54 protein-coding genes (1 of these 54 cut by a window edge) are annotated in these 49868 nt (G+C 59.8%); 25 read left to right on the top strand and 29 right to left on the bottom strand.

The window, feature by feature from the left end:
- Positions 1–459, top strand: the 3' portion of a protein-coding gene (rdgC, locus tag QLG03_RS21165) for a recombination-associated protein RdgC (RefSeq protein WP_002890285.1). The gene continues 453 nt to the left of window position 1, outside the view; the window shows 459 of its 912 coding nt (coding positions 454–912); the start codon falls outside the window, past its left edge; the stop codon is at positions 457–459.
- 72 nt (positions 460–531) lie between these two features.
- On the opposite strand, the gene ppnP is transcribed toward rdgC, so the two are convergent.
- From ppnP to aroL, 4 genes are all read right to left on the bottom strand, one after another.
- The gene (gene ppnP, locus QLG03_RS21170) at positions 532–816 is read right to left on the bottom strand and encodes a pyrimidine/purine nucleoside phosphorylase (protein WP_002890284.1); all 285 of its coding nucleotides are present in this window, start codon (positions 814–816) and stop codon (positions 532–534) included.
- Between the two features lie 77 nt (positions 817–893).
- Positions 894–1574, bottom strand: a complete 681-nt coding sequence (locus QLG03_RS21175; RefSeq protein ID WP_072096489.1) for an AroM family protein — start codon at positions 1572–1574, stop codon at positions 894–896.
- Positions 1575–1823: 249 nt separating this feature from the next.
- Positions 1824–2015, bottom strand: a complete 192-nt coding sequence (locus QLG03_RS21180; protein ID WP_008805350.1) for a YaiA family protein — start codon at positions 2013–2015, stop codon at positions 1824–1826.
- 71 nt (positions 2016–2086) lie between these two features.
- Entirely contained in the window at positions 2087–2620 is a 534-nt protein-coding gene (gene aroL / locus QLG03_RS21185; protein ID WP_023288577.1) for a shikimate kinase AroL, read from the bottom strand.
- A 328-nt stretch (positions 2621–2948) separates the two neighbouring features.
- Here aroL and QLG03_RS21190 point away from each other — a divergent pair, with 328 nt between their 5' ends.
- Complete coding sequence (locus tag QLG03_RS21190) at positions 2949–3641, top strand: DUF2076 domain-containing protein (RefSeq protein ID WP_023288576.1); 693 nt, start codon at positions 2949–2951, stop codon at positions 3639–3641.
- On the opposite strand, the gene QLG03_RS21195 is transcribed toward QLG03_RS21190, so the two are convergent.
- Complete coding sequence (locus QLG03_RS21195) at positions 3638–4096, bottom strand: YaiI/YqxD family protein (protein WP_255988457.1); 459 nt, start codon at positions 4094–4096, stop codon at positions 3638–3640. The two genes, QLG03_RS21190 and QLG03_RS21195, sit on opposite strands and share 4 nt — an antisense overlap.
- A 116-nt stretch (positions 4097–4212) precedes the next feature.
- Here QLG03_RS21195 and proC point away from each other — a divergent pair, with 116 nt between their 5' ends.
- On the top strand, positions 4213–5022 hold the full coding sequence (proC, locus tag QLG03_RS21200; protein ID WP_023288574.1) for a pyrroline-5-carboxylate reductase: 810 nt from the start codon (positions 4213–4215) through the stop codon (positions 5020–5022).
- 69 nt (positions 5023–5091) lie between these two features.
- Here the strand turns inward: proC and psiF are convergent, their stop codons facing one another.
- The 5 genes from psiF to QLG03_RS21225 form a co-directional block, all read right to left on the bottom strand.
- On the bottom strand, positions 5092–5409 hold the full coding sequence (gene psiF, locus QLG03_RS21205) for a phosphate starvation-inducible protein PsiF (RefSeq protein ID WP_048296829.1): 318 nt from the start codon (positions 5407–5409) through the stop codon (positions 5092–5094).
- Positions 5410–5500: 91 nt separating this feature from the next.
- Entirely contained in the window at positions 5501–6931 is a 1431-nt protein-coding gene (gene phoA, locus QLG03_RS21210; RefSeq protein ID WP_032428614.1) for an alkaline phosphatase, read from the bottom strand.
- An 89-nt stretch (positions 6932–7020) separates the two neighbouring features.
- Complete coding sequence (gene iraP / locus QLG03_RS21215) at positions 7021–7281, bottom strand: anti-adapter protein IraP (RefSeq protein WP_004204875.1); 261 nt, start codon at positions 7279–7281, stop codon at positions 7021–7023.
- 302 nt (positions 7282–7583) lie between these two features.
- Entirely contained in the window at positions 7584–8783 is a 1200-nt protein-coding gene (locus QLG03_RS21220) for a multidrug efflux MFS transporter (protein ID WP_023288571.1), read from the bottom strand.
- 169 nt (positions 8784–8952) lie between these two features.
- Complete coding sequence (locus QLG03_RS21225) at positions 8953–9636, bottom strand: extensin family protein (RefSeq protein ID WP_023288570.1); 684 nt, start codon at positions 9634–9636, stop codon at positions 8953–8955.
- Positions 9637–9735: 99 nt separating this feature from the next.
- On the opposite strand from QLG03_RS21225, the gene ddlA reads away from it, so the two are divergent.
- Positions 9736–10833, top strand: coding sequence for a D-alanine--D-alanine ligase (gene ddlA / locus QLG03_RS21230; RefSeq protein WP_023288569.1), 1098 nt, complete (start codon positions 9736–9738; stop codon positions 10831–10833).
- 31 nt (positions 10834–10864) lie between these two features.
- Here ddlA and QLG03_RS21235 read toward each other — a convergent pair whose 3' ends face one another.
- A complete protein-coding gene (locus QLG03_RS21235) occupies positions 10865–11068 on the bottom strand; it encodes a DUF2754 family protein (RefSeq protein WP_004204881.1) in 204 nt (67 codons plus the stop codon).
- Positions 11069–11320: 252 nt separating this feature from the next.
- Here QLG03_RS21235 and QLG03_RS21240 point away from each other — a divergent pair, with 252 nt between their 5' ends.
- Positions 11321–11623, top strand: a complete 303-nt coding sequence (locus QLG03_RS21240) for a YaiY family protein (protein WP_023288568.1) — start codon at positions 11321–11323, stop codon at positions 11621–11623.
- On the opposite strand, the gene QLG03_RS21245 is transcribed toward QLG03_RS21240, so the two are convergent.
- The 3 genes from QLG03_RS21245 to QLG03_RS21255 form a co-directional block, all read right to left on the bottom strand.
- Positions 11620–12726, bottom strand: a complete 1107-nt coding sequence (locus QLG03_RS21245) for a DUF1615 domain-containing protein (RefSeq protein WP_017898945.1) — start codon at positions 12724–12726, stop codon at positions 11620–11622. The genes QLG03_RS21240 and QLG03_RS21245 overlap by 4 nt on opposite strands.
- Positions 12727–12744: 18 nt before the next feature.
- Entirely contained in the window at positions 12745–13965 is a 1221-nt protein-coding gene (sbmA, locus tag QLG03_RS21250) for a peptide antibiotic transporter SbmA (RefSeq protein WP_255988463.1), read from the bottom strand.
- Positions 13966–14082: 117 nt separating this feature from the next.
- Positions 14083–14595 carry an isochorismatase family protein gene (locus QLG03_RS21255; protein ID WP_072096510.1) on the bottom strand — a complete coding sequence of 171 codons (513 nt, stop codon included), beginning with the start codon at positions 14593–14595 and terminating at the stop codon, positions 14083–14085.
- A 219-nt stretch (positions 14596–14814) separates the two neighbouring features.
- On the opposite strand from QLG03_RS21255, the gene ampH reads away from it, so the two are divergent.
- From ampH to QLG03_RS21275, 4 genes are all read left to right on the top strand, one after another.
- Complete coding sequence (gene ampH / locus QLG03_RS21260; protein WP_044521218.1) at positions 14815–15975, top strand: D-alanyl-D-alanine-carboxypeptidase/endopeptidase AmpH; 1161 nt, start codon at positions 14815–14817, stop codon at positions 15973–15975.
- 106 nt (positions 15976–16081) lie between these two features.
- Complete coding sequence (gene hemB, locus QLG03_RS21265; RefSeq protein ID WP_002890201.1) at positions 16082–17056, top strand: porphobilinogen synthase; 975 nt, start codon at positions 16082–16084, stop codon at positions 17054–17056.
- Between the two features lie 255 nt (positions 17057–17311).
- A complete protein-coding gene (locus QLG03_RS21270) occupies positions 17312–17803 on the top strand; it encodes a transposase (RefSeq protein ID WP_255988465.1) in 492 nt (163 codons plus the stop codon).
- Positions 17804–17981: 178 nt separating this feature from the next.
- On the top strand, positions 17982–19700 hold the full coding sequence (locus tag QLG03_RS21275) for a GNAT family N-acyltransferase (RefSeq protein WP_023288564.1): 1719 nt from the start codon (positions 17982–17984) through the stop codon (positions 19698–19700).
- Positions 19701–19861: 161 nt separating this feature from the next.
- Here the strand turns inward: QLG03_RS21275 and tauD are convergent, their stop codons facing one another.
- From tauD to QLG03_RS21310, 7 genes are all read right to left on the bottom strand, one after another.
- Positions 19862–20713 (bottom strand): taurine dioxygenase, encoded by an 852-nt coding sequence (tauD, locus tag QLG03_RS21280; protein ID WP_087849703.1) that lies wholly within the window; start codon positions 20711–20713, stop codon positions 19862–19864.
- Complete coding sequence (gene tauC, locus QLG03_RS21285; RefSeq protein ID WP_049013810.1) at positions 20710–21537, bottom strand: taurine ABC transporter permease TauC; 828 nt, start codon at positions 21535–21537, stop codon at positions 20710–20712. The genes tauD and tauC overlap by 4 nt, the downstream gene beginning before the upstream one ends.
- The gene (gene tauB / locus QLG03_RS21290; RefSeq protein WP_023288561.1) at positions 21534–22301 is read right to left on the bottom strand and encodes a taurine ABC transporter ATP-binding subunit; all 768 of its coding nucleotides are present in this window, start codon (positions 22299–22301) and stop codon (positions 21534–21536) included. The genes tauC and tauB overlap by 4 nt, the downstream gene beginning before the upstream one ends.
- A gap of 11 nt (positions 22302–22312) precedes the next feature.
- Positions 22313–23275, bottom strand: coding sequence for a taurine ABC transporter substrate-binding protein (gene tauA / locus QLG03_RS21295; RefSeq protein WP_004204897.1), 963 nt, complete (start codon positions 23273–23275; stop codon positions 22313–22315).
- Positions 23276–23515: 240 nt separating this feature from the next.
- On the bottom strand, positions 23516–24448 hold the full coding sequence (gene mmuM, locus QLG03_RS21300) for a homocysteine S-methyltransferase (RefSeq protein WP_032453384.1): 933 nt from the start codon (positions 24446–24448) through the stop codon (positions 23516–23518).
- Positions 24435–25844: an S-methylmethionine permease gene (gene mmuP / locus QLG03_RS21305; RefSeq protein ID WP_048296817.1), complete on the bottom strand. Its 1410-nt coding sequence runs from the start codon at positions 25842–25844 to the stop codon at positions 24435–24437. Before mmuP ends, mmuM begins: the two co-directional genes overlap by 14 nt.
- An 82-nt stretch (positions 25845–25926) precedes the next feature.
- The gene (locus QLG03_RS21310) at positions 25927–26055 is read right to left on the bottom strand and encodes a hypothetical protein (RefSeq protein ID WP_255988469.1); all 129 of its coding nucleotides are present in this window, start codon (positions 26053–26055) and stop codon (positions 25927–25929) included.
- Positions 26056–26117: 62 nt separating this feature from the next.
- Between QLG03_RS21310 and eat the strand changes: the two genes are divergently transcribed.
- From eat to eutC, 3 genes are read left to right on the top strand one after another with little or no spacing between them, the layout of a single operon-like run.
- Positions 26118–27497 carry an ethanolamine permease gene (gene eat / locus QLG03_RS21315; protein ID WP_255988471.1) on the top strand — a complete coding sequence of 460 codons (1380 nt, stop codon included), beginning with the start codon at positions 26118–26120 and terminating at the stop codon, positions 27495–27497.
- Between the two features lie 9 nt (positions 27498–27506).
- On the top strand, positions 27507–28895 hold the full coding sequence (locus QLG03_RS21320) for an ethanolamine ammonia-lyase subunit EutB (protein WP_023288556.1): 1389 nt from the start codon (positions 27507–27509) through the stop codon (positions 28893–28895).
- The gene (gene eutC, locus QLG03_RS21325) at positions 28892–29668 is read left to right on the top strand and encodes an ethanolamine ammonia-lyase subunit EutC (protein WP_023288555.1); all 777 of its coding nucleotides are present in this window, start codon (positions 28892–28894) and stop codon (positions 29666–29668) included. Before QLG03_RS21320 ends, eutC begins: the two co-directional genes overlap by 4 nt.
- 439 nt (positions 29669–30107) lie before the next feature.
- Here the strand turns inward: eutC and QLG03_RS21330 are convergent, their stop codons facing one another.
- The gene (locus QLG03_RS21330) at positions 30108–30251 is read right to left on the bottom strand and encodes a hypothetical protein (RefSeq protein ID WP_032428606.1); all 144 of its coding nucleotides are present in this window, start codon (positions 30249–30251) and stop codon (positions 30108–30110) included.
- Between QLG03_RS21330 and QLG03_RS21335 the strand changes: the two genes are divergently transcribed.
- Genes QLG03_RS21335 through QLG03_RS21355 form a run of 5 tightly spaced genes read left to right on the top strand, consistent with a single transcriptional unit; the run spans position 30244 to position 34775 of the window.
- Positions 30244–31350 (top strand): ABC transporter substrate-binding protein, encoded by a 1107-nt coding sequence (locus QLG03_RS21335; RefSeq protein ID WP_072096492.1) that lies wholly within the window; start codon positions 30244–30246, stop codon positions 31348–31350. The genes QLG03_RS21330 and QLG03_RS21335 overlap by 8 nt on opposite strands.
- A 19-nt stretch (positions 31351–31369) precedes the next feature.
- On the top strand, positions 31370–32269 hold the full coding sequence (locus QLG03_RS21340; RefSeq protein ID WP_002890128.1) for a branched-chain amino acid ABC transporter permease: 900 nt from the start codon (positions 31370–31372) through the stop codon (positions 32267–32269).
- The gene (locus tag QLG03_RS21345) at positions 32269–33318 is read left to right on the top strand and encodes a branched-chain amino acid ABC transporter permease (protein ID WP_008805324.1); all 1050 of its coding nucleotides are present in this window, start codon (positions 32269–32271) and stop codon (positions 33316–33318) included. Before QLG03_RS21340 ends, QLG03_RS21345 begins: the two co-directional genes overlap by 1 nt.
- Complete coding sequence (locus tag QLG03_RS21350; protein WP_032453292.1) at positions 33305–34087, top strand: ABC transporter ATP-binding protein; 783 nt, start codon at positions 33305–33307, stop codon at positions 34085–34087. Before QLG03_RS21345 ends, QLG03_RS21350 begins: the two co-directional genes overlap by 14 nt.
- Positions 34080–34775: an ABC transporter ATP-binding protein gene (locus tag QLG03_RS21355; protein WP_004204908.1), complete on the top strand. Its 696-nt coding sequence runs from the start codon at positions 34080–34082 to the stop codon at positions 34773–34775. The genes QLG03_RS21350 and QLG03_RS21355 overlap by 8 nt, the downstream gene beginning before the upstream one ends.
- 116 nt (positions 34776–34891) lie before the next feature.
- On the opposite strand, the gene QLG03_RS21360 is transcribed toward QLG03_RS21355, so the two are convergent.
- Entirely contained in the window at positions 34892–35062 is a 171-nt protein-coding gene (locus QLG03_RS21360) for a hypothetical protein (RefSeq protein WP_002890108.1), read from the bottom strand.
- Between the two features lie 329 nt (positions 35063–35391).
- Here QLG03_RS21360 and QLG03_RS21365 point away from each other — a divergent pair, with 329 nt between their 5' ends.
- The 4 genes from QLG03_RS21365 to QLG03_RS21380 are packed head-to-tail and all read left to right on the top strand — an operon-like array spanning position 35392 to position 38449.
- Positions 35392–36201 carry an ABC transporter substrate-binding protein gene (locus QLG03_RS21365; protein ID WP_048296814.1) on the top strand — a complete coding sequence of 270 codons (810 nt, stop codon included), beginning with the start codon at positions 35392–35394 and terminating at the stop codon, positions 36199–36201.
- Between the two features lies 1 nt (position 36202).
- Positions 36203–37021 (top strand): amino acid ABC transporter ATP-binding protein, encoded by an 819-nt coding sequence (locus QLG03_RS21370; protein WP_023288551.1) that lies wholly within the window; start codon positions 36203–36205, stop codon positions 37019–37021.
- Complete coding sequence (locus tag QLG03_RS21375) at positions 37018–37770, top strand: amino acid ABC transporter permease (RefSeq protein ID WP_044521207.1); 753 nt, start codon at positions 37018–37020, stop codon at positions 37768–37770. Before QLG03_RS21370 ends, QLG03_RS21375 begins: the two co-directional genes overlap by 4 nt.
- The gene (locus QLG03_RS21380; RefSeq protein ID WP_044521205.1) at positions 37760–38449 is read left to right on the top strand and encodes an amino acid ABC transporter permease; all 690 of its coding nucleotides are present in this window, start codon (positions 37760–37762) and stop codon (positions 38447–38449) included. The genes QLG03_RS21375 and QLG03_RS21380 overlap by 11 nt, the downstream gene beginning before the upstream one ends.
- Before the next feature lie 3 nt (positions 38450–38452).
- On the opposite strand, the gene QLG03_RS21385 is transcribed toward QLG03_RS21380, so the two are convergent.
- The 6 genes from QLG03_RS21385 to QLG03_RS21410 all read right to left on the bottom strand — a co-directional run bounded on the left by QLG03_RS21385 (position 38453) and on the right by QLG03_RS21410 (position 45246).
- A complete protein-coding gene (locus tag QLG03_RS21385; protein WP_077271762.1) occupies positions 38453–39163 on the bottom strand; it encodes a fimbria/pilus periplasmic chaperone in 711 nt (236 codons plus the stop codon).
- Positions 39132–40775, bottom strand: coding sequence for a fimbrial adhesin EcpD (gene ecpD / locus QLG03_RS21390; RefSeq protein ID WP_255988472.1), 1644 nt, complete (start codon positions 40773–40775; stop codon positions 39132–39134). The genes QLG03_RS21385 and ecpD overlap by 32 nt, the downstream gene beginning before the upstream one ends.
- On the bottom strand, positions 40765–43290 hold the full coding sequence (locus QLG03_RS21395) for a fimbrial biogenesis outer membrane usher protein (protein WP_282473666.1): 2526 nt from the start codon (positions 43288–43290) through the stop codon (positions 40765–40767). Before QLG03_RS21395 ends, ecpD begins: the two co-directional genes overlap by 11 nt.
- Before the next feature lie 25 nt (positions 43291–43315).
- The gene (locus tag QLG03_RS21400; protein WP_023288546.1) at positions 43316–43984 is read right to left on the bottom strand and encodes a hypothetical protein; all 669 of its coding nucleotides are present in this window, start codon (positions 43982–43984) and stop codon (positions 43316–43318) included.
- Positions 43985–44042: 58 nt separating this feature from the next.
- Positions 44043–44630: a common pilus major fimbrillin subunit EcpA gene (ecpA, locus tag QLG03_RS21405; RefSeq protein WP_023288545.1), complete on the bottom strand. Its 588-nt coding sequence runs from the start codon at positions 44628–44630 to the stop codon at positions 44043–44045.
- Positions 44631–44703: 73 nt separating this feature from the next.
- Positions 44704–45246 carry a helix-turn-helix transcriptional regulator gene (locus QLG03_RS21410; protein ID WP_023288544.1) on the bottom strand — a complete coding sequence of 181 codons (543 nt, stop codon included), beginning with the start codon at positions 45244–45246 and terminating at the stop codon, positions 44704–44706.
- Between the two features lie 842 nt (positions 45247–46088).
- On the opposite strand from QLG03_RS21410, the gene phnC reads away from it, so the two are divergent.
- From phnC to phnE (QLG03_RS21430), 4 genes are all read left to right on the top strand, one after another.
- Positions 46089–46931 carry a phosphonate ABC transporter ATP-binding protein gene (phnC, locus tag QLG03_RS21415; RefSeq protein WP_110237832.1) on the top strand — a complete coding sequence of 281 codons (843 nt, stop codon included), beginning with the start codon at positions 46089–46091 and terminating at the stop codon, positions 46929–46931.
- A gap of 22 nt (positions 46932–46953) precedes the next feature.
- Positions 46954–47892: a phosphonate ABC transporter substrate-binding protein gene (gene phnD / locus QLG03_RS21420; protein WP_032428601.1), complete on the top strand. Its 939-nt coding sequence runs from the start codon at positions 46954–46956 to the stop codon at positions 47890–47892.
- 66 nt (positions 47893–47958) lie between these two features.
- A complete protein-coding gene (gene phnE / locus QLG03_RS21425; protein WP_282473667.1) occupies positions 47959–48831 on the top strand; it encodes a phosphonate ABC transporter, permease protein PhnE in 873 nt (290 codons plus the stop codon).
- Entirely contained in the window at positions 48828–49712 is an 885-nt protein-coding gene (gene phnE / locus QLG03_RS21430; protein WP_032453207.1) for a phosphonate ABC transporter, permease protein PhnE, read from the top strand. The genes phnE (QLG03_RS21425) and phnE (QLG03_RS21430) overlap by 4 nt, the downstream gene beginning before the upstream one ends.
- Positions 49713–49868: the final 156 nt, after the last annotated feature.

Below are 49868 nucleotides of genomic sequence, written 5' to 3' on the forward strand. Positions count from 1 at the left end.
GCCCTGCTGCGTAAAACCCTCGGCTCGCTGCCGGTGGTGCCGCTGACCCTGGAGAATCCGATTGAGCTGACGCTGACCGAGTGGGTCCGCTCCGGCACCGTGGCGCAGGGCTTCCAGCTGCTGGACGAAGCCGAGCTGAAAGCGATGCTGGAAGATGGCGGCGTGATCCGCGCCAAGAAGCAGGATCTGGTGAGCGACGAAATCGCTGTGCATATTGAGGCCGGGAAGGTCGTCACCAAGCTGGCGCTGGACTGGCAGCAGCGTATTCAGTTTGTGATCTGCGACGACGCGTCAATTAAGCGCCTCAAGTTCTGCGATGAATTACGCGACCAAAACGAAGATATCGATCGGGAAGATTTCGCCCAGCGCTTTGACGCCGACTTTATCTTAATGACCGGCGAACTGGCTGCCCTGATCCAAAGCCTGGTGGAAGGGCTCGGCGGCGAAGCGCAGCGCTAAGCGCCGCTTTCCTTCCTGCCTGGCAGGAAGGAAACATACAACCCGGCGGCAAGCGCCGGGCGTTACGCTGGCTTACAGATAGCGGCACAGATAAGAGGTTGGCTCAGCCACCTGCAGATGGAATTCGCTGTTGCCTGGCACATTGAAGACTTCGCCGGCGGCGTAAACTTTCCACTCAGTCTCACCCGGCAGCAGGACATTCAGCGCCCCGCTGACCACCGTCATCTCTTCCGGCTGCGCCGTACCAAAGGTGTATTCCCCTTCCGCCATCACGCCAACGCTGGCGCGACCGGTACTGCTGCTGGTGAAGCCAATGGATTTCACTTTTCCGTCAAAGTATTCATTGCTTTGAAGCATAAACAAGCCCTTCTGATCGTCGTTGAAAGGCTCAATATAGGGGGCGCTCCTTGCCCCTGTCACGTGAAATTAACACATTAGACTAATAGTTCTGCCGCCAGTCGGGAAACCAGCACATTCGACAGCAAAACCGGGACATCAAGGGCTTTTTGTAACACATCGCGATGATGCTGATAGTAACCAAGACAGTCGAGGACCAGCACGTCGGCGCCCTGCTCCAGCAGCGCTTTACCGGCGGTTAACAGCTCGCTGTCGCTACCGGTAAACGGGTTGGCCAGCGCGTAGTACGGCGACTTCTCCAGTGAATGCCACTTTTGTCGCTGCATGGGCATGATCTCTTCCACCGGCACGATCACCCCGACCTGGTGCCCATCAACGATCGACGCCACCAGCGGCGGAATGATCCGCTGCGGCTCGAGGAGGATCGCGTGGTGGGTGGTAAAACCGGTCAGCTGTTCGGAGCTGAGCAGCAGGATCACATCAAAATGCTGTCGATCCAGCATGGCGATCACGCTGCGAACATCACGTTCAATTTTTTGTCGCGACACCATCACCAGCTGGTTATCGCTGAGCAGGGTCAAGAGACCCTGTTCGCCGTCACCCACGGCGTACTCTGCCATCACGTCATCACGCGTCATCTCGCCCAGCAGGCTGATGTGAGCGATCTGTTCTTCCCTGATATGTTCGGTCAGGAGTGGTAATACTCCCGCCAGCGGCACAACGCCGATGGTCAAAATTGCCATCGTTGCACTACTCATATCATGTACCTTTTCACTACCACTGCTTCAACACAGGCTTACCACACACAGCATTCGCCCCCCTGGTGAGTAAAAATCAACCGTCGAGAAGCGTAGCAGCTCCACGCCGCAGTAGAATGTAAAGATTGCCCGGCGGCGGCGGCGCGCCTGAAAAATCCGTGTGTTAGATATTCATTAGTACGACTGATAAATAAAAAGTGTGAGGTATGCCCGATATTGCCCGCAGAGCAGGCAATCCGGGCTCAGGGGTTAGGACTTGTCAGGATCTTCGTAGCGCCGCTTGGCATCCACGGCTTCCTGCTCGGTAGGATGTTCGCTGATCAGCGAATTGGGTTCAGGATAGTCCGCGCGAAGTTGATACCAGGTGACCGTCTGACCCTGCGGGCCTTTCTCTACCGCAACCACGCGCGCTTCTCTCGGATATGGGGGCCTGTTTGGCATAGTTCTTCCTTCTTCTGGTATCAGAACTATCAAGTATAGGCGCCCCTCGCCGCCTTAATGTAAGTAAATTCTTAACTTACCGGGGTGGCCGCCGCGCCGCACAGCATGGTCATAATCTGTTCCACCACCCGATCCGGGGCGGCCGTAGCATCGACAATATGATGGGCAGCGTCACGGTATAACGCTTCACGCTGCGCCAGCACCTCGCCCACTTCCTCACGCACCGGTTTCCCGGTGAGCGTCGGCCGCTGTTCGGCTTTCGGGTAGGCTTCCAGACGGTCAATCAGCGCCGATACCGACGCCTGCAGATAGATCACCACGCCGTTCTCCCGCATAAACTGGCGGTTACATTCCGCAAGGATGATGCCGCCGCCGGTGGCGATCACCGTATTCGGCAGGGTCACGGCCTTCAGCGACAGGGTCTCCAGCTCGCGAAAGCGCGCCCATCCTTCCGCCTGCACGATCTCCGCCACCGTCCGCTGCTCATGGGCCTGCAGCCGATGATCGGTATCGGAGAACTGAAAATGCCGCGCTCGCGCCAGCGCATGGCCGACGGTGGTTTTACCGCAGCCGCGTGGCCCGATGAGAAAGATTGGCTGTGTCATAACCGAAGACCCCCTGGTTCCGTCTGTCGCAAAAAAAGGAAAACGAAAGAACGTATTATCGCTGTCTGTTCCGCAACGCATACGTAAAGAAAACGTTACACAACTTCTTTACACCCCATCACCACAGTGAGAAAAGGGGTTCTTAATGTAAACTTATCATTGCATGTACTGTTTAACCAGCTTTACTTTCCGCCGGGCGTTATTTTTTATCCGCTGCTGGCGTAAACGGTAACACATTTATGCATAGCTTTACGAAGCAACATATTTACAACATCGTGTTTCAGACGCACCCTGATGCCTATTCGACAGTGTGACAGAGGAATGTAACATGCAATCTGAAGAACAACGCCTTATTGATGGACTGTTTTCCCGGCTGAAAGAGGCTGAGGCGCACAGTGCATCGCGCGATGCCAGCGCCGAGGAGCGGATTGCCCAACACGTGAGCGCGCAGCCGGCGGCCCCCTACTATATGGCGCAAACCATTCTTATCCAGGAAGCCGCGATTAAACAGCTCAACGATCGCATTCAGGCGCTGGAGAGCCAGGTCAGCCAGCTGCAGGCGGCGAAGCCCAGCAGCGGCGGATTCCTCTCCGGCCTGTTTGGCGGCGGCGGCTCGTCACGCGGTTCTGACCCGATCCCGGGCGCGGAGCAATACGGTCGCCCGCAGGCCAGCGCGCAGCCGCAGTATGCCCCACAGCAGCAGCAGAGCTATGCCCCGCAGGCTGCCGCACGCGGCGGCGGCTTTATGGCGGGCGCGCTGCAAACGGCCGCAGGCGTAGCGGGCGGCGTGGTGCTGGGCAATATGCTGACCAATATGTTCAGCGGCTCGCACCCGCAGGAGATTGTTAATATCATCGAAGAGAAGCCGCAGCCTGATGCCGCCGCGCAGGACGCCGCCGCAGGTGACGATCCGTTCCGTCAGGGAGACGATCAGTTCCTTGCCGACAACACCTGGAACGACGACTTCGACGCCGGCTTTGGCGATGATGATATCGGCAGCGATGACGACAGCTGGGTTTAACCCTGCCGACGTTTAACCGCCAGCAACCACTTCTCCAGCTCGGCGGCAAACTGTTGCCGATCGCGCTGCGATAAACTATCCGGGCCGCCGGTCTGAACGCCGCTGGCCCGTAATGTCTCCATAAAATCCCGCATCGTCAGCCGCTCGCGGATCGTCGCCTCGCTGTAGCGCTCTCCGCGCGGATTGAGCGCCGCCCCGCCCTTCGCCAGCACCTCCGCCGCCAGCGGAATATCGGCGGTGATCACTAAATCCCCCGCCGCGCACTGACGGACGATTTCGTAATCCGCCACGTCAAAACCCTGCTCAACCCGCAGGGTGCGGATGAAACGCGACGGCGGTACGCGCAGCGGCTGGTTCGCCACCAGCGTCAGCGGCGTCTGGGTCCGCTCTGCCGCGCGGAACAATATCTCTTTAATCACGTTCGGACACGCGTCTGCATCCACCCAAATGGCCATGCCAGCTCCTGTTACCTGCAATAAGTGCCGCCAATGTTACCTGCTTTTCTCCCCCATGAAAGCGCCAGGATGATAAGCTAATCAGATCGTAACGAAAAAAGCAGAGGGGAATGGTGATGGATAAGAAAATTGGCTTTATCGGCTGCGGCAATATGGGTAAGGCCATTCTGGGTGGACTGATCGCCAGCGGCCAGGTACAGCCGGGACAAATCTGGGTCTACACCCCGTCGCCGGACAAGGTTGCGGCTCTGCGCGACCAGTACGGCATCAACGCCGCCGATAGCGCCCAGGAAGTGGCGCAGATTGCCGATATCGTCTTCGGCGCGGTGAAGCCGGGGATCATGACCAAAGTGCTGGGCGATATCGCCTCCAGCCTGAATAAAGAGTCTCTGGTGGTCTCTATCGCCGCCGGCGTCACGCTTGACCAGCTGGCGCGCGCGCTCGGCCACGATCGCAAAATTATTCGCGCGATGCCCAATACGCCGTCGCTGGTTAACGCCGGCATGACCTCCGTTACGCCAAATGCGCTGGTGAGCAGCGAAGATGTAGCGGAAGTGCTGACCATTTTCCGCTGCTTTGGCCAGGCGGAGCAAATTGCCGAACCGATGATCCATCCGGTGGTCGGCGTTAGCGGCTCCGCGCCGGCCTATGTCTTTATGTTTATCGAAGCGATGGCCGATGCCGCCGTGCTCGGCGGAATGCCGCGCGCTCAGGCTTACAAATTCGCCGCTCAGGCGGTGATGGGCTCCGCAAAAATGGTGCTGGAGAGCGGTGAGCATCCGGGGGCGCTGAAAGATATGGTCTGCTCTCCTGGCGGGACCACCATCGAAGCCGTGCGCGTGCTGGAAGAGAAAGGCTTCCGCTCCGCGGTGATCGAAGCCATCACCCAGTGCATGGAAAAATCAGAGAAACTGAGCCGCTCCTGAAGCTGAGCAGGCGGGCTGCAAGCCCTGAGAGGTCAAAGAACAAGGGAGCGCGCGAGCGCTCCCTTTTTTTCAGGCTTTCTTCAGGCAGCTACTCATGAAGGTGCTGCGTTCATCGCCCTTCAGTGATTTTGCCGAAGCCGCTTTGTTGCAGTCGCTCATCTTCTGCTGCTGAGGCGTGAGGGTCTTTCCTTGCGGCGTGGTGGTCTCTTTTTTCAGGCACTGGCTCATAAAGGTTTTGCGCTCATCCCCCTTCAGCGCCTTGGCTGACGCTTGCTGATTGCAGTCCGTCATCTTTTGCTGCTGGGGAGTAGGCGTTTTTTCTGCCGCGCCAACCGCGCTGATAAAGATCAAGCCAAACAGTAGGGTCATCAGTAAGGTTATTTTCATCGCACCATCCTTCTGTGAGTGGAACGTTGTAAGTCTGGACGCAGATAGAAAAAAAACCAGCCGGTGACGCGAATTCGCCACCGGCAGCGACTTATTTGAGACTCAGGGCCGCTTTCATGGTCGAGAAGAGGTCGGTCTGGTCGGTCAGGCCGACGACGTTAGCCGCATGCGGACCGTAGGCCGCAATGCGCAGCTGGGTGCCGGTGTGCTCCATCGACTCTTCCTCGGAGTTACCGTAACTCATCACCATCACCGCGCCATCGTGCGTGTTCAGGGCCTGGGTCAGCCCCGGGGCTTTGCTATCCGCAGGGATAATCTGGCTGGCGTGCGCATGGTCGGCGGTGACGATCACCAGGGTATTGCCGTCTTTTTTGGCAAATTCCAGCGCCTTCTGCACCGCCTCGTCGAGGTCCACGGTTTCGCCGATCTGGCCGCACGGATTCGCCGCATGATCCTGCTTATCGATGGAGGCGCCTTCCACCTGCAGGAAGAAGCCTTTCTCGTTGCGGCTCAGCAGGTCAATCGCTTTCTCCGTCATCTGCGCCAGCGTCGGCACCGAGGCGTCGCGTTTCGGGTTTGGCGTACAGGTCACCGGCGGCTTATCGATATTACCGTGATAAGACGCCTTCGGCCCTTCCCAGCGTACCGGCATATTGCCGTCGGCGAAGAGTCCCAGCAGCGGTTTATCCTGGCTGGCTGCCGTCGCGGCGGCAAGAGAGGCCGCGTCGGTCACAATCTGGTAGCCGCGCGCTTCCGCCTGCTCGCGCAGGGTTTTGCCCTGCCACTCGCCCGCCGTCGCCGTTTCGGCAAAGGTCTTCGCGCCGCCGCCCAGGGTGACATCCGGCCGGGCGTTCAGCAGCTGTTCGGTAATGGAGCCTTTGCCCCCTTTCTCCAGCGCATTGCTGGGGCATTTTTCGCTGGTGACCGTGGGGCCGTAGCATTTACGCGATGTCACATGCGCCACCAGCGCCGCGGGGGTGGCGTCCTGCAGCTCGGCGGTAGAAACGTTGCCGGTGGCCAGGCCCGCCGCTTTCGCCAGCTCGAGGATGGTCTGATGCGCGTTCTCATGAATATCGACGCCCAGCGCGCCGTTATAGGTCTTCACGCCGGTGGTCCAGGCGGTGGCGGAGGCCGCCGAGTCGGTGACGTAGTCCGGTTTACCGGTTTTTTTATCCAGCGAATAGTGCGTGTACTGCCCGGTTAACGGCAGGGCGTCAATGCCTTTAAAGAAACCGCCCGCCCCTTCCGCATAATTTCGCGCAGCGGTAATTTCAGAATCACCCATGCCATCGCCAATCAGCAAAATAACGTTTTTGGCCGGCTTATTGATTATCGAGGCGCGCAGCGCTTCGGTTTGATCGCCCGTTAAACGACGCGCGCCGCCGGGAGTGGTGATATCTCCCTGGGCAGCGCGATTTTCCAGAACCGGCGCGGCAGTAGTTTCCGCATGAATAACCGGCGAGCCCAGCAGAGGCAGCAGGGCAATAAACAGGGCGCTTAATTTCACTTTTGTCATCTCCATGTAAAAAATACTTAAAAAAACAAAACGTGGGAGACTTTATAAAAGGGAGATGACAGAAAAATGACGGCATCCTTGTCGCGTCGCAAAGATTAGCTACGAGGATGCCGCAACAGCTTCTTTAGATATTGCTGCAGCAGGATGGCATCCTGGTCGTTGACCGGCGGACAGGGCGTCACCTGGTCTATCGCCTGCTCAATATCCTGAATCAATGCCTGCTGGGCATCATGCTCCATATGGCGCAATAATGCGGTGACCACGATCTCCAGCGCTTCAACCTGCACCGTCAGTTCCTTTGCTTCTTCTTCCTTTTGCGCCAGTTTAACCAGTAACTCAGCAATGAGATTCTTCATAGCACCAGTTCCTTATGCGAGGTCTGTTTTTTCGATTGAGATGTCATACCCGATGACGGACCTCAGAATTACTTAAAATAAGAATCGTCGCAACACCCAATATACAGCGAAACGTTTTACCACAACAAAATACCACTATAAATAGTATTGTTTAATCATGAGCGGCGCTGTTTATAACCAAAGTGCGTCGGAAATAATAAAACGGAATAGCGCTCACGCCATGGCGATAACAAAAAGTAATGATAAATCAACTGTCGGTGAAAAACGCTGACGGTATGGCGTTAAATACCGTCAGCCGAGGTTCAGGCCTTCGCCCGGCGGGTGCGGCGCAGCATCCATGCCAGCTGCCAGAGGTTGATGAAGACGATAATGGCGGTGGCAATAAATACCCAGCGGAAGCCCGCCATCGCCGATACGGAGGCGCCAATCAGCGGTCCGGCGACGTTGCCCAGATACATAAACGACTGGTTATAGCCAAAGATGCGCCCGGTGACGCTGTCGCTACTATATTTCAGCAGCAGGGTCTGCACCGCCGGAAGCATCGCGCCATCGGCAAAGCCGAGCAGAAAACGTAGCGTCCCCAGCTGCAGCGGGGTGGTGACAAAGGACATGGCAAAGAACATCACCACCGCGCAACAGAGCGTCGCCAGCAGGATCCGCGAAGTGCCGATGCGGTCGCCAAGCTTACCCAGCCGTGGGGCAGAGATCAGCGCCGACACCCCGGGCACCGCGGCGATCATCCCGGCCAGAAAAGCGATATTGTTGCTGTCCGGCGCCATCGACTTGATAAACAGCGCCAGGATCGGGCCAATTGAGCCGTTGCACAACTGGATCACCAGGGTGGTGAAAAAGAGGCTGATCACCAGCCCCGGATAGGGCAAGGAGGCAAAGACCTGTTTCCCGGTGAGACGATCGGTTTTGCTGACCGGCGGGCGGCCCCCCTCTTTGATCAGAAACAGGGTGACCAGAAAACTGATGGTCAGCAGGATCGCCGTAATAAAAAAGACCATCCGCAGCCCGACGTGGTCCGCCAGGAAACCGCCCAGCAGCGGGCCGCCGATCACCCCGCTGATTTGCGCCGTCGACAGGGTGCTCAGCGCCCAGCCGCTACGCTCGCGCGGCACCTGGGAGGCCACCAGCGCCATGGCGTTGGGGATATAACCGGAGGTTAAGCCCATGATCGCCCGCAGGATAAACAACTGCCAGACGTTGGTGGCGAAGGCCTGAAGTAAAATGGCGATCGCCATTCCCAGCGAGGCGCGCAGCAGCATCAGCTTGCGGCCTTTGCGGTCCGCGAGGCTCCCCCACATCGGCGAGACGATCGCCGAGACCAGAAAGGTGACGCTGAAGGTCAGCCCCGACCACATCGACAGCGCTTCATGCGAGGTGACGCCCAGCTGGGAGACGTAGAGGGGTAAAAAGGGGAGAATTTGACTGATCGCCAGGCCGGTAAAAAAGCACCCAAACCAGACGGAGATGAGATTAACCTTCCAGGATTCCATAACTACGCGTATTCATTAATGATTTGCCAATTATTACCTAGCTTAGCAATTTCATTCCACTGGTGTACTACCATAGATGCGCTGGCGGTGAGTTTGGTGTTTTATGAATGCGCATGAGAGGCTGACGAAGCATTTTCTGGTTATTCAGGCTGCTCACAGGGCTTTATGCTCAAAAGCAGAAGCCCTGCCCGCGCATGCCAAAGTGAAAATGGTTGGCGTGCGCCGCGTTGTACTCCGGCCCCAGCGCGTTGCCGAAGTAAGGGCAGCTGTTGCTCAACAGCGCCGCCAGCCAGGGGTGAGAGCGCTCGCTGCGCCAGCCCTGCAGGACGCTGATGCGTCTGCCGTCCGTCAGGCGGAAGCCGCTGACATCAAGGGCATCCGCCGTCGCGTGTTCACTGCGCCGCGCCTGTTCCCGATGGTAGATATTACGGCAGGCGAAGCTGCCGAGATGATCGATCTGGCGCAGATCGCTGGCCATCAGCTGACGGGTCAGCGGCTTCGCCTGCTGTTCGACGTACAGCGCGCTGCTGAGCGCCAGCGGGCAGCTGGCGAGGAAACTGCTGCTCAGCTGCACCGAGCCAAAATTAGCTACCCGCACCACGTTACGCAGCGGGCAGGCGCCCTCGCTGTCGGCCACCGGCTGGCTGGCGATGAGCCGCCGGCGGTTGGCCTCCGCCAGCAGAGAGGCGCACTGGTCGGCCGTCAGGCTGCGCAACTTGAACGACGTCAGCCAGCCCGGGGGATCGTCAAGGGCCAGCGGCGCCAGCGGATTCAGGTGTGGCGGCAGATAGCGATATCCCACCAGGCCCGCGCCGAGCAGCCCGGCCAGCACCAGCAGCGTCTTTCCTCTCACGCCCGCTCCCGTCAATTGATCAGGTAAATATTATGGCAGGCAGGCGGCGGTTTCACATGGTATGTTATGCCCTTTGATGTAATCTGGATGGAAGTTGAAATGGCAAAGATGAGGGTTGGGATCGTTTTTGGCGGTAAGTCGGCAGAGCATGAAGTGTCGCTGCAGTCAGCGAAGAATATCGTGGAAGCGATTGATAAATCACGCTTCGATGTGGTTCTGTTGGGGATTGATAAACAGGGGCTATGGCACATCAACGACGCCGGCAACTACCTGCTCAATGCTCAGGATCCTGCCCGCATCGCCCTGCGCCCTTCAACGGTGACTCTGGCGCAGATCCCGGGCCGTGAAGCGCAGCAGCTGATTAACGCCGAAAGCGGCCAGCCGCTGGCGGCCATCGATGTGATTTTCCCCATCGTCCACGGCACGCTGGGCGAAGATGGCTCCCTGCAGGGGATGCTGCGCATGGCCAATCTGCCTTTCGTCGGATCCGATGTGCTGGGCTCTGCGGCCTGTATGGACAAAGATGTGACCAAACGCCTGCTGCGCGACGCCGGGCTCGCCGTCGCCCCGTTTATCACCCTGACCCGCGCCAACCGCGCGCAGTTTAGCTTTGCCGATGTCGAAGCGAAGCTGGGCCTGCCGCTGTTCGTTAAGCCGGCCAACCAGGGATCGTCGGTTGGCGTCAGCAAAGTTAAAAACGAAGAGCAGTACCATCAGGCGGTGGCCCTGGCCTTTGAATTTGACCATAAAGTGGTGGTAGAGCAAGGCATTCAAGGCCGGGAAATTGAGTGTGCGGTGCTGGGTAACGACCACCCGCAGGCCAGTACCTGCGGCGAAATTGTCCTCAACAGCGAGTTTTACGCTTACGACACCAAATATATCGACGACCAGGGCGCGCAGGTGGTGGTCCCCGCCGCTATCGCCCCGGAGATCAACGACAAGATCCGCGCTATCGCGGTGCAGGCTTACCAGGCCCTGGGCTGCAGCGGCATGGCCCGCGTCGACGTCTTCCTCACCGCCGACAACGAGGTGGTGATCAACGAGATCAACACCCTGCCGGGCTTCACCAACATCAGCATGTATCCGAAGCTGTGGCAGGCCAGCGGCCTCGATTACACCAGTCTGATCACCCGCCTGATTGAGCTGGCGCTGGAGCGCCATGCCGCGGACCGGGCGCTGAAAACCTCCATGAACTAAAACGCGTTTACCCCGCCTGGCAGCGGCGGCCTCAGGCCTCTTCTGCCGGGCGGCGGCGGATCACAAAGCCCGCGATCCAGAAGCTTATCACCCAGGTGACCAGACCGACGGCGTAAGATTGCCAGCCCTGCGTCTCAAACCCCAGCAGTCCCACCACGCCATTAAGAATAAAAATTAACCCCAGCGCCACCGCGTAGTAGTGCCAGTCGCGGCGAATTTTATCAGTGAGCTTCATGCGGCCTCCAACAGCAAAAAACGCATCTTCGCATAGCCGCCCGCGGCGGTCTGTAGCGATATGGAGAATGTTGCTGGATTGCGACGCCGGTCTCCCTTTTCCCTTCCTGTGGCGCGGTTAACACAACGGCGAAAACAGGATTATTCCTGGAGGGCAATTACCAGCAATCTGATACTGGCGACGGCGTCGCACTGCCAGAATACCTGCCATAGAGCTGGAGAAAAAACCAGCAGTACAGAGGTGGGAGGGCCTATGGCTGAATTCAGTTTTTCAAAATCGCTTTTGGGAAATAAAAAAAGAGGGGCGCTGACCGGCAGCCATGTCGCTTACGGACTGTTCGTCCTGATCTGCTGCTGGGCCGGCGCGCAGATGCTCAGCATGCTGATCCACGCCCCGGGAGTCTTTGAGCGCCTGATGCAGGCCCAGGACGCCAGCCGTCCACAGGTCGACATCAGCCTCGCCGTTGGCACCCTCTTTGGCCTGATCCCTTTTCTGATCGGCTGCTCGTTCATCGGGCTGCTGGCGCTCATTGTGCGCTGGCGTCGGCGCCGTTAACGCCGCGCCATACAGCTTGCCCGCCGCTCATCGACCCGTTTCGCAAACCACGCCGTCGTCAGATTACGGGTGATTTTCGGACTCTCAAGCTGGATCCCCGGCAACATCTCCCGCGGCAGGGTTTTGCCCGCTTTTTTATCCGCGAGGCGGAAAACCTGTTGATAGAGGTCGGTCTTCTCAAACGCCAGGCTGTCGCCCTTTTTCAGCTGGCTATGGATCTCGCTGTCGCTCATCCCCAGCTGGCCCGCCAGGCGGCGCACCGCCAGCTCGGTGCTGCCCGGCTCATCGCTGTCATAGCGGATAAGGTCTCCGTCGAGCGCCAGTTTCACCCCGCTGGCTTTCACCACCGCGTTCTGGAAGGCGGCGTTACGGCTGGCATACCAGCCGGCGTTAAAGTCGGCAAAACGGTACAGCGGCACGCTGTAGCTGGCCGGGTAGTTCAGCAGATGATAGGTGCCAAACCACAGGCCGCCGCGCAGGCTGAAGACCTCCTGGCGCACCGTACCGTTCATTTTCCACGGGTAGCCGGAGGTGTGCTGCTCGGCAAAGGCGATGCTGACCTGCATTGGGCCGCCGGTGTGCACCGGGTTCAGGGAGCCGAACAGCTTCTGCCCCATCGGCACCATCCCGATAAAGTCATCAAAAATAGCGCTCAGCTGCTTTTCCGTCTTCACGTTGTCCAGACGGTCGCTGTAGCTTTTGCCGTTTGGCGAGGTGATCTTCAGCGCGGTATGGACCAGAAACAGCGGAATGTGCATTTTTTCCGCCCGGCGGTCGATCTCCTGCCAGGCGATTTTATTCAGCCCCGGCACCACCGGGTCGGACTGATAATTGGACTCCTGCTGCGCGACCGCCAGCACCGAGCAGACGTTCTCTTCCGTCGGCGCCAGCTTCTGGCTGTCAAAGGCGGTGGCGATGGCTTGCGCCCAGGCCTCCCGATCCTTCACGCTGGCGGGCATTTTCTGCCGCACCACCGACGCCACGTCAACGGGCTTCTCGCCCTCTTTCAACACCGGCGCCTGTTGGCTGGTACAGGCGCTTAGCACCACGGCCGCCAGCAGCGTCAATGAACCGGGTATAATGCGCGATAAACGTGCGGCCATCCTGCTTCCTTGTCTTGATTAACGTAATGTCGGGATCGCTTCCTGCAGCGGTTTGCCGTCCAGTTCGCGCTCAAAGCTGCGCAGACGTTTGTAGATGGACATCAGTTCCACCAGCGTCGTCCACGAGCTGATCAGGTACTGGAACGAACCGCGCACCTGGCCGAAAACATTGGTAATTTGCGTCATCAGCCCGAGGGTAATCGTACCGGCAACGATCGACGGAAACAGCAGGAAAAGGCCGAAAACGTTATCCACCTGCAGATAGAGAATGCGGGCGATATTGAAATACATATAGTGGAAATAGAGACGGAAATAGTTGCGACGCACCGCGCTGAACAGCTCGCGCACCGTCGGCGGCGTGGCGCGGGTTTCATCGTCCTCGCCGTAGACCAGCTCTTTACGATAGGCCGCTTCCACGCGCTGGTTTTTAAACTCCAGACCCGGCAGCTTAATCCCCACCACCGCCAGCAGGCCGGTCCCCATCAGCGACCAGACGATCGCGGCAATCACCAGGCCATACGGCAAGTGACCGACGATGGGCAGGTCGGGAACGTGTTGCGAGAGCGTCACCAGCACCGGCAGGAAGGCGATCAGGGTCATCACCGCGTTGATAAAGCTCACGCCCATATCTTCCAGGGTGGAGGCAAAGCGCATGGTGTCTTCCTGCACACGCTGCGCGGCGCCTTCGATATGGCGCAGATGCTGCCAGTGGGCCATGTAGTGTTCGTTCATCGCCGTGCGCCAGCGGAAGACGTAGTGGCTGACGAAGAAGTTGTTCATCACGCCGATGATCACCGCGATGAGCGCGATGCCGAGAAAGATGCCGATCTCATGATAAAACTGGTTGATGCTGACCTTATGCGGGGTGGCCAGCGCGCTCTGGATCAGGTCATAGAACGGCGCATACCAGGCGTTGATCGCCACCCCCACTTCCACCAGAAACCAGGTGACGAAGATGATGAGCGACGTGCCGAGAATCGACCAGTACTGCCAGCGATGCGGGCAGTAGACAAACCAGAACAGCGCAAACACGCCGACGCAAAACAGATAGTAAGCGTAGAACACCAGATAGTTGGGCGACCAGAAGCGCGCCGCGCTGATCGCCACATCCTGCGATGCCCCGGTGACCCGCAGCAGCCAGTCGCCGCCGCCCGCCTGCCAAAAGATCACCGCCAGCAGCGACCAGATAAAGGCAGAAATAAAAAACGGCCCCGGTTTGGGGAAAAAAGATTTAAACATCATTGTCTCCTGCTAACTTCTTATCGTTCTGCTATTGCTGTATACGACGCATACGTCGGCCGCCGCGTGAAAGCGTTCTCGCGGGGCAGACGGATGATAAGACCGGATATCAACAGCTTAGTTCTGCTGCCAGGCGTGCAGAATTGTTTCTGTGGGTTTCACCTGTAAAGGATTGCCAGGAACGGTCAGCGTACGCCACACCTCATTGTAGTGGGCGATGAGCGTCGCGGCCTGCGCGGCGGGGCGGTTGGCGGTGGTGTGGGCATCTTCCGCGATAACAATGCCGTATCCGCGGCTGGCGCCGTTTTTAATGGTGGTGTCGAGGCAGTAGTCGGTGGCGCAACCGCAGATGACAAACTGCTGAATATCATGTTCCCGCAGCACCTGCTCCAGCGAGGTGTGATAGAAGGCGTCGCAGGCGGTTTTAGTGACATAGAGCGCGCCGGCCGGCTGCTCCAGCTCAGGGAGCAGGGCGAAGCCTTCGCTGCCGGCTTCGAGGCCGCCGGCCTCATCATGTTGAATAAAAATGACCTTATCCGCCGCGCGCACCAGACGATTAATTTGCGCGACGCAGCGCTCGCGCGCCAGACGCGGCGTGGCGAACACGCCGTTTTGCATATCCACGACCATCACTACCCGTTGAGCCGCCATTGTTTTCTCCCGCGAACCTTCAGCCAAACGGTCATCATACGCGCCGGCGAAAAAAGCCGATATCCGAAAGCGTAAAAAAGTCTTTTTTACGCACCGTTACCTTTTTCCTGCAGGAATGTCGTGAATCCCGCTTTGTTCTGCGCCACTTCGTAGTATAAATACCCTCTTCTCTTTTATTTATTTAATGGATGATTTCCGTTGAAACGTAGTTTGCTCATTTTTGCTGCGCTGTGCGCGGCGTCGTGGACCTCGGCGCAGGCCGCACAGCCCACCGTTGACCCGGTTTTCGCCTCGGATGTGGTCGATCGTTACGCCAATCATATCTACTACGGCAGCGGCGCCACCGGCATGGCGCTGGTGGTGATCGATGGCAATCAGCGTGTGTTTCGCAGCTTTGGCGAAACCCGCCCCGGGAATAATCAGCACCCGCAGCTCGACTCGGTGATCCGTATCGCCTCCCTCAGCAAACTGATGACCAGCGAGATGCTGGTGAAGCTGCTCGACCAGGGGGTGGTGAAACTCGACGATCCGCTGAGCAAATACGCCCCGCCGGGCGCCCGGGTGCCTGACTGGCAGGGAAAACCGATCACCCTGGTGAATCTCGCGACCCATACCAGCGCCCTGCCGCGCGAACAGCCTGGCGGCGCCGCCCATCGCCCGGTGTTTGTCTGGCCGACCCGCCAGCAGCGCTGGAGCTGGCTCTCTACCGCGACCTTGAAGACCGCGCCGGGCTCGCAGGCGGCCTACTCCAACCTGGCCTTCGATTTGCTGGCGGACGCGCTCTCCACCGCCGCCGGCAAACCTTATCCGCAGCTATTTGAAGAGCAGATCACCCGACCGCTGGGGATGAAGGACACCACCTTTACCCCGTCGCCGGACCAGTGCCAGCGGCTGATGATCCCGGAAAAAGGCGCCAGCCCGTGCAACAACACCCTGGCGGCGATCGGCAGCGGCGGAGTCTACTCGACGCCGGGGGATATGATGCGCTGGATGCAGCAGTTCCTGTCATCCGATTTCTATACCCGCGGCCAGCAGGCCGACCGGATGCAGACGCTGATTTATCAGCGTAACCAGCTGACCCGGGTGATCGGTATGGACGTGCCGGGCCGCGCCGACGCGCTGGGGCTTGGCTGGGTGTATATGAAGCCGAAGAATGGCCATCCGGGGATTATTCAGAAAACCGGCGGCGGCGGCGGGTTTATCACCTATATGGCGATGAATCCGCAGGCTAACGTCGGCGCTTTTGTGGTGGTGACCCGCTCGCCGTTAACCCGCTTCAACAATATGAGCGATGGCATCAACGACCTGGTCAGCGAGCTGAGCGGCGCGCAGCCCAACATGCAGACGGCCAGCCAGTAAGCCCGGAGGAGGTTTCGCCGATGCGACATAACGATCGTTTTGGCGAAACATCCCGCTGCCATTTCAGTTACACTATCGTCTTTCATTTCACAAAATCAGGCAAACCATGACAGATTTAATCACTCGCCCCCGCCGCCTGCGTCAATCCGCTGCGCTGCGCGCCCTGTTTGAAGAGACAACACTGAGTTTGAACGACCTGGTGTTGCCGATCTTTGTTGAAGAAGAAATTGATGATTACAAAGCGATCGAGGCTATGCCCGGCGTGATGCGTATTCCGGAAAAATATCTGGCGCGCGAGATCGAACGCATCGCCAATGCCGGCATTCGCTCGGTGATGACCTTTGGCATTTCTCATCACACCGACGCCACCGGCAGCGATACCTGGAATGAAAATGGTCTGGTGGCGCGTATGTCGCGGATCTGTAAGTCCACGGTGCCGGAGATGATCGTCATGTCCGATACCTGCTTCTGCGAATACACCTCCCACGGCCACTGTGGCGTGCTGTGCGACCACGGGGTGGACAACGACGCGACCCTGGAAAACCTCGGCAAACAGGCCGTTGTCGCCGCCGCCGCCGGCGCGGACTTCATCGCCCCTTCCGCCGCGATGGATGGTCAGGTGCAGGCGATTCGCCGCTCGCTTGACGCTGCCGGCTTCACCAATACGGCGATCATGTCCTACTCGACCAAGTTCGCGTCTTCCTTCTACGGCCCGTTCCGCGAAGCGGCCGGTACCGCGCTGAAGGGCGATCGTAAAACCTATCAGATGAGCCCGATGAACCGCCGGGAAGCCATTCGCGAGTCGCTGCTCGATGAAGCCCAGGGCGCCGACTGCCTGATGGTGAAACCGGCTGGCGCCTACCTGGATATTCTGCGCGATATCCGCGAGCGCAGCGATCTGCCGCTCGGCGCGTATCAGGTTAGCGGGGAGTACGCGATGATCAAATTCGCCGCCCAGGCGGGCGCTATCGATGAAGAGAAAGTGGTTCTGGAAAGCCTTGGCGCGATCAAACGCGCGGGCGCCGACCTGATCTTCAGCTATTTCGCCCTCGACCTGGCCGAGAAAAAAATCCTCCGTTAAGCCTCCCTCTCCCCGGTGGCGCTGCGCTTACCGGGGCTACCAAACCTCATCCCCGGTGCGCTGTATTTATCGCGACCACCACACCGTAGCCCGGATAAGGCGCTTGCGCCGCTATCCGGGGACAGGCGCTAACCAATATCTGTAGCTAAAACTTTGCGCGCCGCTTTCCACCTTCAGCGCCTTCTCCTTGGCGTACCGGATTTCGCCTTCTAACGTGTTAAACCACATCATAAATACCGAATTCCAGGAGATCCTGTGGTGGCTTATCGACGTTATTACATTAAGGGGGGAACCTGGTTCTTCACTGTTAACCTTAAAGACCGTAGAAGCATGCACCTAACTGAAAAAATAGAATTATTGCGCTACTCTGTCGCCGTTGTTAAACAACATCGCCCCTTTATTATTGATGCCTGGGTGGTGTTGCCTGAACATCTGCATTGCATCTGGACACTACCTCATAATGATGACGATTTTTCTTCACGCTGGAGAGATATCAAAGACTGTTTTACCAGAACGTTAAAACGACAACCCCTCTGGCAACCGCGCTTCTGGGAGCATGCCATACGCGATGAAGATGATTACCGCCGACACGTTGATTACATCCATATCAATCCACTTAAGCATGGCTGGGTCACCCGGGTGATCGATTGGCCATTTTCAACCTTTCATCGCGATGTCCAGCGCGGGCTATATCCCCCAAATTGGGCTGGCGATAGCTTTGATCTTAGCTGCGGTGAACGCCGATAGCCTCTCCCCGGTGGCGCTGACGCTTACCGGGGCTACAAATCGGCGCCAACCGTAGCCCGGATGAGGCGTTAGCCGCTATCCGGGAAACCTCCCCCGCTGCGAGCGAAACTTCACCCAACTGTAATCTGAACGACATCTCTACCTTCTACTGTCTGGGCAGGACGGAGGAGGAGCCACTATGTTTAGTCTCGACAACGTACTCGATGACCTGTGGCCTCAGGCGAGGCCCGCCCCCTGGCAAAAGAAACTGTTAAAAAAGCTATTTTATGAGGAAGAGTTTCAACAATTTGCCGACCGTCACCGCCACCTGAAGGGGCTTGATACGGTCGAACAGGTGCTGGAATACCTCAATATCCGCTGCGCTATCCCGGCGCACGATCTCGAACAAATCCCCGAATATGGCCCGCTGGTCATTATCGCTAACCACCCCACCGGCACCCTCGACGGCCTGGCGCTCCTGTATGCGGTATCCCGTGTGCGCCGCGATGTCAAAGTAGTCACCAACCGCATGCTCACCCATCTTGAGCCCCTGAGCTCGCTGTTTATCCCGGTGGATAATATTCATGGCCGCACCGCTAAAACGGCGCTGCAGCAGATGGACCAGCAGCTGCAGGCCGGCGGGGTGCTGATCTTCTTCCCGGCGGGGGAAGTCTCCCGCCTCACCCGTCGCGGCATCCGCGATAAAAAATGGCACTCGGGCTTTATTAAGCTGGCGGCAAAATATCGCGCCCCGCTGCTGCCGGCGTGGATTAACGCCCACAACAGCGCCCTGTTTTACGCCAGCACCCTGGTCTCCGACAACCTGCCGATGCTCCTGCTGATGCAACAGATGTTTCGCCGGCGCAACAGCAGCCTGCCGGTGCGTATCGGCCAGCAGATCCCCTGGTCGAGCTGGTTCGATGCCCAGTCCAGCGCTCGCGAGCTTACCGGCCGCTGCTATCAGCACCTTGACCAGCTGCGCAAAGGGCTACCGGGGCGGTTTAAAACCGAAAGCGCCATTGCCCGTCCGGAAGACCGGGCGCGGCTTAAACGCGAACTGCACAAGGCCGAATGCCTGGGCCGCACCGCCGACGGCAAAGTGATTTACCTCTGGCAGCGCAACGGCCAGGAGGAGGCGCCGCTGCTGCGCGAGCTGGGACGCCTGCGGGAAATCGCCTTCCGCGCGGTCGGGGAAGGCAGCGGCAAACGGCGGGATATCGACCGGTATGATGACGACTATCTGCATCTGATCCTGTGGGATGAAGAAGATCTGGAAATCGTCGGCGCTTACCGCTTTATGCCGACGGCTATACAGCTGGCAAAGCGCGGCCTGGAGGGGATCTACAGCTCCAGTCTCTTCCACTACGACGGACGGATGGACGACATCCTGCAGCACGGCATTGAGCTGGGGCGCAGCTTTATCCAGCCGCGCTACTGGGGTCGACGCGGGCTGGACTATCTGTGGTCCGGCATCGGCGCTTATCTGGCGCGCTATCCACACTATCGCTATCTGTTTGGCCCGGTATCGATTTCTGGCGGGCTGCCGCCCGCCGCTCGCGATCTGCTGGTGGCGTTCTACCGGCTGTGGTTCCCGGCGACGCATCCGCTGGCGGAGTCGCGTCGCCCTTATCCGGCGTCGCTGCCCGACGTGCTGGCGCAGTTTGGCGGGGAGGATTACAACGACGACCTGGCCCGGCTGAAGTCCCTGCTGGGCAATCTCGGCTGCGCGATCCCGCCGCTGTATAAGCAGTACTCGGAAGTGTGCGAGCCGGGCGGAGTGCAGTTTATCGATTTCGGCAGCGATCCGGATTTCAATAACTGCGTGGATGGTCTGGTGCTGGTGGATCTCACCTACCTGAAGGCCAATCGCTATCAGCGCTATATTGGCGCGCATCTGGGTGCGCAAAAATCGGCATAAACGCTTTTTCCCGGCTTGCGGCGCGTTGCGCCTTAGCCGGGCTACGGTTCACCGTTTCCGACGGTTCGGTCGCCCGGAAAAGCCGCGTCAGGCGCCGCCTCCGGGAAGCAGCGGGCAATGCAGCATCCGCTTTTCTCCGCGGCTCGCGGCTAATACAAGCCTTACCCCGCCCGGTAATACGGCTTATCGCCAAGGATCGTCGCCCGGTGCATGATCCGCCGCTGCGGCAGATAGTCGGCGTTGGCGTAATGCTGGGTTACCCGGTTATCCCAGATAGCGACATCGTTCGGCTGCCAGCGCCAGCGCACCTGAAACTCCGGTTTGGTGATATGGGCAAACAGGAAGCTCAGCAGCGCCGCGCTCTCTTTCTCGGTCACGTCGACAATCCGCGTGGTAAAGCCTTCGTTAACGAACAGCGCCTGCTTGCCGGTCACCGGGTGGGTACGCACCACCGGGTGCAGCAGCGGCGGATGCTTCGCCACCGCCTCCTGCCAGCGCCGATGCTCGGCTTCCGTGTGGTTGTACTTATACTCCTGGAACGATTTACGGAAATCGTGTTCCGCATGCAGGCCGCTCAGCAGCTGCCGGAAGGGCTCTGATAGCGCTTCCCAGGCGGCGATGCCGCTGGTCCACAGGGTGTCCCCGCCGGTCGTCGGCAGCGCTTTCGCCGCCAGAATAGCGCCGGCGGGCGGCGTGTCGATAAAGGTGACATCGGTATGCCAGTTGTCATTATCCGGCGGATTATCGTTATGGGTATCGAGGACGATAATTTCCTCCACGCCCGGGGCATGAGGGTAGACCGGATGGATATGCAGGTCGCCAAACCGCAGCGCCAGGTCGCGCTGTTGCGCCGGGGTGATATTTTGCTCGCGCAGGAATACCACCTGATGACGCAGCACCGCGTGATACAGCTGTTCAAACTGGTTGTCGCTCAGCGGACGGGTTAAATCCGCCCCGGTCACCTGCGCGCCAATATACGGCCCCAGCGGGGTAATGCTCAGACGTTCACTCATTGTACTTCTCCATGCCAGGGCGTCAGGCGCCGCTGCAGCCCGCGCAGACCCAGTTCCAGTAAAAAGGCGATAATGGCAATCACCGCGATCCCCGCCAGCACCACATCAGTGGCGAGAAACTCGCCGGCGGACTGCACCATAAATCCTAACCCGCGGGTGGCGGCGATCAGCTCAGCGGCCACCAGCGTTGACCAACCGACGCCAAGACCAATGCGCAGCCCGGTGAGGATCTCCGGCAGCGCGCCGGGCAGGATCACCAGCCACAGCACCTGCGCCCGGCTGGCGCCCAGCGAACGGGCGGCGCGAATCCGCACCTGCTGCGCGCTTTTTACCCCCGCCAGCGCCGACATCGCTACCGGGGCGAAAATCGCCAGGTAGATCAGCAGGATCTTCGACGTTTCACCGATGCCAAACCAGATCACCATCAGCGGTAAGTAGGCCAGCGGCGGCACCGGACGATAAAGCTCGATCAGCGGATCGAGGATCCCGCGCACCGTTGAGTTGAGCCCCATGGCGATCCCCACCGGCACGCCGATCAGCACCGCCGCCAGCAGAGCGATAACGATCCGCGTCAGGCTCGCCGCCAGGTGCTGCCAGAGCGTCGCATCCATAAAGCCCTGCGGCCCGGCGATAGTGATAAGCTTCTGCAGCACCTGGCCCGGCGGCGGCAGAAACAGCGGGCTAATCAGCTGCAGCGCCGCGACCGCCCACCAGACGGCCAGCAACACCGCCAGGGTCGCCACGCTGAGGGTGAGCTGACGGGAGAGCGGCCAGCGCCACTTCAGCGTCAGTTGACGCGGTTTGTCGTTCAGTACCACGCTCATGAGAAAGCCTCCCGTTGGTCAAACACCCGGCTCAGAATGTATTCCCGCTGTTCAATAAACCGCGGGTCGGATTTGATGCTGCGGCAGGGTTCGCCCGCGACAAAGCGGCGGCTGAAATCCAGCGGCAGCCGCTCCACCACCCGCCCCGGCCCCGGCGACAGCAGCACCAGCTCGGTCGCCATAAAGATGGCCTCTTCAATGTCATGGGTGATGAGCAGCACCTGTTTGCCGGTCTCATGCCAGAGCGTCAGCAGCAGCGTTTGCATCTGCTCGCGGGTAAAGGCGTCAAGCGCGCCGAAGGGCTCATCCAGCAGCAACAGCTGCGGATTCGCCGCCAGCGCCCGGGCGATGCCCACCCGCTGGCGTTGACCGCCGGACAGCTGCCAGATAAAGCGCTTTTCCGCCCCTTCGAGGCCAACCTTTTTCAGCATCTGCGCCGCCGCTTGCCGCCGCTGCGCTTTATCCACACCCGCCAGCTGCAGCCCCAGCGCCACGTTATCCTGCACATTGCGCCAGGGCAGCAGGCCTTCGTTCTGGAAGACCACGCCGCGCTCTGCGCCCGGCCCGGTCACCCGCTGACCTTCGAGGGTGATGCTGCCGTGCTGATAGGGCACGAATCCGGCAATCAGGTTCAGCAGGGTAGTTTTACCGCAGCCCGAAGGCCCCAGCACCACCAGCAGCTCCCCACTCTCCAGCGTCAGGTTGATATCCGCCAGCGCCGGTTTACCGCCATAGTCGGCGGAAAGATGCGAGATTTGCAGCATCGCCGCCTCCTTTACTTCACGAAACGGTCAGTAACGTACTGACGATAATCGGTTCCCGCCGCGGGCACTTTGCCCTGCTCTTTCAGAAAGCGCGCGGTATCGACGATGGCCTGATTGACCGGCCCGTTCAGCGCCTGCGCCTGCTCAGCGGCGGTCAGGTAGGTGTTCCCCTTCACCAGCCCGGGGACATCGGCTTCCGGCACGCCGCTCAGGCGCGCCAGCTTGCTGATGTTGTCCGGCTGTTTCAGCCATGCCTCCGGGTTGGCGATGTAGGGCTGCTGGGCGTCGATAGCGCTTTTAGCAAACGCTTTGACGATCTCCGGATGCTGCTCGGCGAAGTCCTTACGGACCACCCAGACGTCGAGGGTCGGTGCGCCCCACTCCCCGACCTGCGCGGAATCGGTCAGCACCTTGCCCTCTTTTTCCAGTTCGTTAACCGCTGGCGCCCAGACGTAAGCCCCGTCGATATCCCCGCGCTGCCAGGCGGCGATAATCGCCGGCGGCTGCAGGTTAATAATCTGCACCTGGCCCGGCTTGATGCCCCAGTGTTTGAGCGCCGACAGCAGGCTGTAGTGGGTGGTGGAGATAAACGGCACGGCGATGCGCTTGCCGATCAGATCTTCCGGTTTGGTGATGCTTTTCTTCACCACCAGCGCTTCGGAGTTGCCGAGCTTTGAAGCGAGCAGGAACACTTCAATCGGCACCTGCTGGCTGGCGGCCACCGCCAGCGGGCTGGAGCCGATATTGCCGATCTGCACATCGCCGGAGGCAAGGGCGCGCACCACGCTGGCGCCGCTGTCAAATTTCCGCCAGTCGACGGTCGCCCCGCTGGTTTTGGCGAAGGTGTTGTCCGCCTGGGCGACTTTCGCCGGCTCAGCGGAGGTTTGATACGCCACGGTCACATTGACCGCCTGCGCCTGGAAGGCGGCGACGGCCAGCGCCGCCAGAAGAGTAATTCGCGATGTGAATGCCATAATGTCTGCTTCCCCTGAGTTGTTATAGGTGCAGTATTTCCGGCATCAGGATGGAGATGAAGTAATTAAAAATTCTGGCTAATAGCGAATCGTTTTTAGAACAAAAGCGGGAAAGGATAGTTGATTTTGCGCGGTGGATTGGCGGCAGAGGGTTGGCGCCGGGTGGCGGCTACGCCTTGCCCGGCCTACAGATCGCGCAAGGTGTAGGCCGGGTAAGCGCAGCGCCACCCGGCACAAAACTCAGCGCTTCGCGTTAAGCTCAGCGATATCCTTCGGCGTGGTGCGGCAGCAGCCGCCGATCAGCCTCGCCCCGGCCGCCAGCCACTGCGGCAGATAATCCGTCAGGCTGGCGCAGGCTTCGCCATGATGGTGCCAGGTCTTGCTCACCGCATCATAATGTTCGCCGGAGTTAGGATAGACCACCAGCGGCAGCGCCGTCAGGCTGTGCAGATGCGCCAGCGCCGCGGGCGTATTTTCCAGCGCGATACAGTTGATGCCCACCGCCACCACCTGCGGGTTATCCGCCAGGGCGGCCATCACCTCGCGCAGCGGCGTGCCATCGCTGAGATGTTCGGCGTCGCGCAGCGTGAAGGAGTACCAGGCGCGGGCGCGGGGATACTCCTGCAGCAGGGCTGTCAGGGCCTGGATCTCGGCGAATGACGGCAGGGTTTCACAGGCCAGCAGGTCGGCGCCCGCATCCAGCAGCGCTTCGACGCGCGGGCGGTGGAAGGCCTGGAACTCTGCCGCGCTGCGCTGATAATCGCCGCGATACTCCGAGCCGTCGGCGAGAAAGGCGCCATACGGCCCCACCGAACCGGCGACCAGCAGCGTGCCGGCGTGTGGATTCTCGGCGAGGTACGCCTCGCGCGCTTTGCGCGCCAGCTCGACGCTTTTGCCGATCAGCGCCCGGGACTGCGCATCATCCAGGCCGCGCGCGGCAAAGCCGGCGGGAGTGGCCTGATAGCTGGCGGTGATCGCCACCTGCGCTCCGGCGCGAAAGTAGTCGAGATGCACATCGCGGATCAGCTGCGGGTTCTCCAGCAGCACTTTCGCCGACCACAGGCTGTCAGCCAGATCGCAGCCGCGGGCCTCCAGCTCGGTGGCCATGGCGCCGTCCAGCAGCACAAAAGGCTGGGCGGCAAGCAGGGCGGTAAACGGATTAGTCTGCGACATGTTGTGGCTCCTGAGTCATTTTCCGTGAACGAGTAAGATACCAGGCACCATAGCACAGGGCCACGAAGGGGATCCCGCACCACAGCGCAATTCTCTGGCTCGGGTCAAAAGCGAGGCCCACGCAGGCCACCAGGCACAGCACAAAGCCCAGAATCGGCACCACCGGATACCAGGGGGCGCGATACTGCAGATCGCTCAGCGCCTTACCCTGCTGCAGATGGCGGCGGCGGAACATAAAGTGCGAGGCGCAGATGCTCAACCACACCGCCACCACCGCAAAGCCGGAGATCGCCGACAGCGCCACAAACACCGTATCGGGCGCCACCACGCTGGAGAACAGCGCCAGCACGCCGCCCAGCATACTCACCGACAGCGCGGTCACCGGCACGCCCCGTTTATTGACTTTGGCAAAGCAGGCCGGCAGCGTCTTCTCGTTCGACAGCGACCAGAGCATCCGCCCGGAAGCGTACAGGCCGGAGTTGGCCGCCGAGAGGATCGCCGTCAGGATCACGAAGTTGAAAATATCCGCCGCGTAAGGGATGCCCACCTTTTCAAACACCAGCACGAAGGGGCTTTTCTCCACCCCCGCCTGCTGCATTGGGATCAGCGCCGCCAGCACAAACACGGTGCCGATAAAGAAAATAATCAGCCGGGCGATGGTGGTGCGGATGGCGACCGGAATAACCTTATGCGGGTTTTCCGTCTCTCCGGCGGCAATGCCGATAAGCTCCGTCCCGGAGAAGGCGAAGTTCACCGCCACCATGGTCATCAGGATCGGCAGGCCGCCGTGCGGGAACCAGCCTTCGGCGGTGATATTGTGCAGGCCCGGCGCCGGGGAGCCATCCTGCATCGGAATGATGCCGAAAATGGCCGCGCCGCCGAGAATAATAAACGCGATGATGGTGATCACTTTCACCAGCGAGAACCAGAACTCGCCTTCGGCGAAGAAGCGGGTCGAAATGATGTTAAGACCGAAAATCACCGCGCAGAACACCACGCACCAGATCCAGACCGGCACCTGCGGGAACCAGTACTGCATGCAGAAACCCGCCGCGGTGAAGCTCGAACCCAGCGCCACCGTCCACGTCAGCCAGTAGAGCCACGCCACGGTATAGCCCGTCGCCGGGCCAAGGTAGCGCGCCGCGTAAACATGGAAGGCGCCGGTCTCCGGCATCGCCACCGACAGTTCGCCGAGGCACTGCATCACCAGCCAGACCACCAGGGCGCCAATCAGATACGCCAGCAGCGTTCCGGCCGCGCCGGTGGTGGAGATGATATAGCCGGTATTAAAGAACAGGCCGGTGCCAATCACGCCGCCGAGCGACAGCATGATCAGATGGCGCGTTTTCATGGTGCGCTTCAGTTGCCCACCTTGTTGTTGTGTTGTGCTTTGCATTTTATTTTCTCACGCCAGCCCGCTTGCCCGGGCCATGATGCGTATAAACGTATAGACATCTAAACATCCAAAAGAAGAAGTGTTATACCGTGCCACCGCGGAAAAAGCAAAGCCGCTGCACCAGGTCGCGCGCCGACAGCGTGCAGCCTGCCCCATTTTTGCGCAGCGCCGGTGAGCGCGCCAGGGGCTGGCGCCTCATCGCGGCGGACAACGTTCTGGCACTCTCTTTGCAGCCTGTCGTTCAGAACCTTTCTATCTGGCGAGGCAACACGTATGACAGAGCACACCACCACCTTAAAAAGAACGCTCGGCAGTTTTCGTTTATGGGGGATCGCCGTCGGACTGGTGATATCCGGGGAGTACTTCGGCTGGAGCTACGGCTGGTCGCAGGCGGGCACGATGGGGTTTATGGTCGTCGCCCTGGCGGTCGCCGCCATGTACTGCGCCTTTATTTTCAGCTTTACCGAGCTGACCACCGCCATCCCGCACGCTGGCGGCCCTTTCGCCTACGCCTACCGCGCCTTCGGGCCCACCGGCGGCTTTATCGCCGGTTTTGCCACCCTGATTGAATTCGTCTTCGCCCCGCCGGCCATCGCCATGGCCATCGGCGCCTACCTCAACGTGCAGTTTCCGGCGCTGGATCCGAAGTGGGTCGCCTGCGGCGCTTACGTGATCTTTATGACGCTCAATATCCTCGGCGTCGGCATCGCCGCCACCTTCGAGCTGATCGTCACCCTGCTGGCCATCTTCGAGCTGCTGGTGTTTATGGGCGTGGTCGCCCCCGGCTTCTCCTGGAGCCACTTCACCGCCAACGGCTGGGCGGGCGCGGAAAGCTTTAGCGGCCTGGCGCTACCGGGGATGTTCGCCGCCATTCCGTTCGCTATCTGGTTTTTTCTCGCCATTGAGGGGGCTTCCATGGCCGCCGAAGAGGCAAAAGATCCGCAGCGCACCATTCCGCGCGCCCTGGGCGGCGGCATTCTGACGCTGACGGTGCTGGCGATCGGCGTGATGGTCTTCGCCGGCGGCGTCGGCGACTGGCGCGTGCTGTCCAATATCAACGACCCGCTGCCTCAGGCGATGAAGACGGTGGTGGGCAACGGCAGCGGCTGGCTGCATATGCTGGTGTGGCTGGGGCTGTTTGGCCTCGTCGCCTCCTTCCACGGCATCATTATGGGCTACTCGCGGCAGATCTACTCCCTCGCCCGCGCCGGCTATCTGCCCGCCGGGCTGGCCTCCCTCAACCGCCGCACCCGCACCCCGCATCTGGCGATCCTCGCCGGCGGCGTGGTGGGTATCGCCGCGATCTTCTCCGACTCGCTGATCACCATCAGCGGCATGCCGTTGACCGCCTGCATCGTCACCATGTCGGTATTTGGGGCTATTGTTATGTATATCACTTCCATGGCGGCGCTGTTCAAACTGCGCCGTAGCGAGCCGAAGCTGATCCGTCCGTTCCGCGCGCCTCTCTACCCGCTGGCGCCGGCCTTTGCCCTCGGCATGGCGGTGATCTGCCTGGTGGCGATGGTCTGGTATAACCTGCTGCTGGCGCTGATTTTCGCGGCGATGATGCTCGGCGGCTACCTGTGGTTCCGCAAAACCGCAGCGGCCCGTGAACGGGCGCCAGTGGATCCTCAACTGCGCACGGTCTCCTGAGGAGGCGGCATGTATAAAACCACGCTATCGGGCCAGGTATGGCGCTTTGATAGTCTGAAAACGCTGATGGCGAAAGCGTCGCCGGCCCGCTCCGGCGACGCCCTGGCGGGCGTTATCGCCCACTCGGCCGAAGAGCGGATGGCGGCGAAAATGACCCTCGCCGAGGTGCCGCTGACCGACATTCTCGACAACCCGCTTATCCCCTACGAGCAGGACGAAGTGACCCGCCTGATCCTCGACACCCATGATGCGCAGGGCTTTGCCGCCCTGCGTCACCTGACGGTCGGCGATTTCCGCGACTGGCTGCTGGACGATGCCACCGATACCGCCACGCTGCAGCGGGTCGCCCGCGCTATCACCCCGGAGATGGCGGCGGCGGTAAGCAAGCTGATGCGCAATCAGGATCTGATCCTCGCCGCCAGCAAATGTCAGGTGGTGACGCGCTTTCGCAACACCATCGGCCTGCCCGGCCACCTCAGCGTGCGCCTGCAGCCCAATCATCCCACCGATGACCTGAAAGGCATCGCCGCCAGTATGCTCGACGGACTGCTGTACGGCGCCGGGGATGCGGTGATCGGCATCAACCCGGCCAGCGACAGCTTACCGGTGCTGGCGCAGCTGAACGTGATGCTGGACGATATTATCCAGCGCTTCGCCATTCCCACCCAGTCCTGCATTCTGACCCACGTCACCAATACGCTGCAGCTGATTGAGCGCGGCGCGCCGGTGGATCTGGTGTTTCAGTCGGTGGCGGGAACCGAAGCGGCCAACAGCGGCTTCGGCATCAACCTTGCCATGCTGCAGGAGGCCCGCGAGGCGGCCCTCAGCCTCGGTCGCGGCACCCTCGGCAACAATGTAATGTATTTTGAGACCGGCCAGGGGAGCTGCCTGTCGGCCAACGCCCACCACGGCGTCGACCAGCAGACCTGCGAGGCGCGGGCCTACGCCGTCGCCCGCCACTTTGAACCGCTGCTGGTCAATACGGTGGTCGGCTTTATCGGTCCGGAGTATCTCTACGACGGTAAGCAGATTATTCGCGCCGGGCTGGAGGATCACTTCTGCGGCAAGCTGATGGGTCTGCCGATCGGCTGCGACGTCTGCTATACCAACCACGCGGAAGCGGATCAGGATGATATGGACACCCTGCTGACCCTGCTGTGCGCCGCCGGGCTCACCTTCCTGATCGGCGTGCCAGGGGCGGACGATATCATGCTTAATTACCAGAGCACCTCGTTCCATGACGCGCTCTACGCCCGTCGTCTGCTGGGCTTAAAGCATGCCCCGGAGTTCGCCGACTGGCTGGCGAAGATGCAAATTATCGATCCGCACGGCGCGCTGCGGCTCACCGACGCCCGCCATCCGCTGCTGTCCGTTCTGCCGCAAGGAGCCCCCGTATGAACCGTCCCGACGCCTGGAACCCGCTGCGTGAATTTACCGATGCGCGGATCGCCCTGGGCCGCAGCGGCGCCAGCCTGCCGACCCGCGAAGTCCTTAACTTTGGTCTGGCCCACGCCAGAGCGCGGGACGCCATTCATCAGCCGTTCGCCAGCCAGCAGCTGGTGGCGCCGCTGGCGGCGCTCGGCCTCGACACCCTGACGGTGCACAGCGCCGCGCCGGACCGTCATACCTATCTGCGGCGCCCGGATCTCGGGCGTCAGCTCGCCGACGAGAGTCGCGCCGACCTCGCCGCCAGCGGCGTCCGCCCCGCCGACCTGCTGCTGGTGATCGGCGACGGCCTCTCTTCCTGGGCGGTAGAGCGTCAGGCGGTGCCGTTGATCCGCGCCCTGCTGCCCTGGCTGCAGACGCTGGGGATCGGCCTGGCGCCGGTGGTGCTGGCCCATCAGTCGCGGGTGGCGCTGGGGGATGATATTGGCGAAACCCTGAAAGCCCGCGCGGTGGCGATCCTGATTGGCGAACGACCGGGCCTCTCCTCGCCGGACAGCCTCGGCGTCTACCTCACCTGGCAGCCCCATCGGCAGCGGCTGGAGTCAGAGCGCAACTGTATCTCCAATATTCGCCCGGAAGGGCTGAGCCATGACGCCGCCGCCTTTAAACTGGCCTGGCTGCTGGAGCAGGCTTTTTTACGACGGCTTACCGGCGTGCGCCTGAAAGATGAAAGCGATAATCCGGCGCTGCATGGAAAAATAAAACCATTGACCCCTTTAAAATAATAAGTCACGCGAGCCGAAGAATAGATTTTTAATATTACCTGGCGCACCTGAATATTATATTCGGGTGCGCTGAAATCGCCCGGCGGCGCTTCGCTGGCGCGAGCCTGTGGAAACCGTTCAACCGGTTTATATTGCTTTTTTTCCAGGCCGGATAAGGCGCCAGTCGCCACCTGGGAAAATACGTTCAGCGTATCAAAAGCCGTGTTGTCACCAGCCTTATGCCCTTGCCTGCAGGTAATAAGAATATTGCATGAGTAAAAACGAAACGGACGTTGTAAGGTAATTCAGCGCCTTAAAAATACCCGTCATACTTTAAGTTGCATGTGCGTTGGCTGCGTTCTCTCCCCCCAGTCACTGACTTCTGCAAGCGTCTGGGGACTCGCTCACATGCCGCCTTCATGCGACTCGAATTATTTAGGGTATATATCTCGTTATCTATTCAACATAACAGCCAATAATTCGCCAGATACGCTGGCGAATTATTCCTCAATGTTATGCAGTCATTGATGGTTAAAGATAAATAATCGACCGACGGAGAAATACCAATGAAATCGTTTTCCGGGAAAGCGTCTTTAATGGCCACGCTGGTAGCCGCGCTGGCCGGCGCGAGCAGCGCGCAGGCAGCGGAAATTAAAATCGGGGTGGTATTACCCCTGAGCGGCGCCCTCAGCGGCTATGGTCAGCCGTCGCAGAAAGGGCTGGACATTATTCAGACCATCACCCCGACGTTAAAAAATGGCGATACCATCAAGCTTATCGTTATCGATGATAAAAGCGACAAAGTCGAAGCGGCCAACGCCATGCAGCGGCTGGTCTCCAGCGATAAAGTGGATGCCGTGATCGGGGAAGTCACCTCCTCCAACACCCTGGCGATGACCAAGATCGCCGACGACAGCAAAACGCCGCTGGTCTCTTCCACCGCCACCAACGACCGCGTCACCCGCAACCATCCGTACGTCAGCCGGGTCTGCTTCTCGGACAGCTTCCAGGGGGTGGTCGGGGCCAATCTGGCCTCCCGCGATCTGAAAGCCAAAACCGCCGCCATCGTGTTTGACAGTAGCAACGATTACTCCGTCGGCCTGGCGAAAGCGTTCCGCACCCAGTTCCTGAAAAACGGCGGCACCATTCCCATCGAGGTACAGGCCCCGGGCGGCAGCAAGGACTTTAAAGCCCAGCTGGCGAGCGTCAAGGCGAAGAATGTCGACATGATTTATATGCCGATCTACTACACCGAAGGGGCGCTGATTGCCGTGCAGTCAAAACAGCTGGGGCTCAACAAACCGGTGGTGGGCGGCGACGGTCTGGCCGCGGATCAGGTCTTCTTCGATGTGGGTAAAGACGCGGTCAACGGCTATATGACCACCGATTACTACTCGCCGAACGCCAAAGAGCAGACCCCGGCCGGGGAAACCTTCATCAAAGCCTGGGAAGCCAAATACCAGCAGCCGACCCATACCTGGGGCGCTATGGCGGCGGACGCCTATAACGTTATCGTCAACGCCATGAACCAGTGCAGCGATCCCCACGATCGGGTCTGCGTGAATGAAAAAATCCGCGCCACCAAAGATTTCCAGGGCGTGACCGGCACGCTGACGTTACAGAACGGCGACGCCATTCGCAGCGCGGTCATCAACGAAGTGAAAGATGGCAAGCTGGCGTTTCGTACCGTGGTTAACCCTTAAGTTGTGACGAGGCTACAAAATGGACGGCGCCATTTTTCTCCAGCAAGTGGTCAATGGAATGAGTCTTGGGGGCATGTACGCCCTGATTGCCATCGGTTATACGATGGTTTATGGCGTGCTAAGGCTGATCAACTTCGCCCATGCGGACGTGATGATGGTCGGCGCGTTTAGTACGCTGTTTTTATTTTCTTCGGTTGGGCTACCCTTCGGGGTAGCCGTTTTCCTGACCCTCGGGCTGTGCGGCCTGTTTGGCATGCTGATTGACCGAGTCGCCTATCGTCCGCTGCGCCAGGCCTCGAAAATTTCCATGCTGATCACCGCCATCGGCGTCAGCTTCTTCCTCGAAAACCTGTTTAATGTGCTGTTTGGCGGCAGCTCGCGCTTCTTCTCCGCCCCTGACTTTTTCAACCAGACCCGGGCCTTCGGCAGCGTCATCATTACCAACGTGGCGTGGATTGTGCCGCTGATCACCGTCCTGCTGCTGCTGGCGATCCTCTGGCTGCTGTACCGCACCCGCTATGGAATGGCGATCCGCGCGGTAGCCTTTGACGTCAACACCGTGCGTCTGATGGGCATTGACGCCAACCGGATCATCTCCCTGGTCTTCGCCCTCGGCAGCAGCCTCGCGGCGCTCGGCGGCGTGTTCTACTCCATCAGCTACCCGACGATCGATCCCCTGATGGGCGTGCTTATCGGCCTGAAGGCCTTCGCCGCCGCCGTGCTGGGCGGGATCGGCAGCGTCACCGGCGCGGTGCTGGGCGGCTTTATCCTCGGTTTTACCGAGGTGGTCGCGGTGGCGATCTTCCCCGAACTGGGCGGCTATAAAGACGCTTTCGCCTTCCTGTTCTTGATTCTGGTCCTCTTGTTCCGCCCGGTCGGCATTATGGGCGACGAACGTCTGGAAAGGAGCCGTTTCTGATGCTCAACGCGACGACCACCGCCGGGGCGCAGCTGCGCAACCTGGCCATTATTGTCATCTGTATCGCGCTGCTGGCCGGAATCAACGTGGTTTTCAATGACTACATTGTTCGCGTCATCAGCACCATTTTTATCTTTATGATCCTCGCGGTCAGCTACAACCTGATCAACGGCGTGACCGGCCAGCTGTCGCTGGAGCCGAACGGCTTCGTGGCGGTGGGTGCCTACGTCACCGCCCTGCTGATCCTCTCCAGCGACAGCAAGGTAGACATGTTTGAAATGGCCGCCCCCAGCCCGTGGATCCTCAGCCTGCACGCGGGCTTCCTCCCCGCCCTGCTGATAAGCGGCCTGTGCGCGGCGGCGCTGGCGGTGTGCCTCGCCGTGCCGGTCTTCCGGGTGCGCGGCGACTACCTGGCCATCGTCACCCTCGGCTTCGGGTTTATCATCAAGATCCTCGCCATTAACAACCCGCAAATCACCAACGGCGCCATCGGGCTGAACGATATTCCGCAGCAGCCGCATCTCCTGTTCTGGTGCGGCCTGTTCGCCCTGCTGGCTACCGGCATGATCCTCCAGCTGGTGTGGTCGAAGTATGGCCGGATGATGAAAGCCATTCGCGACGATGAAGATGCGGCGATCGCCATGGGGGTCAACACCTTCCGCATTAAAACCTGCGCCTTCGCCACCAGCGCCTTCTTCGAAGGGATCGGCGGCGGTCTGCTGGCTTCCCTGCTGACCACCATTTCCCCGGGGCTGTTCGACTTTATGCTCACCTTCCAGCTGCTGATTATTATCGTCCTCGGCGGGCTCGGCAGCACCACCGGCGCCCTGCTCGGCACCGTGCTGGTGGTCGGCAGCGGCGAGTGGCTGCGCTTTCTCGACCAGCCGCTGCAGTTCTTCGGTCACGATCTCGGCGCCTATCCGGGCCTGAGAATGGTGGTCTTCTCCCTGCTGCTGCTGATCATCATGCTTTTCGCCCGCGAAGGGCTGCTGGGGAAAAAAGAGATTTGGCAGATGGGAAGAAGGAACAGCAGCTATGGCGGAAAATAAAATCATCCTGCAGGTGCAGGACGTCACCATGCAGTTTGGCGGCCTGCGGGCCATCGACAACGTCAGCTTCCATGTTGATGAAGCGGAGATCTTTGGCCTTATCGGCCCGAACGGCGCGGGCAAAACGACCCTGTTTAACGTCATCACCGCCAACTATAAACCCACCAGCGGCAGCGTCACCCTCGCGGGCACGTCGCTGAAGGGGCTAAAGCCCAACCAGGTGGTGAACGCCGGGATCGCCCGCACCTTCCAGAATATCCGGCTGTTTAACTCGATGACGGTGCTGGAGAACGTGATGGTTGGACTCGACCGCGCCAGCCGCTATTCGCTGCTGGAGGCGGCCCTGCACATTGGCCGCTACTTTCCGGCCGAGCGGGCGGCGAAGGCCAAAGCGATGGCCATTCTGGAAGACATCGGCATCGCCCACTTCGCCCATATGCAGGCCACGAACCTGAGCTATGGCAACCAGCGCAAAGTGGAGATCGCCCGCGCGCTGGCCACCTCGCCGAAGCTGCTGCTGCTCGATGAGCCGGCCGCCGGGATGAACCCAAAGGAGACAGAGGATCTGGCGGAGCTGATCTTCCGCATGCGCCATGACTATCAGCTCAGCGTCCTGTTAATCGAGCACGATATGCCCTTCGTCAACCGTCTGTGCGAACGGGTGATGGTCCTGGAGTATGGTAAGCCATTGTTCAGCGGCCTGATGGCCGAGGCGATCCAGCATCCGGACGTCATTTCCGCTTATCTGGGAGAAGCCAATTATGCTTAACGCCAGAGAACTGAAGGTCTTTTACGGCGTGATCCAGGGGCTGAAAGGCGTCGATATCGATGTTTATGACCGGGAGATCGTCACCCTGATCGGCAGCAATGGCGCCGGTAAAACCTCCACCCTCAATGGGATCGTCAACCTGGTGCGCTCCAGCGGGCGCGTCAGCTTCCTCAACGACGATATCTCGCGCAGCCAGACCCACCAGATCGTACGTCGCGGGCTGGCGCTGGTGCCGGAGGGACGCCGGGTCTTTACCAACCTGACCATCGAAGAGAACCTGCGCATGGGCGCTTACAATAATCTCGCCGGCTACACCCGCCTGCGCGATCGTATGTACGCCCTCTTTCCACGGCTCAAGGAGCGGCGCCATCAGATGGCGGGCACCATGAGCGGCGGCGAGCAGCAGATGCTGGCCATCGCCCGGGCGCTGATGAGCGAGCCGGTGTTATTGATGCTGGATGAACCAAGCCTCGGGCTGGCGCCGAAAATTGTCGGCGAGCTGTTCGGCATCATTAAGCAACTGCGCGAAGAGAATATGACGGTGCTGCTGGTGGAGCAGAATGCGACGGCCGCGCTGGCGATCGCCGATCGGGCGTATGTCCTGGAGAATGGCCGGATCACCTTGTCAGGCGCGGCGCGGGAGATGCTGACTAACCCGGAAATTAAGCGGATGTATCTGGGGGGATAAGGGTGGTTAAAACTGCCTGGGCTGCGGCGGCGCCTCCTGCGATGCCGCAACCTCAGGCAGTCTCTTGCTACACAAAGCACACCTCGTTCCAGTAGGCTTCTCGCGTCCTGCGTCGCTCAGTATGTCTTATCATGACGGAACCACCGGGTTTCCACGTTGCCAATGTCCACGCCGTAGAGGCTGGCCACCGGCAGGATCGCCTCCATGACGCGTTGAGTATCTTGCTGTCCGGCTTCACCGTTGGACAAAAAAGCCAGCCAGCCCGTTAACCGTTGCCACAATGCCACTTTCGTTTTCTCCTCTGTCGGGAAGCGAATCGCCTGGGTCTATTTCAACCACAGTTGGCCGGGCGCGGGAAATATTAATTCCGAATTTGCAATCCTGGCTGGCGCATATTACGCCCGGTCCTGTCACCCTCACCCTCTCTCCGGAGGGAAAGAGGGCCGCCCGGCACTCGTGACTGCGCCGGTAAAACGCTACCAGCGCATAAAGAATACCCACAGGTTTGTTAAGTTCTTTTTCGTTATAGATAAGAATTTTTTCTTCTTTGCCGCCGACGGGGAATGTGTGGGAGCGTGATGTCCACAAAACAAAACAGGGATTCAGGGGAAAAAATATGCGCAACAAAACCACAAAAATCGCACTGGCGCTGGGTATGCTGCTGCTCGCCTCGCAGGCGCAGGCCGACCAGCTGGCTGACATCAAAGCCGCCGGCGTCGTGAAAGTCGCCACCTTTGACGCCAATCCGCCGTTCGGCTCCGTGGACGCCAAAACCCACCATATCGTCGGCTACGACGTCGACTTTGCCCAGGCGCTGGCGAAAGCGCTCGGCGTCAAACTCGAACTGGTGGCCACTAATCCGGCCAACCGTATTCCGCTGCTGCAGTCCGGCAAAGCCGACCTGATCGTCGCCGACATTACCATCACCCCGGAGCGGGCCCAGGTTATTGATTTCTCAACGCCGTATTTCGTCACCGGCCAGCAGTTCCTCGTGCCGGCCGGCTCTCCGGATAAGCTTGATGAGTACAGCAAAGCGCGCATCGGCGCGGTGAAAGGCACCACCGGCGAACAGGCGCTGCACCAGCGTTTCCCGCAGGCTCGCGTCCTCTCCTATGACGATATTCCGCTGGCCCTGACCGCCCTGCGCAACGGCAACGTGCAGGCCATCACCCAGGACAGCACCATCCTTGCCGGTCTGCTGGCGGAAGCGCCGGATAAAGCCAGGTTTAAAATTCTGCCCGACCTGCTCAGCAAAGAAGAGATTGGCGTGGGGGTGAAGAAAGGCGAACCGGCCCTGCTGAAGGCCGTCAACGATGAGCTGGTGAAGCTGGAGAAAACCGGCGAAGCCGCGAAAATTTACGATGTCTGGTTTGGCCCTGCCACTAAAACGCCGCAGCCGCGCGCCTTTACCATAGAAGCGAAATAATATGTTCTCGGGTTTATTCTCCCACTCCGCGGCTCCGGCCGCGGATTTTTCACGTCTGCAGCGCGCCAGCATTACCTTTCGTGAGGTGGCCAAGCGCTACGGCGATCATCAGGTGCTTAACGCCATCAACCTGCAGGTCGATCCCGGCGAAGTAGTGGCGATCCTCGGCCCTTCCGGATCGGGAAAATCGACGCTGATCCGCCTGATCAACCAGCTCGAATCCTTAAGCGGCGGCGAGATCCTGATCGACGGCAAACCCACCAGCCGGCTGAGCGGCAGCGCCTTGCGCCAGCTGCGCAGCCGTGTCGGCTTTGTCTTCCAGCAGTTCAACCTTTACGCCCACCTGACGGCGCAGGAGAACATCACGCTGGCGCTGGAGCGCGTCCACGGCTGGGGAAAAAGCGCGGCACAGGAGCGGGCGCTGGCGCTGCTGCGTCAGGTCGGGCTGGAGGAGAAAGCGCAGCAGATGCCGGCGCAGCTCTCCGGCGGCCAGCAGCAGCGGGTGGCGATCGCCCGCGCCCTGGCCTCCTCGCCGCAGATTATCCTGTTCGATGAGCCCACTTCGGCGCTCGACCCGGAGATGATCGGCGAAGTGCTGCAGGTGATGAAAAACCTCGCCCACAGCGGGATCACCATGCTGGTGGTGACCCACGAGATGCAGTTTGCCCGCGAAATTGCCGACCGGGTGGTGTTTATTGACGGCGGCGACATTCTCGAGGTCGCCCCGCCGGCTGAGTTTTTCGCCCATCCGCAGCATGCCCGCGCGCGGCGTTTTCTGCAGAAGGTGCTGGATCCGCTGCACCAGGAGAGCCTCGAGTGACGCCGATGCTTGACTGGCACGGCGTCCTGAGCGGACAGCCGTTGCAATGGATTATCTCTGGTTTTCTCACCACCGTCTGGGTCAGCGTCGCCGGGATCCTGCTCGCCACTGCGCTGGCGGTTCTGCTGCTGGCCCTGCGTCTCGGCGGCGGCCGCGCGGGGCGCGGGCTGGTGGCCGCGTGGGTCTCGCTGTTTCGCAATACCCCGCTGCTGGTCCAGCTGCTGTTCTGGTACTTTGCCGCCTGGAATCTGCTGCCGCTGGCGGTGAAGAACGTGGTGAACGACGAACACGCCTGGTCCATTTTGCCGGGCAACGTCTGGTGGCTGACGCCGGAGTTCCTCTGCTCAATGTGGGGGCTGGGGGTCTTTACCTCCGCCTTTCTGGTGGAAGAGATCGCCTCCGGACTGCGCGCCGTCAGCCACGGGCAGCGGGAAGCCGCGCTGTCGCAGGGCTTTACGCCGTGGCAGGAGCTGCGCTTTATCCTTCTGCCGCAGGGGTTGGCCAACGCCTGGCAGCCGATTGTCGGCCAGTATCTCAACCTGATGAAACTCTCATCGCTGGCCAGCGGCATCGGCTTTGCGGAACTGACCTATCAGGTGCGGCAGATTGAGAGCTATAACGCGCACGCCCTGGAGGCTTTTGCCGTCGGCACCGCGCTGTATCTGGCGCTGGGGGTGGCGATGGGCGTGGCGCTAACGCGTCTCGGCCCGGGAAGAAAACTGCAACGGAGCGCCCAACATGAACGCTAATCTGGCGGTGATCGCCGATAACCTTGATTACCTGCTGTGGGGCCGGCTGGCGGAGGGCCAGCCCGGCGGCGTGGCCCTGACCCTGCTGATGGCTATCGGCGCCACGCTGCTGGCGCTGCCGGGAGGCATTGCGCTGGCGGGGCTGGCCTGGCGCTACGGCGGGCTGACGCGGCGTCTGCTGTTTCTGTGGGCGGAAATTATCCGCGGCATCCCGCTGATATTTGTCATCTTCTGGCTGTGGTATCTGCTGCCGATGCTGACCGGCGGCGATCTGCCCGGCGCGGTGACCGTGACCCTGGCGCTGGCGTGGTTTACCGCCGCCTCGGTGATGCACTCGGTGCTGGCCGGGCTGCAGTCGCTGCCGAAAGGTCAGTATGAGGCGGCGCTGACCCAGGGCTTCGCCCCCGGGCAAACGCTACGCCTGGTGCTGCTCCCGCAGGCGCTGCGCAACGTTCAGCCGTCGCTGGTGGGGATCTTTATCGGCCTGCTGAAGGACACTTCGCTGGCGTTTATCGTCAACGTCCCGGAGCTGACAACCGTGGCCGGCCAGGTCAACAACCGGGTGCAGATCTATCCCCTGGCGATCTTCGTCTTCACCGGCGCGGTCTACTACCTGCTGTGCTGCGGTCTGAGCCTGCTGGCCAGCCGGCGCTTTACCCGCCGCGCGGCCGCCGGGTAAGGTTCACTCCGCGGGGCGGGGCTTCAGCGGGCAGGTATCGCTGATCTTAATAAATTTGTCGTTATAGACCAGATAGTGGTTCCCCGGCTGGCGCAGCGCCGGCTGGCGAACCACGTCCCCGGGACGCAGATACCACGCGTCCCCCTCCTCTTCGGTCGAATCGCATCCTGGCTTAATCAGCAGCTTAAACCAGGTATTGCCGGTATTGCTCACCGTCCCGGCCACCTTATCGAAAGACCATTTAAACTGCACCTCGCGCGGGCGCACCACCAGAATGGTATCCATCACCACCACCGGCTCCATGCTGACCTCGCCGCCGGTCGGGCTGCGCCTCGTCAGGTTGCGGGTGGGGATTTCGCGAAACGAGACCCGATAATAGCGCTCGCGATTGTCCCGCGGGCCATGATAGTAAAATTTGAAGTATTCGCTCTCCCCGGCCTGCAGCGCCAGCTGACGGGGGGCGAACAGCAGCTCGCCATCTACCGGCCGGGAGCGCACTTCGCTGCCGCCCGGGCGATCGATGGCGCTGACGGCGATGCGGTACAGCCGCGCGCTTTTATTGTTGTTGACCACCCGTTTGCTGGCGAAATCCGCTTCAGCCGGCAGGGAAAAGGTCAGGTTGCCGACCGAGATAGCCTGCGCCAGCGGAGCCACCATCAGGCAGCCCACCGTCAGCAGGGCCTTAGTTAATGTTGCGCCACGTCGCCTGGACATGAATCTCTCCTGAAGCGCTGACTTCGCCAAACCAGCCGTTATCGTCTACCGTCCGCAGCGAAATGGCGTTATTCATCGGAATCGAGAATTTCACCGTGGTCTTATCCATCTGCCCCACTTCGCCGGAGATATCGGTCCACGGCGTGGTCAGCCACAGCGCATCGGTCATATCCCGCCAGCTGTCATCGCACCCGGCGTCGTAGGTCTGCGTCGCGCCGCTGCGAGTGATAAAAGAGAGCGTCGCCGGGAACGGCACTTTCGCCGTACCGTCATCGGAGCTAAAGAGACAGTAGGAGCGCCCGCCAATCACCTGCGCCGGTCCGGTCACTTTGATCAGCACTTCGTCGGCGGCCGTTTTACCGCTGGTGGTGACGATGTAGCCGAAATCGAGCGCCGGTTCGCCGCTGCCGACATACCCCTCCCGCGACGGCGCCGAGGTATATTCGTCGGAGATAATGCTGATGCTGAAATCACGGGGCTTGATAATCAGCGTGTTGGAGGTGGAAAACTCATACCAGCCTGACTCCGGCGAGGTGGTGTTCTGGAAGCGAAAGTTGAACAGATCCTTGGTATTGATATCGCTGATCCCGAGATTCACCATCTGCTTAAAGAAGTTGCTGGAGAAGAACACATAGATCGCGTCTGAGCTCTTCATCTCGTTGAAGGTGTAGTAATAGGCGGTATTGCTCACCGGCTTCCATGAGCTGCCGTTGAGGCTGAACTGCATATCGTACGCCCCGACGGCCGAGGCCAGCGACGAGTTGGCGATCGCCGGGAAAATATGGATCGAGGTGTTGCTTAACCCATTGGTCTGCAAGGTATAGTTGACCATCTTACAGCTTAATCCTGAGCGGCTGCCGATGGTCTGCGTCCGGCAGTCGGCGTTCCCTTCCCCGAGGGTCGGCACGCCATCGCTGTTGATAAACACCTCCGCCAGCGAGTGGGTGTTTATCAACCGCAGGCTCGCGGCTTTGGTGTGGGTGACGTTGCGCACATACCAGTTGCCGGAGGCCTGATCCTTACAGCGCGCGCCGCTGCTGGCGTCGTAGTTCACCGAGGTCTGGCAGGCATTGATGGTCATCGTGAAGCTGCCGCCGACCGGCATCTGCTGCAGATACTGATAGAAGGCGTCCGACATCATACCGTGCATCCACTTCGCGCCGCCGCTGGTCACCGTCGCGCCATAGAACCCGCTGGCGTCGGTGGTTTGCGGCAGGATCAGACTGGTGGCCATATCGCACCCGGCGTACCAGTTGATGCAGCGCAGGCCGGTTAAGGGGTGCGAAACCGGCGAGTTTTCCAGCCACATATCAAACTTCCAGTTGGCATTGAGCCCGGTGTTGTAGCCGTTATCGATATAGCCGAGACTCTGCTGATAGATGGTCCCGGAGCCGGTGTATTTTAAGCCGGTCCAGCGGTTGGCGCCGGTCATGCGCGGATCCAGCGCCCCGCCGGGGGTGACGAAAAAGTTGTCGTCGGAGTTGTTTTCCACAAACACAAACTCGCGCGCCGGCGCATCCGACCAGGTGGTCTTCGACACCGCCGCCCTGAGCGCGGACGCCGGCCAGAGCAGCGCGAGGATCGCCAGGGCGATTAAAGGGTTAACTTTCATTCTCTTCTCCTGTCTGCTGCGCCGCCGCCCACGACGAGAGGCCGCTGCAAACCACATCCCCCACCCAGACGGCGCCGCGCGCCTGGCTGAGCTCCAGCGCCACTTCGCAGGTTTTATTGCCGCCGTAGCTGAAATCGATCGTGGGGTATTTCTTATCCACATCCATGACAAACTCGCCGTTTTCATCGGTGCGGGTACGGCCGATATGGTTGTTAATCCGCGCATTCGCCAGCAGCGTGCCGTCTTCCGCCCGAATACGACCGGAGACGGTGACCATCTGCTTCACCTCAGGCTCAATCACCGCCACGTTGCCGGGATAGAGGGTCAGATGACTCTTGCGCCCGCTGACGATGTCGTAACTGTCGAGCGAGTTTTTGCTGTTTTGCAGCTCCACCTCATAGCGGCCATAGGGTGAGAGCGGCAGATAGTTACGCTTGCCGCTGAGCGGGAAGATCCGCCCGTTGACCCTGGCGCTGATCTGACCGTCATCCTCCAGCCCGGTGTTGAAGATCACCCCGGCGTTACCGTCGGTTCGTCCGCTGGCGGCGATGTTTTTGCCCTGCCAGCCGACGCTGCCGCTGGCGGTGAGGTTGGTGTTGACGTAGCCGTCCGCCGCGCTGTTAACGTTCAGCGTGCCGCTGGCGTAGCGGGCGTCGAACTGGGCATACGCCCCGCCGCTGAGGGTTTTGTCATCCCCGGTATCGCCGGAGATGGCCCGCGACAGATTGGCGCCGATGGTGCGAATGGTGCCTTCATCAAACTGCTTGCGCGCTGAGAGGTTAGCCATGGTGTAGCCGTTCTGATGGGTCATCCCGGCGCTGAACCAGTTGCCCAGCGGCAGCGACAGATCGAGGGCGATATATTTCCCGGTGTTGGCGCTGCTGTCGCCATTGTTATAGCGCTGGATCCCCGCCCGCAGGCCGAGCGAGCCAAAGGCGCCGCTGTAGACCGTCTGATAGTAATCCGCGGTGTAGTAATGGCTGTTGTAGCGACGGTCATCGTTGTAGCTGACGCTGAACGTCCCCAGCTTCGACCACAGCGCGTTGAGGTTGAGGGTGCCGCCGATCGCCCGGTTGTCGGCATCGCTGCGCCGCAACTGATCGCCAATGCGGGTTCTCTCCTGGTTGACCCACACTGAACTAAAGCCCCCCGGCAGCGTGGCGCTGATGCTGCCGACGCTGCTCCACGAGCTGTCGCTGGCCAGCATATTTTGCAGGTTAACGTTGATCGATTTGCCCAGCGGCAGCGTCAGGCGGGTTTCTCCCACCGCCTGGTTGTCGTAGCCATAGCCCGTTGCCGCCCAGCTCAGGGTGCTGAGCGACCCGGAGGCCGAGAGGCCCGCCAGCCAGCTCTCTTTCGCCGGCCGGGTCTTTTTCCCGCTCTCCGACCAGTGATCCATATGAAAACTGCCGCCCCACACCTGCCACGCCAGCGGCGCGCCGGCGCCGCGTCCCCGGCTGAACAGCTTATTGACCCGCTGGGTGCGTTTGCTGACCACCCGCCCGTTGACGATCACCTCCACCTCCACGTCGTAAATACCGTACGGCAGGCCGCGGGTATCCACTTCATGGTTCCCCATGGCGAAGTTCTGGACGCTCAGCAACCGGCCGTCACGAGTGAGATGCACCTCGCCCGCCGCCGGCAGAAAGGCGATCACCGGCGTGGCGGACTGGCTGTTGTCGAAGACGGTGGAGCTGGCCTGGTTCCCCCAGGAAAGGCCGTAAATCTTGCCCGCCGAAATAGCGGTCATCGGCCCCAGGGACTGCAGGTTCCAGGTGTCAAGCATCCCGCCGGCAAAGCGGTGGCCGGCGAAATCGCGTTCATACATGGCCTTATATAATTCACTGTCCTGCTGACCGCTGCCGATCCCGTACAGCGAGCCGTCGAGCACCACATGATGCTCACGCAGCGCCGTGACGTTGTTCAGCGACAGGTAGCTGGAGGTGTTGCTCCCGCCGTTGCGCATCTGGTTGTTATAAACGCCGAGGTTATAGCTCAGGTTGCTGCTGAGGGCGTTGACGCTCGACTGGCCGATGTCTTCGCTGCGCGAGCGCAGCACGGTGCCCAGCGCCTCGCGCTTGACCACCAGCTGCAGCAGCAGCTGGCGCAGGCTGAGATCCAGCTGCGCGCTGTCGGTCAGCGTGATGGTGAGCGCCTCGCTGAACGGGGCGTTGGCGAGGCCAGTCAGCTGCTGGCGGGTCTGTTCGCTGACGCTGGCGTTACCCTCATTGTCCTCCAGCCGGATCTGCCGAACGCGCAGCTGGCCACCGTCCAGCCAGATAAAGGCGCTGCCGATCCGCTGATCGTCCCGGGTGTCCTGGCTGCCGACAAGATGAATATAGAGAGGAACGCTCATGCCGTCCTGCAGCGCCTGGCTGAAGGCCTGCGGAATAATCACCCCGCCAATCTGCTGCGCCCCTGGGGCAGCCGCGCTGGCGTCGGGCTGAACGAACAAAAAAAACATGCCGAAGGCAAGCGGTGTTTTCAGTCCTGGGGAAATCCGTTGTAGAGGCATCGTCGTTATCCATCTGCACAGCTGTCTATTTCACGGGAACAAACTGCTCACCCTGCCAAAGCGCAACCCGTCCTTTTTTATCCGCCGTGTCCACGCGCGTAAAACGGCGTGATTTACCCGGCATCAGGTAGTAGTTCTCTTTACACTCCTTACCCTCGGCGGCCTTCAGGCAAGGGCCGTAGGCGAGGATCCGCAGCGTCGCGTTCCCGGTGTTGGTCAGGGAGCCGTTGGCGTACTGAAAGCGGTAGTTCACCTGCCGGGGCGCCACCACCAGGATGGTGCCGATGCGGGCGGAAGCGGTGGCCACCGCGCTGCGGGTGGCGTTATCGCGCTGGGCATCGCTGAGCGCCTGGTCGAACCAGACAATGCGGTAGTAGCGCTCTTTGTCATCCGCCGGGCCTTTGTAGAAGAAGCGGATCACATCGCTGGCCTGGGCGGGTAGCAGCAGGCTGGCGGGAGTGAGCAGTACCTCATCCGGTTTATCCATCGGAATAACCTGTCCGTCATCCAGCGGGGAAGAGAGCCGTTCGAGATGGATATTGATCAGGCGGCCGCTGTCGGTGCTGTTCTTGATCGTTTTGCTCAGTGTGCTGCTGCCGCTGTTCATAAACGATGAGATATCGCCGACATCCAGCGCCTGCGCCGGCGATACTCCGGCAAGCAGCAGCCCGAGGGCCAGAAGGTGCTTTTTCATAACAATTCCGTCCGTGAAAAAAGCAGGGGGAGCCCCCCCTGCTGGTGCATCAGAAGGATCAGCTGGTCCAGGTGGCGTCGAACTGGACGCTAACGTCGCCGCTCCAGATCCCTTCCGGCAGGGTGCTGTAATCGGTCACGGCGGTGGTGCCGTCAGTGGTGCCGCTGATGATAGAGAAGGTGAAACCATCCTGCGCGGTGGTGCGGCCGCTGGCGTTGTAGCCATTAGCCAGCGCGCTGAGGTTGCCGCCCAGAATGTTGTTGGCGGTATCGATCATCACGGTATCACCGGTTTTTTCCACCGCTGCGCCGTTATAATCCACGCCCACGCTCAGCGTGGAGCCGGAGGTATCCAGCTGGGTTAAGGTGTTGGTGATAAGACGCGAGGTCAGCTTAAAGGCGGTCGCCGTTGCGTCACCCTCAATTGCCACGTCAAACAGACCTTTCTGTGAGTTAAAACCTTTCACGCCTTCGGCATACTGGAACGCCAGGCTGCCGAGCGGGGTGACGACCAGTTTGCTGGTGGTGTCTTTTTTGGCGGTCGCAGACCAGGTCGCTACAGCCTGAGCCGTTACGTCAGCAGCCTGCGCCACACCCATACCGGTAAACGCCGTTACCAGAGCTATTGCCAGAACCTTTTTTTTCATCGCTTTTTCTTCCTGAGTTGAATTAAGGACAGGATGTCCCGGTGAACCATTCAAAAATTAACTTGCCTGGGTGTTACTGAACTAACTTATATATTTTGGAATACAGCTTGGCCTCAGCATTGCGCCGATGGGTATACACTGTCTTCACGCTACAATTTTCAATTCTGGCGATCGATTTCGGCTGCATGCCCTGGGCGGTCATGCGGATAATTTTCATTTCCCGGTCTGTAATTTTATCTTTCTTAATATCTTTACGGAGAAACCTGCCATTAATCACATAGGCCAGCTCTTTTCGAATATCGCGACTCAGGCCAACATATACCACGCCGCGAATATCGCTATTGTAATACCAGTAATTCGCTAAGGCCTCTGACTTTCTGGCCGCAATTAATACGACCTGTTTCCCCTTTACCGCGGATAGCCATTCGCTGTCGCGCCTGATAAATTCGTTTAACGAAGCCGTATTGAGATTGATAAACACGAAATCTCTTCTGATTTTCTCTAGCGACAGATAAATTAATTCGTCGATATCTACAATCAGTTCGGATAATCCTTTATAGAAGTAGGAGTCATGGGCAGACCAAATATACTTATCGGAACAGCTTTTATATTCCATATAGTTTTTAACCTCATAGTCCTTGAAGTAATCATTTTTACAACGTCACTGCTTGCCAGGCCTATAAAGTTAACTGGCGTATTCCATTCCTTTAATAAATCGCCATTAAATAAGACACGCATCACCTATCAATATTGGATAAGCGGGGTTAAACTATAATTATTTTCTGCTTGGCGTTGAATTTAAGTTTTTTCCTATAGAGTGTCAACATGCGGAAAGGCAATGAATTTCGCGCCCAGGTCAATATTTACAAAAACTGAAAATATCGTTTTTTTGAGGAAAGAAAAAAGACATTTATTTTCATAAGGTTATTGGCAATATTACCGTCGATTCTTAGCTGAATTTTATATTACCCAGGATCTTCACCCTATTATGTTAGGAATATTCTTAATGGAGGGTAGAGTGAAGCTTCCGAATAAACCAAATTTATTAAAAAATAAAGAATATAAATCCAAAAAGAAGCAACAACCAGGATGATTCACCAACACATAAGACTCATGAATAGATTAACCTGCCGCACAAAATAGTTATGTATATGTTAATACCTGGGGAATGTTGAATGCTAAACAAAGGCAGACGCATTATCTATTCGATATAACAGTTCTCATCAGCAAGATTAAGCGAAGATTGACGAGGGTTCCGGCCGTCAAGGGGCGCCTGTCTTCGCGCCCCCGAAAGCATAGCCACTTTTCGGCGCTTCGCCAGCGCGCCACACGCGCGCGGGTGGACCGCTCACCGCCGCCCTTTCCCGCCTGTTCACGGTTTGTTCGCAATACCGTCATCGAAATTTCACATAAAGACCTATTAATAGTGGCCAGTTAATGACGAACCTGGACACTCTTATGAACAGCTCTCTTGCCGCGGTGGCCGAAACTGATTTCCAGCCGTTCACCGATCTCAATGCCGGCCGGCAGCGGAAGGTCTTAAGCGTGCGTAACCTGAGTAAAGCTTATCAAGCCCAGCACAAGGTGCTGGACGGCATCAGCTTTGATCTGCACGCTGGCGAAATGGTTGGCATCATAGGCCGCTCCGGCGCCGGTAAATCGACGCTCCTGCATGTCCTCAACGGCACCCACAGCGCCAGCGGCGGAGAAATTCTTAGCTACCCGGAAGTCGGTACCCCGCACGATGTCTCACAGCTGAAAGGTCGCGCGCTCAATGCCTGGCGCAGCCACTGCGGAATGATTTTTCAGGACTTCTGCCTGGTGCCCCGTCTCGATGTGCTCACCAACGTCCTGCTGGGCCGCCTCAGCCAGACTTCAACCCTGAAATCGCTGTTTAAAATCTTTCCCGCAGCCGACCGGGCGCGCGCCATTGCGCTGCTTGAATGGATGAACATGCTGCCGCACGCGCTGCAGCGGGCGGAGAACCTCTCCGGCGGGCAGATGCAGCGGGTGGCGATCTGCCGGGCGCTGATGCAAAACCCCGGGATCTTGCTCGCCGACGAGCCTGTCGCCTCGCTGGATCCGAAAAACACTCAGCGCATCATGGATGTGCTGCGCGAGATTAGCGAGCAGGGCATCAGCGTGATGGTCAACCTGCATTCGGTGGAGCTGGTCAGGACCTACTGCACCCGGGTTATCGGCGTCGCCAACGGACAGCTTATTTTTGACGATCACCCCGCCCGGCTGACGCAGGATGTACTGCAGCAGCTGTACGGCGATGACGTTAGCCAATTGCATTAATTTCACTCACACGGGCAAGATAATGAAAAAATATATGACTGGCGCAGTTCGTTTATCCGCAATGGTCGCGGGCATGATGATGGCATGGCAGGCAGCGGCGGCGCAGCCGAAAGAGCTGAATCTGGGCATTCTCGGCGGCCAGAACGCCACCCAGCAAATCGGCGATAACCAGTGCGTGAAGACCTTCCTCGATAAAGAGCTGAACGTGGATACCAAACTGCGTAACTCTTCCGACTATTCCGGGGTGATTCAGGGTCTGCTGGGGGGTAAAGTCGACGTGGTGCTGAGCATGTCCCCCTCCTCTTACGCCTCGGTTTATCTCAATAACCCGAAAGCGGTGGATATCGTCGGCATCGCCGTGGACGACAAAGATCAGTCTCGCGGCTATCACTCGGTGGTGATTGTCAAAGCCGACTCCCCGTATAAAACGCTGGACGATTTAAAAGGCAAAGCCTTTGGCTTCGCCGACCCGGATTCCACTTCCGGGTATCTGATCCCTAACCATGCGTTTAAAGAAAAATTTGGCGGCAACGCCGACAACAAATACAACAACACCTTCTCCAGCGTCACCTTCTCCGGTGGCCACGAGCAGGACATCCTCGGCGTGCTGAATGGCCAGTTCGCGGGGGCGGTGACCTGGGCCTCGATGGTTGGCGATTACAACACCGGCTACACCACCGGCGCGTTCAACCGCCTGATTCGCATGGATCATCCGGATCTGATGAAACAGATCCGCATTATCTGGCAATCGCCGCTGATCCCGAACGGCCCGATCCTGGTGAGCAATGCGCTGCCGGCGGACTTTAAGGCGAAAGTCGTGGCGGCGGTGAAAAAACTGGATACTGAGGATCACGCCTGCTTTATCAAAGCGATGGGCGGTACGCAGCACATCGGCCCGGGCAGCGTGGCTGATTTCCAGCAGATTATCGATATGAAACGCGAGCTGGTGAGCGCGCGTTAATCCTGCCTCAACGCCGCCGGCTTGCCCCGAGGTGAGCGGCGGCGCTACGTTGAAGATCCCCGACGCATGAAGACGACCCACATCGAATTTGAACGCTATTACCAGCAGATACGCTCGCGGCAAAAACGCGATGCCGTCTGCTGGTCCCTGCTGTTGCTGGCGCTCTATTTTGCCGCCGGCAGCGCCGCGGAATTTAATCTGCTGACTATCTGGCACTCGCTGCCCCACTTCCTGGACTATATGGCAGAGACCATTCCGCCCCTGAGCGCCGGCAACCTGTTCGCCGACGTGCAGACCAAAGGGTCGCTGGCCTGGTGGGGCTATCGCCTGCCGATCCAGCTGCCGCTGATCTGGGAAACCCTGCAGCTGGCGCTGGCCTCAACCCTGGTGGCGGTCGCCAATGCCACGGTTTTCGCGTTTCTCGCCGCCAATAACGCCTGGTCCCCGGCACCGGTGCGCTTTGCCATTCGCGTGCTGGTGGCGTTTTTGCGCACCATGCCCGAGCTGGCGTGGGCGGTGATCTTTGTGATGGCGTTCGGCATCGGCGCGATCCCGGGCTTTCTGGCGCTCATGCTGCATACCGTCGGCAGTCTGACCAAACTGTTCTACGAGGCGGTGGAAAGCGCGCAAAACAAACCGGTACGCGGCCTGGCGGCTTGCGGCGCATCGCCGCTGCAGAAAATTCGCTTCGCCCTGTGGCCGCAGGTGAAGCCGCTGTTTCTCTCCTACGGCTTTATGCGGCTTGAAATCAACTTCCGCTCGTCGACCATTCTCGGGCTGGTGGGCGCGGGCGGCATCGGCCAGGAGCTGATGACCAACATCAAGCTCGACCGTTACGATCAGGTGAGCATCACCCTGTTGCTGATCATTCTGGTGGTGTCGGCGCTGGACATGCTGTCCGGTCGTCTGCGCCTGTGGGTACTGGAGGGTAAGAAATGAGCGTCTGGCACATGCAACCGGATATCGCCGCCAGCCGTCGGCAGCATAAACAGCTCTATCAGGTCCAGGGGCGCTACCTGCGCTACGTCGGGCTGGTGGCGCTGGCCTGCGTGCTCTATTACGTCTGGTTTTTTCTGCAGTTCGGCATCAGCGGCGAACAGCTGACCACCGGCCTGCAGCAGATTGGCCGCTATCTGGCGCGGATGTTCGTCTGGCACGACTTCTGGAACTGGCCGTTCGGCTATTACTTCACGCAAATCGGCATTACCCTGGCTATCGTCTTCGCCGGGACGCTCACCGCCACGGTGCTGGCGCTGCTGCTCTCCTTCTTCGCCGCCCGCAACATCATGCGCGGCGTGGTGCTGGGGACCCTCGCCCTGCTGATGCGCCGCCTGTTTGATGTGCTGCGCGGGATCGACATGGCTATCTGGGGGCTGATTTTCGTGCGCGCGGTAGGCCTCGGGCCGCTGGCCGGGGTGCTGGCGATCATCATGCAGGACACCGGTCTGCTGGGACGGCTGTACGCGGAAGGACACGAAGCCGTGGACCGCTCCCCCGGGCGCGGGCTGACCGCCGTGGGCGCGAATGGCCTGCAAAAGCATCGTTTTGGCATTTTTACCCAGTCGTTCCCGACCTTCCTCGCGCTGAGCCTGTACCAGATTGAATCCAACACCCGCTCCGCGGCGGTGCTGGGCTTCGTCGGCGCCGGCGGTATCGGGCTTATCTATGCCGAGAATATGCGCCTGTGGAACTGGGATGTGGTGATGTTTATCACGCTGCTGCTGGTGGCGGTGGTGATGATCATGGACACCCTCTCCGCCTGGCTGCGCCGTCGCTATATCGGCGGCGCCGTAGTGCCGCTGTATCAGGAGGAACGCTAGCGCGCCTTTGTGCCGGGTGGCGGCTGCGCCTTACCCGGCCTGGAGGATCCTCTCACAGGCTCACACCCCGTAGGCCCGCGCAAGCGCAGCGCCGCCGGGCAAGATATCAGGCACGGTATCCTTGATTTCGCCGGGTGGCGGCTGCGCCTTACCCGG

Origin of the sequence: Klebsiella sp. V115_8 (assembly GCF_029967715.1) — a bacterium.
Taxonomy (GTDB): Bacteria; Pseudomonadota; Gammaproteobacteria; order Enterobacterales; family Enterobacteriaceae; genus Klebsiella; species Klebsiella quasipneumoniae.

Excerpts from the sequence above, each read along its gene's own strand:
- phnE (WP_032453207.1), top strand. The coding sequence starts at position 48,828 with ATGAGCGTCTGGCACATGCAACCGGATATCGCCGCCAGCCGTCGGCAG.
- tauA (WP_004204897.1), bottom strand. The coding sequence starts at position 23,275 with ATGGCATTCACATCGCGAATTACTCTTCTGGCGGCGCTGGCCGTCGCC.
- QLG03_RS21350 (WP_032453292.1), top strand. The coding sequence starts at position 33,305 with ATGGCGGAAAATAAAATCATCCTGCAGGTGCAGGACGTCACCATGCAG.
- QLG03_RS21220 (WP_023288571.1), bottom strand. The coding sequence starts at position 8,783 with ATGGAATCCTGGAAGGTTAATCTCATCTCCGTCTGGTTTGGGTGCTTT.
- QLG03_RS21370 (WP_023288551.1), top strand. The coding sequence starts at position 36,203 with ATGTTCTCGGGTTTATTCTCCCACTCCGCGGCTCCGGCCGCGGATTTT.
- ecpD (WP_255988472.1), bottom strand. The coding sequence starts at position 40,775 with ATGAAAGTTAACCCTTTAATCGCCCTGGCGATCCTCGCGCTGCTCTGG.
- QLG03_RS21345 (WP_008805324.1), top strand. The coding sequence starts at position 32,269 with ATGCTCAACGCGACGACCACCGCCGGGGCGCAGCTGCGCAACCTGGCC.
- aroL (WP_023288577.1), bottom strand. The coding sequence starts at position 2,620 with ATGACACAGCCAATCTTTCTCATCGGGCCACGCGGCTGCGGTAAAACC.
- QLG03_RS21380 (WP_044521205.1), top strand. The coding sequence starts at position 37,760 with ATGAACGCTAATCTGGCGGTGATCGCCGATAACCTTGATTACCTGCTG.
- eutC (WP_023288555.1), top strand. The coding sequence starts at position 28,892 with ATGAACCGTCCCGACGCCTGGAACCCGCTGCGTGAATTTACCGATGCG.
- QLG03_RS21245 (WP_017898945.1), bottom strand. The coding sequence starts at position 12,726 with ATGGCCGCACGTTTATCGCGCATTATACCCGGTTCATTGACGCTGCTG.
- QLG03_RS21190 (WP_023288576.1), top strand. The coding sequence starts at position 2,949 with ATGCAATCTGAAGAACAACGCCTTATTGATGGACTGTTTTCCCGGCTG.
- tauC (WP_049013810.1), bottom strand. The coding sequence starts at position 21,537 with ATGAGCGTGGTACTGAACGACAAACCGCGTCAACTGACGCTGAAGTGG.
- QLG03_RS21335 (WP_072096492.1), top strand. The coding sequence starts at position 30,244 with ATGGCCACGCTGGTAGCCGCGCTGGCCGGCGCGAGCAGCGCGCAGGCA.
- proC (WP_023288574.1), top strand. The coding sequence starts at position 4,213 with ATGGATAAGAAAATTGGCTTTATCGGCTGCGGCAATATGGGTAAGGCC.
- psiF (WP_048296829.1), bottom strand. The coding sequence starts at position 5,409 with ATGAAAATAACCTTACTGATGACCCTACTGTTTGGCTTGATCTTTATC.
- ppnP (WP_002890284.1), bottom strand. The coding sequence starts at position 816 with ATGCTTCAAAGCAATGAATACTTTGACGGAAAAGTGAAATCCATTGGC.
- mmuP (WP_048296817.1), bottom strand. The coding sequence starts at position 25,844 with ATGCAAAGCACAACACAACAACAAGGTGGGCAACTGAAGCGCACCATG.
- QLG03_RS21235 (WP_004204881.1), bottom strand. The coding sequence starts at position 11,068 with ATGAAGCTCACTGATAAAATTCGCCGCGACTGGCACTACTACGCGGTG.
- QLG03_RS21365 (WP_048296814.1), top strand. The coding sequence starts at position 35,392 with ATGCGCAACAAAACCACAAAAATCGCACTGGCGCTGGGTATGCTGCTG.
- QLG03_RS21340 (WP_002890128.1), top strand. The coding sequence starts at position 31,370 with ATGGACGGCGCCATTTTTCTCCAGCAAGTGGTCAATGGAATGAGTCTT.
- QLG03_RS21180 (WP_008805350.1), bottom strand. The coding sequence starts at position 2,015 with ATGCCAAACAGGCCCCCATATCCGAGAGAAGCGCGCGTGGTTGCGGTA.
- QLG03_RS21275 (WP_023288564.1), top strand. The coding sequence starts at position 17,982 with ATGTTTAGTCTCGACAACGTACTCGATGACCTGTGGCCTCAGGCGAGG.
- QLG03_RS21195 (WP_255988457.1), bottom strand. The coding sequence starts at position 4,096 with ATGGCCATTTGGGTGGATGCAGACGCGTGTCCGAACGTGATTAAAGAG.
- eat (WP_255988471.1), top strand. The coding sequence starts at position 26,118 with ATGACAGAGCACACCACCACCTTAAAAAGAACGCTCGGCAGTTTTCGT.
- tauD (WP_087849703.1), bottom strand. The coding sequence starts at position 20,713 with ATGAGTGAACGTCTGAGCATTACCCCGCTGGGGCCGTATATTGGCGCG.
- QLG03_RS21255 (WP_072096510.1), bottom strand. The coding sequence starts at position 14,595 with ATGGTCGTGGATATGCAAAACGGCGTGTTCGCCACGCCGCGTCTGGCG.
- QLG03_RS21385 (WP_077271762.1), bottom strand. The coding sequence starts at position 39,163 with ATGTCCAGGCGACGTGGCGCAACATTAACTAAGGCCCTGCTGACGGTG.
- QLG03_RS21410 (WP_023288544.1), bottom strand. The coding sequence starts at position 45,246 with ATGGAATATAAAAGCTGTTCCGATAAGTATATTTGGTCTGCCCATGAC.
- phoA (WP_032428614.1), bottom strand. The coding sequence starts at position 6,931 with ATGGAGATGACAAAAGTGAAATTAAGCGCCCTGTTTATTGCCCTGCTG.
- iraP (WP_004204875.1), bottom strand. The coding sequence starts at position 7,281 with ATGAAGAATCTCATTGCTGAGTTACTGGTTAAACTGGCGCAAAAGGAA.
- QLG03_RS21320 (WP_023288556.1), top strand. The coding sequence starts at position 27,507 with ATGTATAAAACCACGCTATCGGGCCAGGTATGGCGCTTTGATAGTCTG.
- phnC (WP_110237832.1), top strand. The coding sequence starts at position 46,089 with ATGAACAGCTCTCTTGCCGCGGTGGCCGAAACTGATTTCCAGCCGTTC.
- tauB (WP_023288561.1), bottom strand. The coding sequence starts at position 22,301 with ATGCTGCAAATCTCGCATCTTTCCGCCGACTATGGCGGTAAACCGGCG.
- ecpA (WP_023288545.1), bottom strand. The coding sequence starts at position 44,630 with ATGAAAAAAAAGGTTCTGGCAATAGCTCTGGTAACGGCGTTTACCGGT.
- QLG03_RS21395 (WP_282473666.1), bottom strand. The coding sequence starts at position 43,290 with ATGCCTCTACAACGGATTTCCCCAGGACTGAAAACACCGCTTGCCTTC.
- QLG03_RS21400 (WP_023288546.1), bottom strand. The coding sequence starts at position 43,984 with ATGAAAAAGCACCTTCTGGCCCTCGGGCTGCTGCTTGCCGGAGTATCG.
- QLG03_RS21355 (WP_004204908.1), top strand. The coding sequence starts at position 34,080 with ATGCTTAACGCCAGAGAACTGAAGGTCTTTTACGGCGTGATCCAGGGG.
- phnE (WP_282473667.1), top strand. The coding sequence starts at position 47,959 with ATGAAGACGACCCACATCGAATTTGAACGCTATTACCAGCAGATACGC.
- sbmA (WP_255988463.1), bottom strand. The coding sequence starts at position 13,965 with ATGTTTAAATCTTTTTTCCCCAAACCGGGGCCGTTTTTTATTTCTGCC.
- phnD (WP_032428601.1), top strand. The coding sequence starts at position 46,954 with ATGAAAAAATATATGACTGGCGCAGTTCGTTTATCCGCAATGGTCGCG.
- mmuM (WP_032453384.1), bottom strand. The coding sequence starts at position 24,448 with ATGTCGCAGACTAATCCGTTTACCGCCCTGCTTGCCGCCCAGCCTTTT.
- ddlA (WP_023288569.1), top strand. The coding sequence starts at position 9,736 with ATGGCAAAGATGAGGGTTGGGATCGTTTTTGGCGGTAAGTCGGCAGAG.
- QLG03_RS21240 (WP_023288568.1), top strand. The coding sequence starts at position 11,321 with ATGGCTGAATTCAGTTTTTCAAAATCGCTTTTGGGAAATAAAAAAAGA.
- hemB (WP_002890201.1), top strand. The coding sequence starts at position 16,082 with ATGACAGATTTAATCACTCGCCCCCGCCGCCTGCGTCAATCCGCTGCG.
- QLG03_RS21175 (WP_072096489.1), bottom strand. The coding sequence starts at position 1,574 with ATGAGTAGTGCAACGATGGCAATTTTGACCATCGGCGTTGTGCCGCTG.